Source organism: Bradyrhizobium sp. Arg237L, assembly GCF_029990105.1.
In the GTDB taxonomy this organism is placed as follows: Bacteria; Pseudomonadota; Alphaproteobacteria; order Rhizobiales; family Xanthobacteraceae; genus Bradyrhizobium.
In genome coordinates this window covers 57,672-110,346 of sequence record NZ_JAQMIL010000025.1, presented here as the reverse complement: position 1 = coordinate 110,346, position 52,675 = coordinate 57,672, and the positions used below count along the sequence as shown (strand labels likewise).

Here is a 52,675-nt window from a genome sequence, read left to right as displayed (position 1 = left end):
TGTTCGCGCGAAAAACTTAGCGCCAGCGTCGGGGCGCCAGGACCACACGACTTCGCCGTCCGTGATGCGCGTGCTCGTCAGTCACACGCTTCACGTCCACCGCATCTCACCGCAACGTTCGTGACGATCGCGATCCGCCCCTCTCTCGGGTGAGACGCGCGGAGTTAAATCACTGATTTGCCCGACGGGTTAAGCGGTTTATTTTTCGCGCGAGGGGTGGACACGTTTCTGCTGATTTGCCCGTCGGGTTGATTTGTCGCACCTGACGCACCCACATCGTCATTGCGAGCGCAGCGAAGCAATCCATAGCGCCGCAAGCGGAAGCATGGATTGCTTCGCTCCGCTCGCAATGACGGGCTGTCATTCCGGGGCGCGCGGAGCGCGAGCCCGGAATCCATTCCTCCGCCTGCGCCTGCGGCCCGATCGATTCCGGGTTCGTCCTTCGGACGTCCCGGAATGACGGCGGAGGTTTTGGCGCGAGTGTGGCTCACTCGGCCAGCGCTTTCATCTCCTTGTAGAGATCGCTCTTGCCTTCGAAGCCGATGCCCGGAAGATCGGGCATGGTGATGTGGCCATTCTCGACGCTGATACCGTCGGGGAAGCCGCCATAGGGCTGGAACAGATCGGGATAGCTCTCATTGCCACCGAGGCCGAGGCCGGCGGCGATGTTCAGCGACATCTGGTGGCCGCCATGCGGGATGCAGCGGCTTGGCGACCAGCCGTGGGTCTTCAGCACTTGCAGCGTGCGCTGATATTCGCAGAGGCCGTAGGACAGCGCGCAATCGAACTGCAGCCAGTCGCGGTCCGGCCGCATGCCGCCATAACGAACGAGATTGCGCGCATCCTGATGGCTGAACAGGTTCTCGCCGGTCGCCATCGGCGCCGGATAGTATTCTGCGAGCGCGGCCTGCAGCGCGAAGTCGAGGGGATCGCCGGCTTCCTCGTACCAGAACAGCGGATAGTCCCGCAGCATTTTTGCATAGGCGATCGCGGTCTCCAGATCGAAGCGGCCGTTGGCGTCGACCGCGAGCTGCGCGTCCTTGCCGATCTCCTTCAGCACCGCCTCGATCCGCTCGCTGTCTTCGGTTACAGACGCGCCGCCGATCTTCATTTTCACGACATTGTAGCCGCGATCGAGATAGCCGCGCATCTCCGCGCGCAGCGCGGAGAGATCCTTGCCGGGATAGTAATAGCCGCCGGCGGCATAGACGAACACGCGCGGATTGGCCTTGACGCCATGCCGCTCGGCGAGCAGGCGGAACAGCGGCTTGTTCGCGATCTTCGCAACCGCATCCCACACCGCCATGTCGATAGTGCCGACCGCGACAGAGCGCTCGCCGTGGCCGCCCGGCTTCTCGTTCGACATCATGGTCGACCAGACCTTGTCCGGGTCGAGATTGTCGCCGCTCGCATCAAGCAGCGCTTTCGGATCGGCCTCGAGCAGCCGCGGCGCAAAGCGCTCGCGGATCAGACCGCCCTGCCCGTAGCGACCGTTGGAATTGAAGCCGTAGCCGACCACGCGCTTGCCGTCGCGCACGACGTCGGTAACGACGGCAACCAGGCTCGTCGTCATCTTGCTGAAATCGATATAGGCGTTGCGGATCGGCGAGGCGATCGGTTTTGTCACCTCGCGGACGTCGATGATACGGACGGACATGTGTGTTTGGCTTTCTAAATTGCGGTGGTCGCCACGACGTCATTGCGAGCGAAGCGAAGCAATCCATTTCACCGCTTGTGGAGGCATGGATTGCTTCGTCGCTTCGCTCCTCGCAATGACGGCTGAGAGCTATTAGCGCTACTTCTTGTCGCGGAAATACGGCTCGACCGGGCCGTGGACCTTGATGGTCAGCGGATTGCCGTAGCGATCCTTCGCATTGCCGGCGGTGATGCGCACCCAGCCTTCGCTGACGCAATACTCCTCGACATTGGTCTTTTCGGCGCCCTTGAAGCGGATGCCGACATCGCGGGCCAGGACATCCGCATTGTAGTACGGGCTGTTCGGATCGACCGACAGGCGGTCCGGCAGTTCGTCATGGGTGGGTTCGTTGTTCTCGCTCATAGCAGGGCCTCGATTGCTGTCTTCAGTCCTTCGGGCCGCGCGGTGGGCGCATGGCGCGCCACCACCCTGCCCGACCGGTCGACCAGAAATTTGGTGAAATTCCATTTGATCGACGGGCCGAGCAGGCCCGATTTCTCGCTCTTCAGGTGTTCGTACAACGGGTGCGCGTTCGCGCCATTCACCTCGATCTTGGCGAACATCGGGAACGTCACCGCGTAATTGGTTTCGCAGAACTCGCCGATCTGCTTTTCATCACCCGGTTCCTGCCCGCCGAACTGGTTGCAGGGAAAGCCGAGCACGGAAAAGCCGCGCGGCGAGAGCCCCTGATAGAGTTCCTGCAGGCCCTTGTATTGCGGCGTGAAGCCGCACGCGCTGGCGGTGTTGACGATGAGCAGCACCTGCCCCTCGAACCGCTTCAAGGGCACTTCATCTCCGGCCAGCGAACGGGCCGCAAAATCATAGACAGTGGGCATGGTTTTCCCTCAAAGCACGAAGCGGTCTCCGCTTCACCTCGCCCCGCTTGCGGGGAGAGGTCGGATCGCATCGCAGATGCGATCCGGGTGAGGGGGAGCCTCTACGAGTCCGTCTGTCACCGTATCCGCGGAGAGAGCCCCTCACCCCAACCCTCTCCCCGTAAGAACGGGGAGAGGGAGCTTTGCGCGCTGCAATCATCATGGTTCGATCAGCCTGCGGGATCGACGACCGCGGACGGCGTGCCGCCGGCTTCGACCGCCTCGCCCGCGGCAAGGCAGAGATCTTCGCGGTAGCGGCCCGAGACCAGTTGCACGCCGACGGGAATCCGGCCGACCAGGCCTGTGCTCACAACCAGCCCAGGCAGGCCCATGAAAGGAATGGCGATCTGCGGCAACTGCGCGTGCCAGACCCGCGCAAAGGAGGCATCGTCCTTGCAATCGAGTTGATCCGGGAACGGCAATTCGCCGGAGACCGGCATCAGCAACACCGCGTATTGTTCGAAGAACGCCAGCCATTCGCGCGTCAACGTCGCCCGGCGCGTCAGCGCTTTCGAAAGATCGAAAGGATGCACTTTGGCGTGGCTGCCGCGCAGGCAGGCGAGCGCGCCGGGATCGCCCTCGCGCTCGGCGGCTTCCAGTTGCGCCTCATAGCCGTCGCCGAGCCAGAGCTTGGTCTGGAAGTCGGCGGCTTCGCGCAGCGGCGGCGTTGTCGTGATCTCCTCGACGGTCCAGCCGGCGCGCTCCAGCCGCTTGCCGGCATCCGCCACCGCCGCCTTCACCTCGGCGACCGGATTGAGTCCATCGGGATCGAGGCACATCGCGACGCGCTTCGGCACCGAAGGTCCCTCCAGCGGCACCGGCATCCACCACGGATCGCGGACGTCGCGGGCCGACATCGCCGCGAGCGCGATGCGCAGGTCGTTGACGGTGCGGGCCAGCGGACCGGAGACGGCGCTGATCTGCGGGCCGATCGGCCGCTCCGGCAGGGCCGCGTTGAAGGCGGGGATGCGGCCCATGGTCGGCCGCAAGCCATGCACGCCGCAGGCATAGGCCGGATAGCGGATCGAGCCCGCGATATCAGTGCCATGCGCGATATGCCCGATGCCGGCCGCAACCGCGGACCCCGCGCCGCCGGAGGAGCCGCCCGGCGTGATGCCGCCATCACGCGGGTTCCTGGTGTCGCCATGGATCAGGTTGGTGGTGAACCAGCGATAGGAGAAGGCCGGGCAATTGGTGCGGCCAAGCAGGACCGCGCCCGCTTTCCGCAAATTCTCGACCACGGGATTGTTGGCCTTCGCGATCACGTCGCGCTGCAGCGTCAAGCCGTTGGTGGTGGCAAACCCTTCCTGGTCGACATTGACCTTGATCGTGACAGGAACGCCGCCGAGCGCGCCGATCTCCTCGCCGCGGGCAATCGCGGCATCGATGGCGTCCGCCTGCGCCAGCACTTCTGCCGGCCTGTGATCGACCACGGCATTGAGCTTGGGATTGACCGCGTCCAGCCGCGCCAGGGCGGCAGTCGCCGCCTCCCTCGCCGAAACCTTCTTCGATTTGATCAGGCCGGCCAGATCCGCGGCCGACAGACGCCAAAGTTCTTCCATTGCCAACTCCGTTGCGACGGGCGTGTTTTAGCGTCACAGGGCTGACGTGGCCAGCGCAAGGAATGGACAAAGATGGCATCTGCCCCTTCTCCTCGCGCATGGGGAGAAGGTCGGGATGACCTCCGCGAAAACGGTGACGCCGTCATTCCGGGGCGATGCGATAGCATCGAGCCCGGAATCCATTTGTCCACCCGCGCAAGTGGACGAATGGATTCCGGGCTCGCGCTCCGCGCGCCCCCGAATGACGATCGCCGCGCACTTTAGCGATAGCGGGCGATGTAATAGGCAAGGTCGGCGATCTGCTCTTTCGTCACCGGCTGCATCACGTCGGCCATGGTGCCGTCATAGCCGTGGCGGGTGTTGTCCTTGTACTCGCTGAGCGTCTTGTTCAGATAGTCCTCGCGCTGGTTGGCGATGCGCGGGACGTTGTCGTTGCCGGAGAAATCCGGCCTGTGGCAGTTGTTGCAGAGATATTGATGCGCCAATGCTTGGCCGCGCGCCATGCGGGCGGAATCGCCGACCTCGGCGGGCGGTGCCGGCTTGGGCAAGGTGGCGATAAAATCGGAAAAGGTGCGGAGGTCGTCGTCGGACAGATCCTTCGCCATCTCGTTCATGGTGTCGAACGCGCGCAGCTTCTCGCGGAACATGAAGAGCTGGATCAACACGTAAGCCGCTTGCTGGGCGCCGAGCGAAGGGGTGTTCTCGGTCTCGGACATGCCGCGCTCGCCATGGCAGGCAAGACAGGGCGCGGCGCGCTCCTGGATGGTCCCGGCGCTGGCGGCGAAGGTGATGGATGCACAGGCGAGCGCGGTGATTAGCTTCTTATACATCGATCTTTCCTGGCGCTCCGTCATTGCGAGGAGCGAAGCGGACGAAGCAATCCATTTCGCCACTTGCGGAGGCATGGATTGCGTCGCTTCGCTCGCAATGACGGAGAGAGAGTACGATCTACTGCCCCGCGACCTTCTGCTTGCCGTAGGTGATGCGGTAGACGGCGCCGTTCCAGTCGTCGGAGACGAGCAGCGAGCCGTCTTTCAGTTGCATCACATCGACGGGACGGCCGACATATTTGTTGTCCGCGAGGAAGCCGGTGAGGAACGGCTCGACCGACTTCACCTTGCCGTCCTTGTCGAGCTTGACCACGACGACATCGCCGCCCTCCTTCTTCGACTTGTTCCAGGAGCCATGGCGCGCGACGAAGATCGCGTTCTTGTAGGCCTTCGGGAACATGTTGCCGGTGTAGAAGCGCATGCCGAGCGCCGCGGTGTGCGGGCCCATCAGGCCGACCGGCGGGGTGTAGTCGCTGCAGGATTTGCCCCAGCCGAGCTCCTGGTCGATGATGTTGCCCTGGTAGCAGAACGGCGCGCCGAAATCCTCGCCGGCCTTGGTCACGCGGTTGAGCTCGTCCTCCGGCACCGTCTCGGACAGCCAGTCGCGGCCATTGTCGGTGAAGTAGAGGTGCTTGGTCTCGGGATTCCAGTCGAAGCCGACCGTGTTGCGCACGCCGACCGCAAACACTTCCGCGCCCGAGCCATCGAGATTGATACGCCGGATCTGGCCATGCGCATCGTCATGCAGCACGTTGTTGCCGGGCTGGCCGACCGGGACATAGAGCTTGTTGTCCGGGCCGATGGCGATGAACTTCCAGCCATGGGCCTCGTCCTTCGGCAGATTGTCGTAGATCACCGTCGGCTTCGGCGGACTGTCGATGACGTCGTCGATCTTCTCGATCTTGGAGACCTTCGAGAGCTCCGCGATGTAGAGCGTGCCGTCCTTGAAGGCGACGCCGTTCGGACGATAGAGCCCGGAGGCGATCACCTTCACCTGGCGTTTGCCGTCCTTGTTGACGATGGCATAGACCTTGTCGACCAGGCGGCTGCCGACGAACACCGTGCCCTTGTCGCTCTGCGCCAGCGAACGCGCATTCGCCATGCCGGCGGCGTAGACCTCGACGTTGAAGCCGGCCGGCACCTTGAGCTTGGCGAGTGGCAATTTGTCGGGCGCGGCCGCAAGCGGCGGCGGCGCGACCGGCGCCAGCTTCGCAGCCGCCTCGTTCTCCGGCCGTCCGATCAGGGGCGAGCCCGGCGGCAGCGGCTGCGCTGCGGCAGGTGCCGCGCTGGCGGCAGGTGGACTGGCGGGCTGCTGGGCATGGGCGGCAAGCGTGAATGCGCCGAAGAAAGCGCCGGCCAGGACAAGGCTGCGCGGCGTGGTCAGGTTGTTCATCGTTGTGGTTCTCCCCAGATGCGAAAGCCTGTTGGTCCTCGCATGTGCAGTATCCTGCGCGTGCCGGCGTGGCTTCCTGAATGGCAGTTTCCGACATTCGTCCACGGATGCAATCCGGAACATGGTCGGAATCGAGGCGGGGGAGCGATCTAGCGCAGAACGACCGCGCAGACCTTCAATGTTTCGTGACCGAGCCCGTATCCGGCGGACCGATGATCGCCTCGGAGAATGGAAATTCGAGCACGATATCGCCTTCGTCGTCGGTCACTTCGATGACGGCATTCAACAGCGTGGCGTCGGCACCTTCCGTCCGCAGCAGTTCCCGAATCATGGCGCGCGCCATCTCCCAAGCGCGATCGGGATCCCGCAGGATTTCGCCCTCGGGGTCGGAGATCAGCTCATCGCCGATACGGGTGTTGAAGAAATAGCGCGGCATCGGCGGCAGACACTCCGGTTGAGACCCTTGCGATGGAAGCCTCCGTCAAACCCAGAATTGCTATTGATTGCAATGCGAACAACAGCGAAACGTGTGATTTGACTTGCGGCTCTCGCACAACTGCGTGAATTCCCTAAGTTGCGGCGCAGCATGACTTATGCAGCGCAACACGTCAAAATTTAACTGGCGAACTTTTTCGCCCGCATTACTTTATTGGCAGGGCGGAATACGTCCCGGTTTCAATTTAGGAGAGCTCAATGGCCTGGAAAGCACCGAAGATCGCCGAAGTTTCCGTCGGCATGGAAATCAACATGTATATGTGCGCGACCCGCAAGTAAGCGGACGCGACAGCCAAATCTCTCACGTAAGCTGGACTTGCGGGCGTCCGACCTTCCCTAAGGGGATGCGCGTTGACGCCCGGGTCCATGCTGCTATGTCCCTGCCTATCAGGTTTCGCCAGGAGACGGATCATGCTTCGCGTCGTCGTCCTGGGCGCGGCGGCCGGTGGCGGTGTTCCGCAGTGGAACTGCGGCTGCCCGGTTTGCACCAAGGCAAGAGGCGAAGCGCCGGACCTGCAGAGCACCCAGGCTTCGATCGCGGTCAGCGCTGACGGCGCGCACTGGTTCCTGGTCAACGCCTCGCCCGACCTGCGTCAGCAGGTGACCGCGACGCCGCAATTGCACCCAAAGCGCGGCGAGCTTCGCCATAGTCCGATCGCGGGCGTCATCCTCACCAATGGCGAGATCGACGCGATCGCGGGACTATTGTCGATGCGCGAGGGCTCGCCGTTTACGATCTACGCGCACCAGCGGGTGCTGGCGATCCTGAAGTCCAACAGCGTCTTCGACGTGCTGAGCGAGAAGAATGTCAAGCGCCGGCCGATCGCCGTGGACCACGCGTTCGAGCCGACCTTGCCCGACGGCTCACCCTCCGGCATCGAAGTGCTGCCGTTCGAGGTTCCCGGCAAGGGCGCGTGGTATCTCGAGGGCAAGGCGCATCCGGCCGGCAAGGACGGCGCGGGCGATACTCTGGGCTTGCGCATTGCGGAAAAGGCCAGCGGCAAATATCTCTACTTCCTCGCCGCCTGCGCGCGCGTGACCGATGATCTGAAATCCCGGCTTGCAGGAGCGCCGCTGGTGTTCTTCGATGGCACGGTGTGGCGCGACGACGAGTTGATCGCGGCGGGACTCGGCAACAAGACCGGTCAGGGGATGGGACATATTTCGATGTCAGGCGGCCACGGCGCGATCGAGAGCCTCGCGGAGCTTGATATCGGCCGAAAACTGTTCCTGCATATCAACAACTCCAACCCGGCGCTGTTGAAGGACTCTCCCGAGCGGAAGGCCGCCGAGCGGGCCGGCTGGCAAATCCCTGCCGATGGAACGGAGATCGAGCTTTGAACGCACCTTCACCCCAAGAACCTTCGCCCAAAGGGATGACCGCCTACTCGATCGGCAAAGGCGTGTCGCTTGATAGCGCCGAGGAGCTGGAAGCCGTGCTGCGCCATATCGGCGCGACGCGCTATCACAACCTGCATCCGTTCCATAAGCTCTTGCATGGCGGCAAATTGAACAAGGGCCAGGTGCAGGCCTGGGCGCTGAACCGCTACTATTACCAGAGCACGATCCCGATCAAGGACGCGGTCGTGATCTCGCGCTTCCGCGACCGCCTGACCCGCATCGAGTGGCGCCACCGCATCGAGGACCATGACGGCGATGTCGGCAGCGAAGGCGGGATCGAGCGCTGGCTGAAGCTGACCGAAGGCCTTGGCCTCGACAGCGCCTATGTCGAATCGACCGAAGGCATCCTGCCGGCGACGCGCTTTGCGGTGGAAGCCTATGTGCATTTCTGCCGCGACCGGACGCCGCTGGAGGCGATCGCCTCCTCGCTGACGGAATTGTTCGCGCCGAACCTGCACGAGGAGCGCATCTCCGGCATGCTGCAGCATTATGACTTCGTCAATCCTGATATCATGAGCTATTTCAAGCGCCGCCTGCAGCAGGCGCCGCGCGATGCCGGATTTGCGCTCGACTACGTCAAGAAGCACGCCACGACGCAGGCGGAGCGCGAGGCGGTCTGCAATGCGCTGATCTTCAAGACCAACGTGCTGTGGGTGCAGCTCGACGCGCTCTATCATGCCTATGTCGACGGCCACATCCCGCCCGGCGCCTTCGTGCCGACGGCGAGCTAGAGGATTTTTCGATGGCGGGCCGCAACATCAGCGTCAGCGAGGCAAGCCGGCCGAAATTGCCGCGGCATGCCAAGCTGAAGTTCGACGAGACACGGCAGGTCTGGGTGATCCTGGCGCCGGAACGCGTGCTGGCGCCGGATGAGATCGCGGTCGAAGTGCTGCAGCTCTGCGACGGCGAGCGCAGCGTCGCCGAGATGGTCGATCAGCTCGCCGCGAAATACGCCGCACCGCGCGAGGCGATCTCGACCGACGTGATAGCGATGCTGCAGGACCTGGCGGATAAGGGTTTTCTCAACGAGGCACGGGAGAAGACGCCATGAGCGACATTCTCGCCGAGGGCAAGACGACGGCCGCGCCGGATGACGGGCTGGCGGTGCTGGAGCAGCGCCGCTCGACTGCGACGAGCTACGGCATTCCGCTGGCGGTGCTCGCGGAGCTAACGCACCGCTGCCCACTGCAATGCCCCTATTGCTCCAACCCGGTCGAGCTCGACCGTTCCGGCAGCGAGCTCACCACCGAGGAATGGAAGAAGGTGATGACCGAGCTCGTCGAGCTCGGCGTGCTGCAGATCCATTTCTCCGGCGGCGAGCCGACCGCGCGGAAAGATCTCGTCGAGCTGGTGCAGCACGCTGATGACGTCGGGCTCTATACCAACCTGATCACGTCGGCCGTGCTGCTGACGAAGCAAAAACTGGCGGCGCTCGCCGATGCCGGCCTCTGCCACGTGCAGATCAGCTTCCAGGGCAACGAGCCTGTCGTGGCCGACCGCGTCGCGGGCCTGAAGAATTCGCACGAGAAGAAGATCCAGGCCGCCAGATGGACGCGCGAGCTCGACCTGCCGCTCACCGTCAATGCGGTGATGCACCGGCAGAACCTGCACCAGCTTTCCGACATCATCCAGATGGCGGTCGATCTCGACGCCGACCGGCTCGAAGTCGCCAACGTGCAGTACTACGGCTGGGCGCTGAAGAACCGCGCGGCCTTGATGCCGACGATCGCGCAGATCGAGGAGACCAGCCGCATCGTCGAGGAGGCGCAGGCGCGCTTGAAGGGCGTGCTCGCGATCGACTACGTGGTGCCGGACTATTACGCGCTGCGGCCGAAGAAGTGCATGGGCGGCTGGGGCCGGCAGTTCTTCAACATCTCGCCGGCCGGCAAGGTGCTGCCGTGCCATGCCGCCGAAAGCATCACTGGGCTTCAGTTCGAATCCGTGCGCTCGAACCATTCGATCGCCTGGATCTGGCAGAACTCGGAAGCCTTCAACCGCTATCGCGGCACGGGGTGGATGCCCGAGCCGTGCAAATCCTGCGAATTCCGCGAGGTCGATTACGGCGGCTGCCGCTGTCAGGCCTTTGCGCTGACCGGCGATGCCGGCAATACCGACCCCGCCTGCACGCTGTCGCCGATGCACGAGAAGATCTTTAAGCTCGCGGAGACCGAGGCGGCCGCCAACAACAACCGCTTCCTCTATCGCAATTTCGCCGGCGGCACGCTGGAGACGGAAGGCGACCATGGCGCCTGACGCCGAGGCGGGCAAATCATCGCGCCGCACGGATCCTTTCGCGCCACTGACGTCCGAATTCCTTGATGTCGGCGACGATCACGAGATCTATGTCGAGAGTGTCGGCCGCGAGGGCGGCGTGCCCGCCGTCTATCTGCATGGCGGCCCCGGCAGCGGCTGCCAGCCGGATCACCGCCGCCTGTTCGATCCCGAGCGTTTTCACGCGGTGCTGTTCGACCAGCGCGGCGCCGGACGCAGCCGGCCGAAGGGAAAGCGCGAGGCCAACACGCTGCCGCTCCTGATCGCGGACATGGAAGCGATCCGGCAGAAATTCGGTTTCGAGCGCTGGCTGGTGGTCGGCGGCTCCTGGGGCGCGACGCTCGCGCTGGCCTATGCGCAGGCGCATCCCGATCGCGTCACCGGGCTTGTCCTGCGCGCGACCTTCCTCGGCACGCGCAGGGAATTGGAGGGCGCCTTCCTCGACACGCTGCCGCGTTTCTATCCCGCGCTGTCAGCGGACTTCCTGAGCGTTCTGCCGATGGAGGAGCGCGAGCAGCCGCTCGAGGCCTATTGGCGGCGCATCCTCGACACCGACGCTGCGGTGCACGGCCCGGCCGCGCGCGCCTGGCATGACACCGAGCACATCCTCTCCGTCCACGCGCCCAGCCGGACACGGCTCGATCTCGCCTCGCTGAACTCTTCGCGCGCCCCTCCCGCGACGCCGTTCATGGAGGCGCATTACTTCGCCAATGACTGCTTCATGGCGCCCGACCAGTTGATGAACGACGCCGGCAAGCTTGCAGACATTCCCGGAATCCTGGTGCAGGGCCGCTACGATTTGCTGTGTCCGCCGACCACCTCGTTTGCGCTGGCCGCACGCTGGCCCAAGGGCGAAGTCCGGATCGTCGAAGGCGCCGGGCACATCCTGTACGACCCCGGTGTCCGCGACGCCGTGATGAGGGCAATCGCGGATCTCGCCTCGCGCAAGCGGGATTGAGGCCCGCGCTTCACACCGTTCAATGCTGAGGGCACCCGCCGGGCGGGCAGGCAGCTCCGCCGCGACCCGCTGGCGGAGCCGGCCGCGCCGGTGGTGCCGCGCGCTGCATCTGCGGCGGCGGTGATGCGACCCGGGGCGGCGGCGCGGCTGCGCGTGGCGGTGGCGCCGCAACGCGCGGAGCGGGAGCTGGCGGCGGTGCGACCGCGGCACGCGCGGGCGCCCGCGCTGCGACAGCGGGCGGCGGCGTCCGCGCCGCTGCCGGCGGCGGTGACGGGCGATGCGCGGCAGCCGGCGGAGCGACGGAAGGTGTCGGCCTTGCCAAGGCGTTCGCCGCGGGCGCGTTGCGCGATGGCGGCGCGGCAGCGGCCCTCGGAACATCCGCCGGCCGTGCGGCCGACGGCCGCTGCCCGGGCGCTGCCCGATTGAGTTTCGTGTCGGCCGGCGCAGCGGCAGCGCTCGGCGAAGCTGCCGGCTTGGTCGCGTTCGGTTGCGCGGCCGTGGCAGGTGCCGTCGCGGTCTGCGGCGAAGGCCGTCCCTTGGTCCCAGCCGGCGCATTGGCACCAGCCGCGTTGGGCGCCACAGTGGTGGGGGGAGACGTCAGTCTCGTCGCCTTGGAGCCGGGATCGGGCTGCGCGGCGGTCGCGGGCGCCGTCGTCGTCTGCGGCAATGGCTGCCTCCCGGCGCCCGGCAGCGCATGCGCGCCCGCGGCGTTGGGTGCCGCGCCCGGCGCTGGTGATGCTGATGGCGCAAACTTGGTGCCCAGCGCCGGCTGAGCAGCGCCCTGCGGCGATGGCTGGACCAGATTAGCCCGCTGCGCCGCGGCAGGCGGCAGCGATGGCGCTATCGCCGGTCGAGCCGCGCCGCCACTGAACTTCGTTCCGAGCGCGCCGAGCTGCGCCGGAGTTGGGTTCGGATTGTTGATGACGTTGTTGATGATCGTCTGGTTGTGGATGTTGGCGAACACGATGTTGTTCGGCGGCGGCGCAACATAGATCGGCGGCCGGACAAAGACCGGGATCGGCACGAACAGCGGAACGGGTAGCACGAAGACATCCACTGGAGGCGGCGGTGGCGCCAGCACCACGAAATCCGGCGGCGGTGGCGGCAGGAAGAACACCGGCGGCGGTGGCGGCGGCGCAAAGGCGAACACGGGATCATCGAAGTAGAGGACCGGGCGATCCTCGACATACATGAACTCATCGGGCGGCGGCGGCCCAACGTCGTAGTCGATCGGCGCAAAGGACGGCGGCGGCTCCAGCGCCGCCGACAGGATTGTAAGCCGCCGCCGCGCATCGGCCGCATGAGGGCCGCGCGGATAGCGATGGAGATAGGACCAATAGGCATTCGGCGAATCGGTGCGATAGCTCCGCCCCCAGGTGATCGCCTCGCGCCGCGCGGCGACGATCGCCCTCACCCGCTTCGCAAGCGGATCATTCGGAAACGCCTGCAGGAAGTCTTCATAGCCCTGCAGCGTGTCGCGCTCCAGCGCGGCGGCATAGGCGTCCTTGGCGTCGAAGTCGCGGATCGGCTTGTCGCGGGCGCTGGCGTCGACCTGGGTCGGCGGCGCGTCCTGCTGCCGTTCAAAGAACATGAAGGGCGTGTCGATCTTCTGCGCATTCCACGGGATCTGCGCGCCCTTGGTCATCTCGCTGACGCGCAGGCGGACGCGGTCGAACAGTTCAGGCAGCGGCAGGCCGCCGGCGCGGATCATCTCGGCAAGCGCCTGCGCGTAGGGGCCGTAAGGCGGCTGACCTTCAGGCGCGATCGTGCCGGGTGCGGCATTGAACGCCAGGAGCATCTTCGCATCGGGCTCGACCAGCGCCAGGCCGCCGGCGAGCGGCTGCCCCTCCTTGGCGAAGGAATTCGCGCGCGCGCCATCGAGGACGATGATGTTGGCCTTCACCGGTAGCGCGGAGAGCTGGCGCATGTAGTCCGACAGCCGCAGGCCTTCGACCGGCACGTCGATGTCGCGGGCGATCTTCGCATCGACCGGAATGAAATAGTTCTCACCCGTAAGCTGCACGCCATAGCCGGCGAGATAGACAAAAGCGACCGTGTTCGGTCCCGCCTCCTGCACCTTCTGCACGAACTCACGGAACGACTTCCGCAGCGTCTCGCCGTCGAGGTCGCGCGCACCGACGACGTCAAAGCCCGCGGCCTGCAGCGTCTGCGCCACGAGGCCTGCATCGTTGGCCGCCGTCGGCAGCGCGCCGGTCGCGTAGGCGCCGTTGCCGATCACCAGCGCGAGCCGCTTCTCCTGCTCCTGCGCCTGTGCAGGCAGCGCGATCGATGACACCAGGCCAATGAACAATGCCAACAGAATGCGTGTCATGATCATTCCCCTATCGGATGCCACTCGATTGGATTCCTCGACGGGTGAACCAGCGCTGAACAGGAATTACGCCAATTATGGCAATCCTTGGCCTCCCCTGTACGTTCCACGGGCTTTTCGTCGCGGCCCATTCGACGCGGTCAGTGAATGGAACCGTGGCTACGGTCGCCCGCACTTGAAGCCGTCAGCGCTCAGCATGATTCCAGCTCTCGGGTTCGGATTTCGGAGCCAGCGCATTTTCATGCGGACAAAGACCGCCTTGATCTAACTCAAGCGTTCTTGCGCCTGATCAGGATTGTCTCTCGTCTCAAGCTCGGATTCCGACCTCTGCTCGTTCAAACGCGGGATCAGGTCCCATGCGCGACTTTCGCAGTGCAATTGCATCCAGCCTGATAGCGTTCGCCGCCTGGACGGCAACGACCAGTCCGTCGCCGGCAGACACCGGCAGCGTGCATGTCCTCTTCTCCAAGGCCGGAATCATCGCCGCCGTCGGCAATGGTACAGGCGTGCTGACATTCCACGGCAAAAAATATCCCTTCGACATTTCAGGCGCGAGTTTTGGCGCCACGCTTGCGCTGTCAATTGATGAGTTCGTCGGGCAGGCCCAGAACCTGCGCAATCCCGGCGATCTGGCAGGGACCTACACCGCGGTCGGAGCCGCAGGCGCTCTCGTCGCCGGAGCCGGCGCTGTGCGTTTGCAGAATGCGAATGGCGTCGTCCTGGTGCTCAGCGGACCCAGGTTGGGCGTGGAGCTCTCGGCCAGCCTGGCCCGCATCACCATTACGATGAAGTGACTAGCGTATCCATAAACCGGATTCTGTGGACGCCGCCAGTTGATGTCCGCCTCGCTCTAAAAGCGACCGAATTGCTGCGCCGCCACGAAATGACGCGATGGTCCAATAGCGAACTTGGAGGCCAAGCTTAATCTGCGCCGGCAGCAATGGCGGAGGACAGATGTTGCTCGATCAACGATTGTTTAACCGCAATCAGCATTACGGTTGCATTGTTCGATAAGAACCATTGTCGATTGCATCAACTTCGGGCATGAGCGCTTTCTCGGCCCGGAGAAGCAAATGAAAATTGGCTTGGCACAGCGGAGAGTCCTGCGCGGAATTGCTTTCCTGTCCGTGCTGTGGCCAATCTGTTCTGCGGTGATTGCGTCCGACGCCCAGACTTACCAGACGGCTGCTGCCGTTGCCGTAAGCAAACTGGACTTTGAGCGCGCCATCCAAATTTACTCCAAAGGGCTCGAGCAGCAATTCAGTCCTAAAGACCGGGCAGAGCTGCTGCTGATGAGGGGTGTTACCGCTCAGCTGGCAAAAAGCTGGGATCAAGCCGAAGCCGATTTCAATGCGGTCGTTGAAATGGTCGGCTCTACCGATCGACGCGCTTATAGCGAGCGCGGCTTTTTCTATCACCACCAAAGTCGCTTTGAGCTTGCATTGGCCGACTACACCGCCGGGGCAAAGTTGTTTTCTGATGACGGGACTTTCCCCAATGGCCAGGGACTGGCGCTTATGGAACTGGGCCAATCCGAGGAAGCAATCCATCGGTTTGACGAAGCAATAAAGCTTGATCCGACATCGGGCGTGTTCATGCTTGGACGTGCCGAGGCCTATAATCGTTCGCACCGACCGCAAACCGCGCTGGAGGATTACGATAAGGCGCTGGCACTCGGGCATCTCACGCAAAACGATACGTATCGACTTCGGGTGGGCGTCGGAGCCGCACATCTCACACTGAAGAATGAGAAGGCCGCGATCGAAAGCTTGGATAAAGCTGTCGAACTCCGCCCCAACTCCGGCCCTGAGATATCGAGGGCTAGCCTACGAACGGGCAGGCGAGCTTGATCGTGCGTATCGCGACTACGAGGCCGTCTTAAGACTGAAGCCTGGCGACGAATTCGCCGTGAAGCGGCTGCAGAGGCTCCGCTTGAAGTAGGGATCAACGGTCGCCGCGTATACAGCTGTTACTATCGAATACGGCTGCTCGAGGGACCTCAGAAAAGGCATCAGGTCTGCTGCGGGCCAAAAGCACATGTTGAGGCTCTGACATCTCGCGTTGCTATTGATCTCCTGCATCCGCGCGCCATGCACGAGCCTTAGCTGTTGTCTCCTCGACGAAAACATTTTTGCCGGTTCTATAGGCCTCTATGTTGTCTTTTGACGAAGCAGCGAGGGCCCGCTTAATGTCGGCATAGGCGCGGGCTGCGTCAGGGTGTGTGCGAAGATAGTGGCGAAACACCAGTAATGCCTCCCAACGAGGATGGGACGGCTCCATCAAATGCACATGGTGGGTCCACGGCCCCGGAGGCCCCTTACGGAAGAACAGCTCGCCGGGGATCCATGACGCGTACTCCGGTACGCAAATGTAGCCAAGCACCTCAATCGGCTCGATGCATCGTTCCTTTGCCTCTTCAAGGCTAGGTACACCAACTAACAGGTCAATGATGGGCTTCGAAGGGAGACCTGGAACTGCCGTGCTGCCCATATGCTCAATAGCCAAAGCGAACGAGCCGAGAGCATTCTTAATCCTAGTGCGCTCCTGCGCGAACAACGTCGGCCATTTCGGGTCATAGTCGGAAACAACAATCGACCCGGCTCCGTATTTCTCCACGTTCACCCCCTGACTGCCTTTCATTGAACTGTATCACGCGGTAGCGACCGACACATACTACTGAGCAATCGTGCCGCTATTGTGAGTCCGCTTCGGGGCAATCCAGACCTTTGCTCTCGGGCGTACGAATCGCCGCCGATATCGAGGCGTTGAAGGTCGGAATCGCCCAGCGAAAGCGAGAGCGAGAGGCCGGGCGCGCTGAAAACAAGGCCGAGAGACTTGAGTGGGAGGCGGGGTTCGCGATTGATTATGCCGTCGCGTCGATCGAGCAGGCGGAGCTGGCGGTACTCGATGCCATCGCCGGCTGCATTGACGCCGAGGAGACCAAGAGAGCCGTGTAACAAGAGAGCCATGTAAGCTGACGCTCGGCCGCGACACGGCACTGAGCTGCTCCGAACTTCTGCAGGACGAAAGCTCTACTTTCGTCGCGGACTTCCGCGAAGAAGCCGTGCTTGGATTGAGTCTTGTCGAGTAGGACCCAAAGCCGCAGCGGCTCAGCGACGGTATCGGACTGGATCAACGCCATCAGAACATTCGGGCGGATGATGAAGATGACAGGCTTTGTACCGACTCCGACAGATATTCGCCCAGGTAAGTTGCCGCCTCGTTGCGCGACGATCCTTTGAAGAGCGCTATTTCAGTCTCAGGGAGATCCGGCAAACCTTCTGCCGCGCCGAGGGCTACAAAATCGAGAAGAACGGTGCTTTGGGCCAACGCCGCGATGCCGATGCCTGCCGATACAGCGGCTTGCACGCCGGCAAGGCTGGTGCTCGTGTACACGATCTCCCAAGGTCGCGGACAGGAGCGCATGCGCCGTAATACTTCCGGGCGATAGACGCAGCCGTGGGGAAACATCACGAGGGGAAGAGGGTCGACGACAAAACTCTGACCGCGGGCGCCGACCCAGACAAGCGGCTCCCGCCAAAGAACATATCCCTCCGTCGCCTCAGATTCGCGGCGGGCCAGCACGATGTCGAGATCGCCGTTCCCCAGGTCGCGCATCAGTTCGGCTGTCAACGCACTCCTGACTTCCAGACGGATCGCTGGATGACTTGCTGTAAAGCGTCGCAGCGCCATCGGCAGATGGCGGGTGGCGAAATCCTCCGGCAGTCCAAGCCGAACCGTGCCCGTCAGCGGTGGGCGGCGCAGCTTCAGCAACGCCTCGTCATTTAGATCAACCAGCGCCTCGGCATAGGTTCGAAGGACCTCGCCTTGTTCTGTCAGCGCGACACCGCGGCCCTGACGTTCGAAAAGCGGTCGGCCGACGATCTCCTCAAGCCGACGAATATGGAGGCTGATGGTTGATTGCGTCTTATGCAGCCGACCCGCCGCACGGGTGAAGCCGCCTTGCTCGATGATCGCAAGGAAGGTGCGCACGAGTTCCAGTTCGAGGTTCATAGCACAACCCATCGAGTTATTCGATCGATTTCCATCGAAACAACTCGTTTTACTAATGATTTTGCAAAAAATAGCGTTTGGTCAGCCTTTAACAAGGTGGGCGATCTTTTATTCGCGATCCATGAGAATTTTCGATGGCGTACCGTTTTGCAGTGTCACCCGAGCGCGCGCAGCAGGAAGCACAGCGGCTTTCTGCATTTCCTCGCGTAGAGCTTGTCCACGCGCCAACTCGGCTTGAGCGGCTCGACCGGCTTTCGGCCAAGCTGAACGGACCAACCATCTGGGTCAAACGGGACGACTGCACAGGCCTGGCCGGTGGCGGCAACAAGATCCGAAAGCTCGAGTTTCTGATCGGCGCTGCCCGAGAGGAGCGCGCGGATACAGTCATTACGGCGGGCGCCGTCCAGTCCAATCATGCGCGTCAGGTCGCAGCGGCGGCGGTTCGTTGCGATCTGCGGCCGATTCTGGTTCTGACCGACTCCGTTGGAGGGCGCGGCGACCTTTATCGCACCAGCGGCAATGTCCTCATCGATCGTCTGCTCGGCGCCGACATTCGTCTTGTCGGGGACGTCGAGAGCGGCCCGATGATGGAAGAGATTGCCGGACAGGAGCGCGAGCGCGGCCGGCGGCCTTACATCATTCCGGTGGGCGGTTCGAACGCGGTCGGCGTCCTCGGTTATGTCGCCGGCTATTTCGAACTGCTCACGCAACTGCATGAACGCGCAATCGCCATCGACAGTATCATCCTGCCGACCGGCAGCGGTGGCACTCAGGCGGGCTATATCCTCGGCGCCCATCTCACCGGGCTGGAGGCCTCTATTCTTGGCATCTCCGTCGGGGCGCCGCTCGAGAGCCAGCGCGCGAAGGTGGCGCAGCACCTGCGATCCGCTGCGCTTCTGCTCAGCATCGAAGATGTCGCCGCTTTCAAGGCTCCTCTGATCGACGATGGCTTCGTCGGCCCCGGGTACGGCCAGCCGGCATCGCAAACCATCGACGCCATCCAACTCGCGGCCGAGACCGAAGGATTGCTGCTCGATCCTGTTTACACCGGCAAGGCAATGGCGGGGCTGATCGCGCTGATCCAGAGCGGAAAATTCCGGCGGGGCGAGAACATCCTGTTTCTGCACACCGGCGGAAGCCAGGCGCTTGGCGCCTACGCCGACGCTTTCACTTCATAAGACTTCACATCACGCAAAGGGGGAACACCACCATGGTCGCTGTGGCCGAAATCGATGCTGCGCAAGCAGACACCACAAAGTCGCGCCGACTGGTCATCACGGCCGCATCGCTCGGCACCATCTTCGAGTGGTACGACTTCTACATCTACGGAACGCTCGCTGCGTTCTTCGGCGCACTGTTCTTTCCTCCCGGCAACGAGACTGCAGCATTCCTGGCCAGCCTCGCCACATTCGGAGCGGGATTCGCCGTGCGTCCGCTGGGAGCGCTTGTATTCGGCCGTCTCGGCGACATGGTCGGACGCAAATACACGTTCCTCATAACGATCCTGATCATGGGGCTATCCACTGCGGCTGTTGGCCTGTTGCCGACCTATGCCCAGATCGGGATGCTGGCGCCGGTGCTGCTGGTTGGACTTCGCCTGCTGCAAGGACTGGCCATCGGCGGCGAGTATGGTGGCGCCGCGATCTATGTCGCCGAGCACGCACCGGACCGGCAGCGCGGACTTCACACCAGTTGGATTCAAACCACGTCGACGGTGGGCCTGTTGCTGTCACTTGGTGTCATTCTGGCCTGCCGGCAGTCAATGGACGCGGCTGCGTTCGCGAGCTGGGGCTGGCGAATTCCATTCCTCGTCTCGATCGCACTGCTCGGGATGTCCGTCTACATCCGCCTGCGACTGGAGGAATCTCCCGTCTTCGCCGAGATGAAGCGGGCTGGTGCCACGTCCCGCGCGCCATTTCGCGACAGTTTCGGCAATTGGGCCAATCTGCGCCTCGTGCTGATCGCGCTGTTCGGCGCCACCGCCGGACAGGCCGTCGTCTGGTACACCGGACAGTTCTATGCACTCTACTTCCTCACGGCCACTCTCAAGCTTGACTACGTGAGTGCCTATGTCCTGATCGCGATTGCGCTGCTGGCAGGCACGCCGCTGTACATCGCGTTCGGCGCGCTGTCGGATCGGATTGGCCGCAAGCCGCTGATCGTCGGAGGCTTTCTGCTGGCCGCCGTGACCTATTTCCCGACCTTTCACGCCCTCACCTGGGCGGTGAATCCCGCACTCGCGGCCGCGCAGAGCAACAGCCCGGTCCAGGTCGCGGCCAAGGACTGCAATTTCAACATGTTCGCCAAGCCTGCAACGCCCTGCGACATGGCCAGGGACTATTTGTCAAAGGCCGGCGTCACTTACGCGTCCGCCGAAACGGCTGATACAGCGGGCTTCGTCGTCCATATCGGATCGACTGTTATCAAGGGTTTTGACAGCGCCACCTACGCTGCAGCACTCGCTGCCGCCGGCTATCCGAAGACGGCCGATCCCGCGCAGGTCAAATGGCTTCCCGCCGCGCTGCTGTTGATCCTGATGATGGTGTGGGCAACGATGGTCTATGGCCCGATGGCCGCGTTCCTGGTCGAATTGTTCCCAGCGCGCATCCGCTACACGTCCCTCTCGCTGCCGTTCCATGTCGGGAATGGCCTGTTCGGAGGCTTCCTTCCATTCGTCGCGTTCGCCGTGGTGACGGTGACCGGGAATCCCTATGCCGGCCTTTGGTATCCGGTCGGCGTGGCGTCGCTGAGCTTTGTGATCGGCCTATTGTTCATGCGCAACCGAACTGGAAGCCGCATCGCGGACTGACACCGCGGCGCGGATGAAGGCAATCGCTCGCCCTGCCGCGCCGAGCCATCATGCTTTGGAGAGAAAAGATATGCGCAAAGATCCGAAAAATGTGCTGCCAGGCCAGCCGCACACCGACCGCACCGGCACGATCAATCACTTGCGGCTCACCGTCACGGACGTCACGCGAGCCAGGGATTTTTACCAACCCGTTATGGAGCGGCTTGGCTATTTGCTGGTGGAGGAAAGCGTCACGCGCCTCGCCTGGGCGAGCTGGGCGCCACATGGTACGCTGCATTGGTTTATCATGAGCGTCGCGAATCCGGACAGCCCGAACAGGACTCACGACCGCCATTCGCCGGGCTTCCATCACCTCGCCTGGAATGTCGGTTCTCGAGACGAAGTCGACGCCTTCTATCGGTTTCTAAAGGATAGGAACGTGCCGATCCTCGATCCCCCGGCCGAGTACGACTATGAGCCCGGCTACTACGCGTTCTTCTTCTCCGATCCGGACGATCTCAAACTCGAGATCATGCATGTCGATGTTGCCGGGAGTCTTTCCTACTGGAAGCGTTTCTCGGAAGCAGGCGCCCCGCTGAAGCCACTCGAGATCGCAGAACCCCTCTTCGTGCGAGCAGCGTTGAAGAGCGATGGTTAAGGGAGGCGCGCAGAACAATTCTGCCGAGGGCCGCGTTCAGTGAGCGGTAAACCCGCCATCCACGACGAGCGCATGCCCAATGACGAAACTAGCGCCGGGGCTGCACAGCCAGAGGACGGCGGACGCGATCTCATCCGGGCGACCAAGGCGACCGATCGGTTGGTTGCGCAGGATTTCCTTCATCGCTTCCGGCTCTTTGGAGAGCATCTCGGAAACCATGGGAGTATCGATGGTGCCCGGGCACACCGCGTTGATGCGGATACCGCGCGCTGCATATTCGAGCGCAGCACTCCTGGTCAGCCCAATCACTCCATGTTTGGCGGCGTGGTAAGCCGCACGCCCTGGCAGACCTATCAAGCCGCCAATGGACGAGCAATTGACGATAGCGCCGCTGCCCTGCTCTCGCATGTGGTTGAGCTCATGCTTCATACAGGTCCAGACGCCGCGCAGATTGATGGCATTGACCCGATCGAATTCTTCGCCCGTAACGTCGGCAGTCTCGATCGCAGGCGACTGCACGCCGGCATTGTTGAACGCGGCATCCACCCGCCCGAATTCGGATACGGTCCGTTCGACCGCTGCGGCGACGTCGCCTTCATCGGCGACGTTGCACTGAATCCCGATCGCCTTATGGCCGGCCGCCGCCAGCTCTTCGGCGGCTCGGCGTACGGCGTCCTCCCGGACATCGACGAGCGCGACGGCCGCGCCGGCGTCCGCGAAAGCTCTGGCGGTGGCCAAACCCATGCCGGATGCAGCGCCCGTGACCAGCGCGACCTGGTTCTTGAAAGGCAAATACACTGAACTCGCTCCTTTAGTGCTGTGGAGGACGGACGGCCCGTTCAAGGCCGATTGAGATGCAGGTCCTTGGATCATTCATTCTGCAATTTGTAACGCAGCCACATGACTCCGCCCTCGAGCACCTGATGGCTCTCGAGGGTCATCGATCGGACGGGCGCCGACCGTCCCTGCTCGTTCTCCAGCGAGTCGAACACGGCCGGCGCTCCCTTCGCTCCGTCCACTGTCGGAAACAGGATCAGGCTCACTTCGTCGACCAGCCCTGCCCGCAGGAAGGCACCATTGGTGACGCCGCCGCCTTCCAGCAACAGGCGTTTCACACCGAGTTCGCGGTTCAGGGCGTCCAATGTCAGCGGCAGGTCGAGCTGTTTCTTCCCGCCGAACACATAGGAAATTCCTTCGCTGCGAAGTCCCGCCAGGTGCGCATCCGCGACTTCCTCCGTCAGTACGACGACGATGGGATCGTTGCCGATGTCCGAGCGGCCCCACACGATCTTCCCATGCGCGTCCAGCACGATGCCGTAGGCCTTCGCATCACGACGCGCGAACCAGGGCTGGCGCGGGAAGACGTCCTTCGTGGACGAGGGATACTCGCTGCCTTTGGCATATTCCTGACCGGTGACGCGTCCGACCAGCCAGGCGTCGCCTCCGATCTCTTCGTGCAATCGGTCGAACAGCCCTGGCGACACGCTCGCCTGCGGACTCCAGCGGCTGAACAGCGTGCGACCATCGATGCTCGCCGCCATGTGGCAGATGACGTAGGGCTTCATTCGATCTCTCCATTCAATCGCGGCTCCGTCACTTGCGGTATTGCTCGTCGCTGACCTTCTCCATCCAGTCGACATTCTTGCCGTCGAGCGATTCCTGGATGGCGATGTGGGTCATTGCGGTGGTCGGCGTCGCTCCGTGCCAGTGCCTGAGGCCTGGCGGGAACCACACCACGTCGCCCGGCCGCACCTCTTCGATCGCTCCGCCGTCGCGCCGCACCCACCCCAATCCCGAGGTGATGATCAACGTCTGGCCGAGCGGATGGGTGTGCCAGGCGGTCCGGGCGCCGGGCTCAAAGGTGACCTGTCCGGCGCCGACCCGCGCCGGATCAGGCGCCTGAAACAACGGGTCGACGCGGACCGAACCGGTGAACCAGTCCGGCGAGCCCTTGGCAGAGGGCCGCGAACCATTTCGCTTGATCTCGATATCCATGTCTCCACTCCTTCGCTCGGTGACCGACTTTTGCGCCGCGGCCCTGCCGATCACGGTCGAAACGAATCCGGCCGCGCTGCCGGCGATCAATCCTCGACGCGAGTACATCCCGATCATCTGCTACGGGGGCCGCTTCTCGATCACGTCCTTGACCACCGGCGCCGCTGAGAACGCATTGGGCCAGCCGGCATAGAAGGCCAGATGGCCGAGCACCTCTCCGGCCTCTTCCCGCGTCAATCCGTTATCCATCGCCCGGTTCAGGTGATAGGTGATTTGAGCGACCTGTCCGGTCGCGACAAGGGCGCTCACGGTGACGAGGCTGCGGTCCCGAGGGGCGAGGCCCGGTCGCAGCCAGAGGTCGCGGAACAGCACGTCGGTCGTGTACTGCACGAGGCTCGGCGTGATCTGACCGAACTGCTGTCCAACACGCGTCGCCCGCTGCGTCTCCGCAGCCTCATCGAGGGGGAGCCGCGGTCCGGACGCCGGCGGAAGCTCATCGGCTCCGATGTTGCGGCTCCTGAAGACTTCCTGCGCCGCCGGGAGCGCGTCCATTGCATTCGCCCAGCCGGTGTAGAACGCCAGATGCGTGATGATCTCCGAAAGTTCCGACGGCTTCACGCCACTGTCGATCGCGAGATTGAGATAGTATGGCAGCTCGACCGTCTGAGCCCGGGCGATGAGGGCGGCGACGGTCACGATGCTGCGATCACGCGCCGAGAGGCCGGGTCGCTTCCAGAGATCGCCAAGCACAACGCCTTGCGCGTAATTTTCGAGGGCGGGCGCGACCGCCCGAATGTCTTGGGGCGTGGGCATCGTATTTGCTCCCTTGGTTGCGGGCGTCTGGGCCGAAGCCTGAGCCATCAGACAGAGTGAGACGGCGGCGGCTGCGAGCACTCTCATGGAGAACTCTCCTCGGTAGCGGATGGCTGGGCCAGCGATCGCATGCGAACGTAGCGCTTTGGGCATCCAGGTATTAGATGATAAAATCCGATCAGATTTATCGGAGCTACCTATAAATGGACCGCGAGAACGCGAGCGATCTACTTGCCTTTCTGGCGGTGGCGCGGGAGCGGAGCTTCACCAGGGCGGCGGCAAAGCTCGGGATCTCCCAACCGACGCTCAGTGAGATCGTCCGCGGCCTGGAAGAGCGTTTGGGTGTCAGGTTGCTGAACCGCACGACCCGGAGCGTCACACCAACTCAGGCCGGCGAACGGCTGTTCCTGAAGATCGGGCCCAAGTTCGACGAGATGGACGTCGAGCTGGCGGCCTTGGGCGAACTGCGCGAGAAGCCGGCAGGCACGATCCGGATCACCGCCACGGAACATGCCGCGGATGCGATCCTGATGCCTGCCTTGGCTAACATCTTGCCGCACTATCCGGATATAAAGGTCGAAGTCCTGATCGACTACGGTCTCACCAACATCGTCGCGGCCCAGTACGACGCCGGGATTCGGCCGGGCGAATTGGTGGCAAAGGACATGATCGCCGTGCGTGTGGGTCCGGACCTGCGCATGGCGGTCGTGGGCGCGCCCTCCTACTTCTCCAACCGGAAGCGGCCGCGGACGCCGCAGGATCTGACCCATCACAACTGCATCAACCTGCGCCTGCCTACGCATGGCGGCAGCCTCTATGCCTGGGAATTCGAGAAGAACGGGCGTGAAGTGAATGTGCGCGTCGAGGGCCAGCTTGTCTTCAACGGCGCCGGCGCACTGCTCAGCGCCGCCTTGAAAGGCTTCGGGCTCGCCTATCTGACCGAGGGGCATGTGCAGCCGTACCTGTCGAGCGGCCAGCTTGTGCGCGTCCTGTCGGACTGGTGCCCGCCGTTCTCCGGCTATCACCTCTATTATCCGAGCCGCCGGCAGCCATCGCCGGCGTTCTCGCTGCTGGTCGATGCGCTTCGCTACCGCCGCAAATGATCGCTGCTTGAGTTTTGTCGAGAACAACCCAAAGCCGCAGCGTTCAGCCGCGGTCTCGGACTGGATCAAGTGTACTCTCAGAAGCCCTCTGGCATGTCCGTTTCACGCCTTCGGCGTTCAAGAGACGAGAGGATGTCGTTCAAGGAAGTCCTTGATGGCTGCGTTCACGGGGCCTGGGTTGGTCATGTTGACGGAGTGACCGCCCGCAATCACGATCAGTTCCGCATTGGGGATTGCTGCCTTCATGGCTTGCGCCCTGGCGAGTGGAATGGCGGCATCGGTATCGCCATGGATGACAAGTGTGGGGACGCGGATCGAGGAGATCTTGTCGCTGATATCGTCTCGGCGAGCGAGCGTGTCGAGACAGCTCAAGAGATTTGGCGCCGTCATGGCGCGCCATTTTTCCTTCCATGCGGAGGCGCCAGGCCAGTTGGGACCGAAAATGATATGCTCGACCGTGGTGGCGATTTCGTCCGGTAGCTTGCCTGCGATCCATGCGCCAAGCAGCGCACGATAGCTCGCAAGTGTTTTCGGGTCGTCTACGCCTGCCTGCGTTGCGATCAAGACCAGGGCACGGACGCGCTCAGGATGCATCAGGGCGCATCTCATACTCAGGAAGGAGCCCTGAGAGACGCCGACGAGAATGGCGCTCTCGATACCGAGAAACGCAAGGAGTGCGTCGAGATCGTTTGCGGAATCGTAGTAAGAAAAGGTCGGCAATGTTTCCGTGGCAGTCTTCCCGTGCCCGCGCTCGTCCCACACGATGCAGCGGTACCTTTCCCGGAACGCCATCATCTGCGGCGAGAACATGGTGCCGTCAAGCAACAGTCCGTGCGAGAAGACAATCGCCGGGCCGGATCCGCTGGTGTCCTCGTAATAGAGCCGCTGACCGTTAACGTCCGCGTAGGGCACTTGCTTCTCCTGCTTGTTATCCTGCGTCGTCCAAGCATGCGCCATCGGTCCGACGAAGGCGATGGAATTTGGACTACAGCGGTAACAGAGCGGCTCATCATTGGCGCGCCGGACGAATCCTCACAGTGAGTTCAGCCGAGCGCGCAACTGAATGTCGGTCCCCGAAGCAAGTTCGAGCACGCCGCGATAGGGATCGCCGTCTATCCCAAGGACGGCTGCGAAGGCGGGCTCGGTCTTGATCCCCAGCGACCTTTGCTGAAGGACAGCCTTCCGGAGGCGTCCGTCATCGAGAGCCAGCAATCTTCTTTCGATCTCGAAATGCAACCAGCCGTGCTGCTGCCCCACCGGCCGAGAGTCCCCGAACACCTCGAAGGGCCATCCGCTCCATTCGAAGCGAGCGACCACCGGCCGTCCCGAGGAGGTCCACTGATAGAGACGAAAGCCGTCGCAGGCTTGGAATTGTCTCCAGATCGCCTCGGCAAAGGCCATCGGGTCGAATGCGTGGCAGATGATGTCGATATCGCTTCCCGGCACGGAGAGCGCCAGGGGAAGAGTCCCGACCACGCGCGGATCGAAGGCGCGGAGCGCTTCCAACACACCTGAGCTACCTATCGCGGCTTCGTATTCCATTGTTGCTTGCCAAGATACTAGCCGCCACTTTCGGCTCTCAGCCCTTCTGAGATCAGGGTTCGCAGTACCACATTTGACTCGATCTTCCATCATCGCTCCCGAGAGTTGCTGGATGCAACGGCTCGTGAGATATTTGCGCACCCTGTTGGCGAGCCGTCCCAGTCGTCAATCCGGAACTGCTCGCCTTCGTCAAACGCTGAGGGAGAGTGTCATGAAGATCATCGTCATCGGCGGCACCGGACTGATCGGATCGAAGCTGGTTGCAAAGCTCAGCCAACAGGGACACGAGGCCGTGCCGGCCTCTCCGCGGTCGGGCGTGAACGCGGTGACGGGAGAAGGGCTCGCGGCAGCACTCACCGGCGCGCAGGTCGTGGTGGACGTTTCCAATTCGCCATCCTGGGAACCCGCCGCAGTGCTCGATTTCTTCGAGCGTTCTACCCGCAATCTCGTTGCTGCGGAAACCGCAGCCGGCGTGACGCATCACGTCGCGCTATCGATTGTCGGGACCGACCGCTCGCCGGATATTGCCTATTTTCGTGCCAAGGTCGCGCAGGAGACATTGGTCAAATCGTCCGGCGTTCCCTACTCCATCGTCCGCGCGACCCAGTTCTTCGAATTCCTGAGCGCCATCGCCGAAACCGGAGCGATCGGGAACAGGATTGTCGTTCCGTCGGCCCTGTTCCAGCCGATCGCGGCCGACGATGTCGTTGATTGCCTGGCGGAGGTTGCGATCGGGCAGCCGCTGAACGCCACGATCGACATTGCTGGCCCAGAGAAGGCGCCCTTCAATGAATTCGTTGCGCGCCGCCTGAAGGCATCAGGCGACAGCCGGCTCGTTTTCGGCGATCCAACCGCAGAGTATTATGGCGCGCCGATCGACGATGCCTCGCTGACGCCCAGCGGCACAGCCCGGCTTGGACCAACCCGCCTGGAGGCTTGGCTCGCGAGACTTTAACGTCGGTCGATGCAGTGACGGCGATCCATGATGCATCAATTGCCGATCATGGATCAACGGCCTGACCTTCTTGATTTGCCAGCGGCGTTCGTCAGTTCGTGCTCGCCCTGCATCAGCAGTCGAACAAGTTCGGCCTGCCTGTGCACGCCGGTCTTCTCGAAGATATGGCTTAGATGTGCCCTGACCGTTGTGGCCGCGATGCCGAGCCTAGCAGCGGATGCGGCGCGCCCGTCGCCCTCGAGAATCTCAAGGGCGACGTCCGCCTCCGCCGAGGTGAGCCCGAACCGACGACGTAAGTGCTCCTTTCGCATACGCCGCTCTCGTTCGGGATCGGTGACGATGAGGATCGCCACAGGCAGCGCGGTGCCGAACCAGGCCGTATCGATCTGCTCCGCGTTCGCTCGAAACGGCGCGACGACAACGTGCTGGGGCCTGCACCCCTCACCACGCGGGAGCTCAATGCTTCCGCCGGGTTCGCCATTGATCGTCGTGGCGTCCGCGCAACTTGCGATCAGACGATGCAAGACGCGGGTTATGTTGCGGCTGCACGCGCGGACGCCGTCTCGATCGACGCCGAGGCCGTCATTGCCGGAGAGAATCGCTTCCGCGCTCCGGTTCGCGAACAAAATTCTCGCCGCAGCATCGACCAGGATGACACTGACCTCCAATCGATCGAGCGCAGCCCGCGCTCCAGCCGCACGCAGTTCGGCCGCGGCCAACTTGTGGGCCACGTTTAGCGCGGTCACGAGATGCGGCACCAGCGTGCGCAGTGCTGCGATATCGTCGGCGTCAAAATCCTGACGGCCCAGCCGGCGGCCGGTGGAGAGATGGACAAACCGTTGTGGCGTGCGCAGCGGCGAGACCAGCAGGCCGTGAAATGCGCCCAACGGCCGGACGCCTTCGTTATAGAAAGTTGTCCGGGCGTACTCGCGGTCGGGTAGAAGTGCGGAAGTTGGCGCCACGGACCCGACCGGCAGCGCACGGATGATCTCCCAGAACGCGGAGCCGGGGCCGGCCGCTGCGGTAAAGCCTGCGGTCTGCTCGGAGCTCATCCCGAAGCCGACAACGAACTCGGCCGCCCGGCTCGCGTCCTGGGCCAGGAAAATGCTGTGCTCGCTGCGCAAGGCGCTCGCTATTGACGGCAACGCACACGTCCAGCCGTCGGGGGTGAGCGGCGCTTCGTGGATTCGCTGGACCGCTGCAAGAATCGCATCCGCTCGCGCCATCACCGATCACCCGTAAAAGTTGTATAAAAAAGAAACTCAACGCATACAACCGAAAGGTGAATAGCATAAGACGAACGTTCGATGCGCCAATACTTAACCTGTGAGATCAATTCCCTTGTTGCTGGGTGCGACAATTCCACCCCTTGCGCGATGGCACCTGGAAAACACCTGGAAATCTGAGGAGGATCAAATGGGTGGGAAGAAACACTTGCTCGGTTTCATCATGACCAGTCTGCTGTTTGCGTCAGCGGCCTATGCTTTCGCGGTGTACGGCGCGATTGGAGACAAGTGGCGGGCACTGGGGAGCGAAGGGGGCCCGGTTGGAGGCGCGCTTTCGGATGAAGCGGATGCTCGGTATGGCGGTCGCTTCAATCGCTTCGTGCATGGCTTTATCTACTGGCATCCCGAAACCGGCGCCAACGCGGTTTGGGGAAACATCGGTCAAAAGTGGGCCCAGGCAGGATTTGAGAATTACGGCTATCCAATCGTCGACGAGTCGAAGACACCAGATGGCGTCGGCCGGTTCAACCATTTCCGCGCCGTTCACGTGTCCGGCAAACCGGAAGCCTCAATCTACTGGACGCCCGAGACCGCTGCGCACACGATCTATGGCGCGATCAGGGGAAAATGGGCGCAGCTCGGATGGGAGCGCTTCCTGGGTTATCCAATCACAGACGAAACGGGCACGCCCGATGGCGTCGGTCGCTATAACCATTTTCGCGCTCTTCACGTGCCGGGGAAACCGGAAGCCTCAATCTATTGGACGCCCGAAACCGGGAGCCATGCGATCTACGGCGCGATCAGGGGAAAATGGGCTCAGCTCGGATGGGAGCGCAACCTGGGCTATCCGATAACAGACGAAATGGGAACGCCCGATGGCGCCGGTCGGTATAACCATTTTCGCGCGCTTCATTTGCGAGGAAAACCGGAGGCCTCGATATATTGGACGGCTCAGACCGGTGCGGTCGAGATTTACGGCGCAATACGACAGAAATGGGCGGAGATGGGTTATGAGCGCAGCTCGCTCGGCTATCCGACCGGTAACGAATATGAAGAATATCAGGGATCAGGGATCAGGCGGCAGGACTTCCAAAGGGGCGCTCTGTGGTGGAGCGCGAGTACCGGCGTTCGTCTGCAGCCCATTGCTACGCCGTCGAACCCGGGGCAACCATCAAACCCCAAGCAGCCGTCGAACCCGAAGCAACCGTCCAATTCGGGGCAGCCGTCTAATCCGGCGCAGCCGTCGGAAGTCCGATACTGCACCGATGGTTGCGACCCCTGTACCAGGGATGGTCTTCGCTGCACTTTGAACAATAACTGCAGCATGCAAAACTATCGGACTCCGTGGGCGTGCTATTAAAAGCCGGAGTGTGGTTGCCACTCGGGAATCGAGCGTAAGGACGACTGCGCCCCCTGGTTGACCAGGGAGCGCAGTTGCCGAACAGAGATCAATTCGTGATCTTGTCGAACTGAATCAGGCTGAACGAGCCAGCGCTGGAGAGTCCCGCAAAGATGAAGCCGGCCGACTCGGCAAGGGTCCGGTACTGCGCTTCGGTGCGCTCCAAGCCGCCCGGTTCCCGCAGCATGTTGAGGTCGCTCATGGCGCGCTCGCGATCTTGAGCGGCCGTTGTGGGAAGCTCCGGCATGATCCGCTCGATGATGATCAGCTTGCCCCCCGCTGCAAGCGCATCCCGGCACTTGCTCAGGATGATCTTGCTCCGATCGTCCCTCCAATTATGGAGGATGCTCTTCATCAGGATTGTGTCGGCGCCGCGCGGGACCGCCTCGAAGAAATCGCCGGCGACGAACCGGCAGCGGTCGGCGATGCCAACCCGATTAAAATGCTCTTGAGCCTCTTTCTCGCAGCGTGCGAGATCGAACGCTATTCCCTTAAGATTCGGGTTGTGCAGCAGCACGCCGGCGATCAGCTCGCCGGAGCCGCCGCCGATATCCATGACGACACGCGCGGTCGAGAAATCGTATGCCTGCACGATTTTTGGAACCAGGCTTCGCGTCAGACTGACCATCGCAGCATTGAAACGGGCCACAAGTTCCGGCGAGCTGCCCATCACGGCATAGCGATTATGTCCCTCTCCCCGCATCTCGGTCGCGGTCTTCCCGGAGCGAACGGAATCGACAAGGCCGGCCCAGGATCGCGCGAGAACTTCGCCTTCGAAGAGAACCCAGTCCTTGAAAGATGGATTGGCATTCCGATCAAGCTGTCGGCCGAGGTCGGTGATCGTAAACCTGTCTCCGCCGGCTCGGTTGCAGACTCCAATCGTTGTCAGGCCAACGAGCAGCCTGCGCAGCGCGCTTTCGTCGGCGGACACCAACCGGGCGAGCTCGGCCGCCGATCTTGCATCATGTCCGATCGCCTCCGCGAGATCGAGCTTGGCGGCGGCATAGATCACCGCCGTGATACGGTGGGACTGCACGAGATCGAATATCGATTCTGATCCGCTCATGTGTTCCTCCAACAAGATGAGAGGCCTGGGGACTGCAGCCGGTCCGCCATCGGAATCTTCAATTGGTCGGAGTGAATCCCGTTGCTTGCACGATCGCTTTCCAACGTTCGGATTCGGATGTGATCAGCCGGGCGAAGTCGCCCATCGCGATCGCGTCGGGCTCGACTGCCAATTTTGCCATGCCGGACCTTACCTCGTCGATGCGAAGGGCGGCCTGGATGGAACTATTGAGGCGCTCGACGATATTCGCCGGCGTCTTCGCGGGAACGAAAAACCCGTACCAGGTGAGGTCCTCAAGCGAGGGATAACCGGCTTCCGCCACCGTCGGCACATCGGGAAGAAATGGGCTGCGGCGCGGCCCGGTGGTCACCAGCGCCCGAAGCTCTCCGGATCGGACAAGGCCCAACGAGCTGCCGACCGGCATGATGGCCGATGCGATCTCTCCTTTGACCAAATCCTGGATCGCGCCATTGCCTTGATAGGGCACGTGAAGAAAATCAAAGCCCGCGGTGCGGCCCAGCATCGCACCAAGGAAATGCAGCGCGGTGCCGGCACCCGCCGTGCCGTAGGTGGCCTGCTTTGGGTTGGCGCGGCACCAGGCGACGAAATCTGCAAGGGTCCTCACGTCACCCGGCACCTTCGGACCTACCGTCAGCAAGGTCGGGGTCGAGGCGACGGTCGACACCGGGGTGAAATCCCGCGGCTCGTATGCGAGCGTCTTGTAGACGTGCGGAAAGAGCATCATGAATCCAAGCGGCGCGAACAGCATAACCGTTCCGTCGGCGTCAGCAGTCTTCACCGCCTCGACGGCGACACGACCGGCCGCGCCAGGCCGGGTCTCGACCACGATCGTTTCCGCATAATCCTTCATCTGGCCGGCAACGAGCCTTGCCAGGGCGTCCTGCAACCCCGGCGTGAAGCCCGTCAGTATATGGACGGTTCTTGCGAGTGGTTGTGCGATGGCCCGCTGCACGGGATCCGCGGCGGAGAACGCGACACCGGCCGCCGACACTGTCAACAAGTCACGACGTGTGATCATCAACTGTCTCCCCCGACCTAGTCCCACTGGGACGAATTCTACCTTTGGATGTACCACGGCCAGGATAGATAGACTTGGCCACCGGCTTACTTTTTCCTTATCGTCGGCTTACTCTTGCGAGCAGGCTTGGACACTTCCACCATTGGCCGTGCGGACAAGTCGCTTGCGCTATTTTTTTGAAGATTTTTCATTTGACACCGCCCGGCGCGAGCTGCGTCGCGGCACGGATGTCATCGCTGTTGCGCCGAAGGTATTCGACTTGCTCGGCTATCTGATCGGCAACCGGGACCGCGTTGTCAGCAAGGACGATCTCATAAGTGCCATTTGGCAAGGCCGCGTCGTTTCGGATGTGGCCCTAACCACACGCCTGAATGCTGCGCGCAAGGCGATTGGCGATTCCGGAGACGAACAGCGCCTCATCAGGACCTTTCCGCGCAAGGGTGTCCGTTTCATCGGCACGGTGCACGAAACGGCTGGACCGGCGGGCGCAATGGTGCCGGGCGGCTCGCCGAAACCAGGCTTTGCCACTCCTGATAAACCCTCGCTGGTCGTTTTGCCGTTCACTAATCTGAGTCCTGATCCCGAGCAGGAATATTTCGCCGACGGCGTGACCGAGAGCCTGACCACGGATTTGTCGCGCATGGTCGGGATCTTCGTGATCGGCCGCAACAGCGCTTTCTCCTACAAGGGCAAGCACGTCGATCTGAAGCAGATCGGTCGAGAACTCGGCGTTCGCTATGTCCTCGAGGGTTCCGTACAGCGTAGCGGAAGCCGCATGCGTATCAACGTCCAGCTCATTGATGCCGAAAGCGGCAATCATCTATGGGCGGAACGCTTCGACAAGCCGATCGCCGATCTCTTCGACATGCAGGATGAGATTGGCGCGCGTCTTGCCAATCAGTTGGGAACAGAGCTGGTCACGGCCGAGGCGCGGCGAGCGGCGCGGGCGCCGCATCCGGATTCGATGGACCTGTATTTCCAGGGCATGGCGAGTGTGCACCGAGGCTCGGACCCCGCAAACCTGTCGCAAGCGCGCCAATTTTTCGAACAGGCCCTCGGCCTGGACGCCGGCAACGTTGAAGCGATGGTTGGCATGGCGTTTGTCGATGCCATGCGGGGAACGTCCATGCAGACTGGCGACCGGGCCGCACGGCTCCTGGCCGCCGAAAAGTCTTTGACCAAGGTCCTTGCGCACGTGCCCAACCACGCGATGGCGCATTGCCTCCTTGGCGTCGTCCAGATTTTTACCAAACGTGCCGCTCAGGGCATCGCCCAATGTGAGCGCGCGTTGGCGCTGGATCGAAATCTGGCCACCGCTTACGGCTGGATCGGGCTTGGCAAATGTTATCTCGGTCGGGCCGAGGAAACTGAAGCCTACATCATGCAGGCATTTCGGCTTTCTCCCCGTGACAATAGAGCGTTCACCTGGACGACTAATGCGGGTGTCGCTCAGTCATATCTTGCGGCCGATGAAGCTGCCGCCTACTGGTTCAAGCGGTCCATCGAGACCAATCGGAATGTCGCCGCATTCGTTCACGTCTATCTCGCCGCGGCGTTGGCTCATCTCGGGCGGATCGAGGAAGCGCGGGCTTCAGTCCAGGCGGGACTGGCCATCGATCCCAATTTCACTATCTCCCACTTCCACGCCTGTGCGCCGACAGACAACTCGACCTGCCTCGCGCAGCGCGCACGGATCGCCGAAGGTATGCGCAAAGCAGGGCTACCGAACGGCTGAATTGGCGGACAGTAATTCCGTCCGCTGAACCTGAAACTGGAGAACAACAATGCCCTTGGCCGGAAAAGGCATGCTGCTGACGTCGATGGATATCGATCCCGCCGACGAGGCCGATTTCAATCGCTGGTATGACCGCGAGCATCTGGAGGAGCGCGTGGCCATCGACGGCTTCCTGGAGGCGCGTCGCTACGTCGCACATGAGGGCAAGCCGAAATATCTGAGCCTCTACTCGACCGAGACCTTCGAGGTGTTGGACAGCCCGGCCTACCGCATCGCACTCGCCAACCAGACCGAATGGTCCAGGGCCAAGATCGCGCGCTTCAAGAACATGATCCGCGGCGTCGCGCGCATCACCATCAGCCGTGGCACCGGCCGCGGCGCAGCACTCGGCATCATCCGGCTTCGTCCGCCGGGCGATGGCAAAGAGAGGCTGCGCGAAGCGCTACGGGACCGGCTCGACCCCGCCAAGCTCGATGGGATCATCTCCATCCACTTGATCGAAAACGACCCTGCCCTGTCGAAACCGCTGACATCAGATGCGTCGAATGCCGCCGCGGGCGCCGGCGACTGGTTCGTGCTGATCGACGCCACCGATGTGAAGGCCGTCCCGGCGGCTGCGGCGCTGGTGGCTGACAACGCCGCCTACAAGCCGCTGGTGATCTCCAGCGGCATTTACCGGCTGATGTGGGACCTCGCCAAAAGCGACCTGCCTCGCGCGTGATCTGCGCCGGCGGTGTCACGAATTGTTGCACCGCCGCATAATCTTCATTGAGCCCAACGCCATACGCGTAGCTGCAGCGCGCGAATGCCTGATGTCGCGCAGAATTGGCTTGTGTGCCCGATCTGGAATGGCTCTAATAAGAGACGTCTATGATGCAATTGGAAAACCAGAAGAACGCCCGTCCGTTGAGCGTTCGCAGGCAAAGATAAGGCCGCGCATCTGACTTTGGGTTCCGCGCGGATAAGGTAGGAATGAAACCGACTGATATCTCGGCGCCGGACTACTTTCACAAAGTAGTCGACTGCCAATGGGCTTGCCCCGCACATACACCGGTTCCCGAATATATCCGTTTGATTGCAGAGGGGCGTTACAGCGACGCCTACATGATCAACTGGAAGTCCAACGTGTTCCCCGGCATTCTGGGGCGTACGTGCGACCGTCCATGCGAGCCGGCGTGCCGCCGCGGCCGCGTCGAGGAGAATCCGGTCGCGATCTGCCGCCTGAAGCGCGTCGCGGCCGATTTCAAGGACGACATCAAGCACCGTTTGCCACGGCCCGGGCCGAAGAACGGCAGGCGCATCGCGCTGATCGGTGGCGGCCCCGCTTCGCTCACGGTGGCGCGCGACCTTGCCCCGCTCGGCTATCACTGCACCGTGTTCGACCAGGATCCCAAGGCCGGCGGCATGATGCGAAGCCAGATCCCGAAATTCCGGCTCCCGGATTCGGTGATCGACGAGGAAACCGACTACATCCTGGGCCTCGGCATCGAGTTCAAGGGTGGCCATCGCATCGACAGCCTGAAGCAACTGCTGTCCGAAAACTACGACGCGATCTTCGTCGGCTCCGGTGCGCCGCGCGGCCGCGAGCTCGACATCCCCGGCCGCAAGGAAGCAGCCGCCAACATCCATATCGGCATTGACTGGCTGTCCTCAGTGTCGTTCGGCCATGTCGAGAAAATCGGCCGCCGCGTGATCGTGCTCGGCGGCGGCAACACCGCGATGGATTGCTGCCGCACCGCGCGCCGGCTCGGCGGGGCGGACGTGAAAGTGATCGTCCGCTCCGGCTTCGACGAGATGAAGGCCTCCCCCTGGGAGAAGGAAGACGCGCTCCACGAGGACATCCCGATCCTCAATTACATGGTCCCGATTGCTTTCACCCACGACAACGGCAAGCTCACCGGCGTCACCTTCCAGAAGGTGAAGGCCGAATACGATGCCAAGGGCCGGCGCAATTTGGTGCCGTCGGGCGCGCCGGACGAGACCGTGGCCTGCGACGACGTGCTGGTCGCGGTCGGCCAGGAAAACGCCTTCCCCTGGATCGAGGCCGATTGCGGCATCGAATTCGACAAATGGCACATGCCGAAGGTCGATCCGAAGACCTTCGCGTCGACCAATCCGAAAGTGTTCTTCGGCGGCGACGCTGCATTCGGCCCGAAGAACATCATCTGGGCGGTGGCGCATGGCCATGACGCCGCGCTGTCGATCCATAAGATGCTGTCCGGCGAGGACATCAACGAGCGCCCGCTGCCGGAGGTGCACATCTCTTCGCAGAAGATGGGCATTCACGAGTGGAGCTATGACAACGACATCTCCACCGACAAGCGCTTCAAGGTGCCGCATCGCGACAAGGTGATCGCGCTGAAGGACATCCGCGCCGAAGTCGAGCTCGGCTACGACCTCAAGCTCGCACTCGGCGAGGCCGAGCGCTGCCTGAACTGCGACGTGCAGACAGTGTTCACCGCGCCGCTCTGCATCGAATGCGACGCCTGCGTCGACATCTGCCCGATGGATTGCATCACCTTCACCGAGAACGGCGAGGAGGATGATCTGCGGCAGCGGCTGAAAGCGCCCTCACCGCATCACGACCAGGCGCTCTATGTCGCCGACGGCTTGAAGACCGGCCGCATCATGGCGAAGGACGAAGACGTCTGCCTGCATTGCGGGCTGTGCGCCGAGCGCTGCCCGACCGGCGCCTGGGACATGCAGAAATACCTCATCGATATGGTTCACGCGGGATCAACATGTCAGTCCAAAGCCCGATCAGCAGCGTAAACGACTTCGTCGTCCGCTTCGCCAACGTTAACGGCTCGGGTTCGGCGAGCGCCAACGAACTGTTCGCGCGCGCGATCCTGCGCCACGGCGTGCCGGTCTCACCACGCAACATCTTCCCTTCCAACATCCAGGGCCTGCCGACCTGGTATGAGGTGCGGGTGACTGAAGCCGGCCATCTCGGCGCCCGCGGCGGCGTCGACATGATGGTGGCGATGAACCCGCAGACCTGGGACAAGGATGTCGCCTCGATCGAGCCCGGCGGCTATCTGTTCTACGATTCCACCAAGCCGATGCCGTCGTCGAAATTCCGCGCCGACATCACCGTGATCGGCGTCCCGCTGACCGCGATCACCAACTCGACCTACACCGATCCGCGCCAGCGCCAACTGTTCAAGAACATCATCTATCTCGGCGCGCTGTCCGCGCTGCTCGACATGGATCCGAAGCTGATCGAGCAACTGATCGGCGAGCAGTACAAAGGCAAGGAGAAGCTGCTCTCCTCCAACGTCCATGCGCTGCATCTCGGCCGCGACTGGGCGCTGCAGAACCTGAAATGCCCGATCGGGCTCAGGGTCAAGAAGGCCGACAAGGTCGGTGACCGAATCTTCCTGGAAGGCAACAGTGCCGCCGCGCTCGGCGCGGTCTATGGCGGCGCCACGGTCTGCGCGTGGTACCCGATCACGCCGTCATCCTCACTCGCCGAAGCCTTCACCAACCACTGCAAGAAGCTGCGGCACGATCCGGAAACCGGCGAGGCGAAATACGCGATCGTGCAGGCCGAGGACGAGCTCGCTTCGATCGGCATCGTGATCGGCGCCTCCTGGAACGGCGCGCGCGCCTTCACCACGACCTCCGGCCCCGGCATCTCCTTGATGACGGAATTCATCGGCCTGTCCTACTTCGCCGAGATTCCAGCCGTGATCATGAACGTGCAGCGCGCCGGTCCTTCGACCGGCATGCCGACGCGCACCCAGCAATGCGACATCATCGCCTGCGCCTATGCTTCGCATGGCGACACCAAGCATGTGCTGCTGTTTCCGGAAGATCCGGCCGAGGCCTTCGAGTTTGCCGCGACCTCCTTCGATCTCGCCGAGCGGCTGCAGACCGTGATCTTCGTGATGCTCGATCTCGATATTGGCATGAACCATCGGCTGTGCCGGCCGCTCCGCTGGGACGATGCGCGGCAGTATGACCGCGGCAAGGTGATGACCAGGGAGATGCTGGAAGAAGGCCGCGATTTCGGGCGCTATCTCGACGTCGACGGCGACGGCATCCCGTACCGCACCTATCCCGGCGCGCATCCGACCAAGGGTTCGTACTTCACCCGCGGCACCTCGCGCGACCGCTATGCGCGCTATTCGGAGGAAGGCCCGGTCTACGCCGACAACATGCAGCGCCTGGTGCGCAAGTTCGAGACCGCGCAGGACCTGGTGCCGCGGCCGTTGCAGGCCAACGCGGCCAAGCCGACCAAATATGGCGTGATCTATTTCGGCTCGACCGCGCCGGCGATGGACGAGGCGATCGAGATTCTGGACGCGCGCGGCCACCATCTGGACCGGCTGCGCATCCGGGCCTTCCCGTTCCACTCCAGCGTCGCGAGCTTCATCGCCGACCACGATTTCGTTTACGTCGTCGAGCAGAACCGCGACGCGCAGCTCCGGCAATTGATCGTCAACGAGAACGGCATCGACCCGGTGCGGCTGGTGCCGATCCTGCATTATGACGGCACGCCGATCACCGCACGCTTCATCGCGAATGCGATCGGCGACCACCAGGACCATCTCAAGGTGACCCCTCTGCGCAAGGCCGTGTCATGACCTATGTTTTGATTTCTCCGGCGTCATGCCCGGGCTTGTCCCGGGCATCCACGACTTCCTTTTTCCCGGTCACGACGTGGATGGCCGGGTCAAGCCCGGCCATGACGAGGCAGGGACCGCAGGTGCTGTCATGACCTACATTGCAAAGCCGAAATTCCATCATCCCGGCCTCAAGAAGAACGAGCTCGGCTATACCCACCGCGATTACGAGGGCAAGATCTCGACGCTGTGCGCCGGCTGCGGCCATGACTCAATCACCGCCTCCATCATCGAAGCCTGCTACGAGCTCTCGATCGAGCCGCACCGCGTGGCGAAGATCTCCGGCATCGGCTGCTCATCGAAGACGCCGGACTATTTCCTCGGCAATTCGCACGGCTTCAATTCGGTGCATGGCCGCATGCCGTCGGTCTTGACCGGCGCCAACCTCGCCAACCGCGACCTGATCTATCTCGGCGTTTCCGGCGACGGCGATAGCGCCTCGATCGGCTTCGGCCAGTTCGCGCATTCGATCCGCCGCGGCGTCAACATGACCTATATCGTCGAGAACAACGGCGTCTACGGCCTGACCAAGGGCCAGTTCTCGGCGACCGCCGACCGCGGCTCAAAATCGAAGAAGGGCGTGGTCAATACCGACAACGCGATCGACCTGGTCGCGATCGCGCTGCAATTGGGCGCGACCTTCGTGGCGCGCAGCTTCTCCGGCGACAAGAGCCAGCTCGTGCCGCTGATCGCGGCCGCGATCCAGCACAAGGGCGCGTCCTTCATCGACGTCATCAGCCCTTGCATCGCCTTCAACAATCACGCCGGCTCGACCAAGAGTTTCGACTATGTCCGCGAGCACAACGACGCCGTGAACCGGCTCGACGTGCTGGTCGGCCGCGAGCCGATCCATGTCGACTATGCGCCCGGCACCGTGCAGGTGGTCGAGCAGCACGACGGCTCGAGGATCGCGCTGCGCAAGCTCGATGCCGATTACGATCCGCATGACCGGCTGGGGGCGATGACCTTCCTGCAGAAACACGCCGCCAAAGGCCAGATCGTCACCGGGCTGTTGTACGTCGATCCGGAAGCCGAGGATCTGCACGCCCATCTCAACACGGTGGACACGCCGCTGAATACGCTCGACGCCAAGGCGCTCTGCCCGGGCTCCGCCGCGCTGGACAAGATCAACGCCAGCCTGCGCTGAGCGCCGTACCCGGGTGGAGCGGAACGCGCAACCCGGGGCATCTGCATCCGCGTTTACCGGCGGTCCCCGGGTTACGCTTGCTCTTCACCCGGGCTACGGATCCGTAGGGTGGGCAAAGCGCAGCGTGCCCACCTTTTCTTGCACCGAATGTGGATGGTGGGCACGCTGCGCTTTGCCCACCCTACAAGTTGCGGCGCGCCCCTTACTTGTCGCTCAGCACGTCGCCGAACAGGACCCATGACTTGCCGTCGAACCGTGCCATCTGAATCTGCCGGATCGGCGTGAGGTTGGTCGGCTCGGTGGTCACCTTGATGCCCGGCAGCAGCATCGGCAGTTCGAGCCCGTTGAGGTTGGTGGCCTGCTTGATGATGTTGTCGCGGCTGAAATCGTCCTTGCAGTTCTTCAGCACCGCCGCCATCACACCGGCGACCGTATAGCCCTGCACATTGAAGAGGTCGCCGGGACTGGCATTCGGCTGATACTTCTTCATCCAGGCCGAGAATTCCTTCTGCGCGGGATCGTCGGCCCAGCGCGGATCGGTCGGATCCTTCAGGTACAGGCCGGTGACGACACCGACCGCATTCTCCAGGCCGGCCGGCTCGAGCACGGCGGACACGGAATTGGAGACGGTCGGCAGGATGACCAGCGGCTTCCAGCCCATGCCGGCGGCCTTGCGCAGCGCTTGCGCTGCGAATTTCGGCGTGGCCTCGGCGAAGAACACATCCGCGCCGGACTCGCGCATCGACACCATCTGCGAGTCGATGGTGGGATCGCTGGTCAGATAGGTCGTCTCCGACACGATCTGGCCGGCATGCTCGCCGAGCCCTTCCTTGAAGCCCTTCAGATAATCCTTGCCGGCGTCCTCGTTCGGCGTGATCACGGCGATCTTGGCGTCCGGCTTGGTCTGCAGAATGTATTTGGCGTAGAGCCTGCCTTCGAGCTCATAGGTCGGGTTGAAGCCGACGGTCCAGGGGAACTGCTTCGGCTCGTTCCACCGCGTCGCGCCCGACGAGACGAAGAGCTGCGGCACGCGCTTGATGTTCAGGTATTTCTGAACGGCGATGTTGGGCGCGGTGCCGACGGAACTGAACAGCGCCAGCACCTCATCCTGCTCGACGAGCTTGCGTGTCTGCTCCACCGTCTTCGACGGCGAATAGGCATCGTCGAGGCTGTCGAATTCGACCTTGCGGCCGTTGATGCCGCCCTGGTCGTTCAGCATCAGGAAATACGCGGCTTCCGCGCGCGCAATCGTGCTGTAGGCCGATGCGGGCCCGCTGTAGGGCGCGGTGTTTCCAAGCTTGATGGTGGTTTCGGCGCCGAGCGAAGCTGACATCATCAGCATCGAGAGCGCGGCGGAGGCGAAAGCGCCCGCCAGACATTTGCGAGTTGTCACGGTCCTAATCCTTTTTGGTTTTCTTGACCGCGCGCACCATACCAATCGCGCCAGATGAGGCAATCGCGCAAGAATTCCGCGTGCCGGCAATTGGGCGCGCGCAATCGTGATCTCAGGCAAGTGGAGGATTGTAAATTCGTAGCCCGGGTGGAGCGGAACGCGTAACCCGGGACATCAGCATCCGCCTTTGAGAGCGATCCCGGGTTACGCTCGCGCTTCACCCGGGCTACGGCAATAACTACGCCACCGCGGGCAGGATGCGCGGGCTCACGACATATTCCTTCAACACCTTGTCGTGAGTGTCGACCTCGGTGAGAACCACGTCGTAGCTCCAGAGATCGGCGAGGTGCTGCAGCACGCGCCGCGCATCGGTTTCTACCAGTTGCGATCCCTTGACCACGGTGTGGCGCAGCATCAGCCGGCGGTCGCCTTCCAGGTCGACATCGACGACCTCGATGTTGGGATCGATGAAGCCGACATCGTATTGCCGCGCCAGTTCGCGGCGCACGCGGCGATAGCCGCGCTCGTCATGGATGGCATCGACGCGGATGCCGGCGGTCTCCGCGGGATCGTCATGCAGATGGAACAGGCGCAGACGCCGCACCAGCCGCGGGCTCAGGAACTGGCCGATGAAGCTCTCATCGCGGTAGTTGGCCCAGACCTCGCGCAGCACGCCAATGACATCGCCCCTGCCCGCGATGTCAGGAAACCATTCGCGATCCTCGTCCTCCGGCTCGGTCACGATCCGCTCGATGTCCTGCATCATCGCAAAGCCGAGCGCATAGGGATTGAAGCCGGAGAAGCGGGGATCGTCGAAATCCGGCTGGAACACGACGTTGGTGTGCGACTGCAGGAATTCAAGGAAATTGCCGTCGGAAATGCGGCCCTGCTCGTGCAGCCGGTTCATGATGCTGTAATGGACGTAGGTCGCGGTGCCCTCGTTCATCACCTTGGTCTGGCTCTGCGGATAGAAATACTGCGCGATGTGGCGGACGATGCGCAGCACTTCGCGCTGCCAGGGCTGCAGCCGCGGCGCGGTCTTCTCCAGGAAGTACAGGATGTTTTCCTGCGGCAGCCCGAGCAGGATGCGGCGGCGCTCCGCGGTCAGCGCGGCCCTGGTCTTCGCGGGTCCGGTCGGCACCGTACGCCAGAGATCGTTGAAGGCGCTCTCTTCGTGCGCGCGACGCTCGCCGGCGCGTTTCTCCTCTGTGCGCAGGTCGAGCTTCTTCTTGCCGGGATAGCGATCGATGCCGTGCGACATCAAGGCATGGGCGGCGTCGAGCGTATGCTCGACCGCCCGCCGGCCGTGGCGATCCTCGCAGTGCGAGATATAGCCCTTGGCGAATTCGAGATAGTCCAGGATGCCGTCGGCATCGGTCCACTGCTTGAACAGGTAGTTGTTCTTGAAGAAATGGTTGTGGCCGAAGGCTGCGTGCGCGATCACCAACGTCTGCATGGTCGCGGTGTTTTCCTCCATCAGGTAGGAAATGCACGGCGAGGAGTTGATCACGATCTCGTACGCCAGTCCCATGTATCCTTTGCGGTAGGACGCTTCCTGAAAAGCGAAATGCTTGCCGAACGACCAGTGCTTGTAGAACAAGGGCATGCCGACCGACGAATAGGCGTCCAGCATCTGCTCGGCGGTGATGACCTCGATCTGGTTGGGATAGACGTCGAGGCCGAGCTCCGATTTCGCGATCTCCTCGCAGGCATCGTGGACGCGCTGCAGCGTGCGGAAATCCCAGTCGGCGCCGTCGAACAGCCGCTCACCTGTCTTCGTCATGGCGTGGCCTTCTCCTGCTTGCCGCGACGCTTGAACAGGTCCTGGAACACCGGGAAGATCTCGCTGCGCTCGCTCACCTTGCGCATCGCGAGCGGCGCGCCCTCGTTGCGCAAGCGCTCGTAAAGGGTCCAGAGCGAGGAGTCCGGCATGTCGAAGGTGTAGTTGGCGGCCTCGCCAACCTCGAGATAGGCAAAGAACTGGGTGACCGGGAGGATATGCTCCGTGAGCAGCCGTCCGGTCAGGAGGCTGTCGGAGGTCATGTTGTCGCCGTCGGAGGCTTGCGCGGCGTAGATGTTCCATTCAGCCGGTCTAAACCGGGTGCGGACGATATCGTGCATCGCCTGCAGCGCGCTCGACACCAGCGTGCCGCCGGAAGCCGGTCCATGGAAGAATGTATCCTCGTCCACCTCTTCGGCGCGATCGGTATGGCGGATGAACACGATCTCGACGTGGCGATAACGCCGCTTCAGGAACACGTAGAGCAGCATGTAGAACCGCTTCGCCAGGTCCTTCATGTGCTCCGACATCGAGCCCGACACGTCCATCAGGCAGAACATCACGGCTTGCGCCACCGGCTTCGGCACGGTCTCGAAACGGCGGTAGCGGATATCGATGGGATCGATGAAGGGGATCCGTTTCGCCTTGGCCTTCAGCGCCGCGATCTGCGCCAAGAGTTCGGAGCGTCGCGGCTCCGCTGCCTCGGCCGCCTCCGCCTCGAGCTCGGCGATCTGCTCCGGCCGCGGCCGGCGCAGCGCGACGCGACGCGCCAGCGCGAGCTTGACGGTGCGGCTCACCGAGATGTTCGCAGGCGAACCTGAGGTGGTGTAGCCGGCGCGATGCAGGCCTTCGCTCTCTGCCTCCGCGAGCTTGCGCTTGGCGAGGTCGGGCAATTCCAGATCGTCGAGGAAGAGGTTGACGAACTCGTCGCGGCTCAGGACGAAACGGAACGCATCTTCGCTGTCGCCCTCGCCCGGCCCCGTTCCGCGGCCACCGCCCTGGTTCGGACGCGGCAGGATATCGCCTTCGATGAACTTCTTGTTGCCGGGCAGCACCATGTCGCGGGTGCCACCCTCGCGGCGGAAGCGCGGCTCGTCCATGCCGTCGAGCGGTATCGATATCTCGCCGCCTTCCAGCACATCCTTGATGTCCCGGTCCTGCGACGTCTTCTTGACGGCTCCCTGAACCAGGGCCTTGGCCCGCCTCAAGAACCGCTGTCGGTTCTCAAGGCTCTTGCCGCCCGGATTCAGGCGCCGATCGACAATATGCATCGTCACTTTGCATCCGCCTTAGCCAGCCTGCTTCACGCGCATATACCATTCGACGAGACGGCGGACCTGGCGCTCGGTGTAGCCGCGTTCCACCATCCGCGCGACGAAGTCGTCGTGCTTCTTCTCGGTCTCGCCGTCCTTCTTCGAACCGAACGAGATGACCGGAAGCAGATCCTCGACCTGCGAGAATATCCGCTTCTCGATGACGTCGCGAACCTTTTCATAGGAGGTCCAGTTCGGGTTCTTACCACCATTATGCGCCCGCGACCGCAGCGAGAATTTGACGACTTCGTTGCGGAAATCCTTCGGGTTGGCGATGCCGGCCGGCTTCTCGATCTTGGTCAGCTCCTGGTTCAGAAGCTCGCGGTTGAGCAACTGGCCGGTGTCGGGATCCTTGAAGTCCTGATCCTCGATCCAGGCGTCGGCGTAATCGACGTAGCGATCGAACAGGTTCTGGCCGTAATCCGAGTAGGATTCGAGATAGGCCTTCTGGATCTCGTTGCCGATGAACTCCGCGTAACGCGGGGCGAGATCGGCCTTGATGAATTCGAGATAGCGCTTCTCGACTTCCTCGGGCAGTTGCTCGCGGCGGATCGAATGCTCGAGCACGTACATCAGGTGCACGGCATCGGCCCCGACCTCTATCGTGTCGTGGTTGAAGGTGGCGGCGAGCACCTTGAACGCGAAGCGCGTCGAGACACCGTCCATGCCTTCGTCAACACCTGCGGCATCACGATATTCCAGGACGCTGCGCGCCTTTGGATCGGATTCCTTCAGGCTCTCGCCGTCATAGACCCGCATCTTCGCGAACAGCGTCGAGTTCTCGTGCTTGCGCAGGCGCGACATCACCGAGAAGCGTGCCAGGGTCTCCAGCGTCGCCGGCGCGCAAGGTGCGCTGGCAAGCTCGGAACCCTGGATCAGCTTCTCGTAGATCTTCTGCTCCTCGGTGACCCGCAGGCAGTAAGGCACCTTGATGACGCAGATGCGGTCGATGAAGGCCTCATTGTTCTTGTTGGCCTTGAAGCTCTGCCATTCCGCCTCGTTCGAGTGCGCGAGGATGATGCCGCCGAACGGGATCGCTCCGATATTCTCGGTGCCGATATAGTTGCCTTCCTGCGTCGCCGTGAGCAGCGGATGCAGCATCTTGATCGGCGCCTTGAACATCTCGACGAATTCGAGGATGCCCTGATTGGCGCGATTGAGTCCGCCCGAATAGCTGTAGGCGTCGGGATCGTTCTGCGCGTAGGTCTCGAGCTTGCGGATATCGACCTTGCCGACCAGTGAGGAGATGTCCTGGTTGTTCTCGTCGCCCGGCTCGGTCTTGGAGACCGCGATCTGCCGCAGCCGAGACGGCTGGATCTTGGCGACGCGGAATTGCGAGATGTCACCGCCGAAAGCTTCGAGCCGCTTATAGCACCACGGGCTCATCAGCCCGGTGAGGCGCCGCTGCGGAATGCCGTACTTCTCCTCCAGCATTGGCCCGAGCTGATCCGGATCGAACAGGCTGAGCGGGCTTTCGAACACCGGGCTCAGCTCGTCGCCGGCCTTCAGCACGTAGATCGGATGCACTTCCATCAATGCCTTGAGCCGCTCGGCGAGCGATGACTTGCCGCCGCCGACTGGTCCGAGCAGATAGAGTATCTGCTTGCGCTCTTCCAAGCCTTGCGCGGCGTGGCGGAAGAAGCCGACGAGCCGCTCGATCGTATCTTCCATGCCGTAGAAGCCCGCGAATGCCGGATAGGTGCGCATCGTGCGGTTCATAAAGATACGGCCAAGGCGAGGGTCCTTGGCCGTGTCGATCATCTGAGGCTCGCCGATCGCAGCCAGTAGTCGTTCTGCCGCATTCGCATATCGCATCGGATCACTTCGACACGACTCGAGATATTCAGCCATCGACATATCGCTCTGGCTTCGAGCCTCGAACGACCTAGCGAAAGCGTTGAACAGAGAATCGTTGTACATGATCCCTCTCCACGGTATGTTGCGCCGCCTTACGAGAACGAGCCGGTTTGCCGAAACGTTCCTCGAATCACGGTCGGCATGCTGGAGCTATTGGACACTCGCCAGCCTCCCTTCCGCAATGCGCGGCGCAAGCAGCCGCTGCCTTATCAACAAGCAGCCAGCCTAATAGTTCATCAAAAACGCGATTTGTCATTTACTTTCTTGACCATGTAGCTGGTCCGCCACATCCGTGATTCTACCGGAGGACCGACAAAGACCAGGCTTCCCTGCCATCAGCAAATGCCTTTCTGACCGCCTTTCGGCTGCCATCGCGCAGCTCCTTCACGCCCACGAACTGCCACAGGTTTGAACGCATCCGGCTTCTGCCGCGACTAAGTCAAACCCGTCAGCACATCGTGACGCGGCATCGTCGGCGCGTCGATCGAGGTGGCGTGTATCATTTCATATAGATCGCTTGCGTTCGCTGAACAGATCATGAAGCGTATTTTATTCTCCGTTCATCTAGTTGTCGCAGCCGCAATGCTCGCGGGAATTAGCCACAGTCACGCCGAAGATGGCGTCGACAGCGCCAAGACCGCAGCTTTCGACAACAGGATATTCGCGGGCCCGCTCGCCGAAAAGACCTACGCCTGCTTCGTGCGCCGTTATGACGCCAGTCATCTGGCGCAACATCTGAAGCAGAAAGTCAGCGCGATGAAACTGTTGGTGACGGCGGAGAACGCGCGGGAGGAAAAAACCACCAGCTACTCATTCCGCCTTGGAATTAAGTACCATCACCGCACCGGCAATTTCGACTCCAGCAGCTTTTGCGGCCATGTTGTCACAGAGGACGCGCGCAACGAAATCCGTTTCGGCTGCGGCGTCGATTGTGAAGGCGGCGGCATTAATGTGGCACTGTCGAAAGACGACAAGCCCACCATCATCCGCCTTGAGCGGATCAGGATTTGGAATCGCGACAAGCCGGACCAAGAGGCCGAAGACGCGCTCATCGCCGGCGCGGACGACAAGATCTTTCGCGTCGATCGCGCAGACGCGGAAGAATGTGCCGAGCTTGTGACCGACCGCCGGGAACTCGCCGCCATCAGACACAAATGATACGCTCGCGAAGTGGATCATACGCTCGTCGGCCAGCCAACTCAATCGAGGGAGGGTGCCATGCATCGACGCAGCATCTTGTGGGGCGCGGTGTCAGGCTTAGGCGCCCTTGCCGGCTCACGCGCCCGCGCCGCCACCGAGGCGCCATCGCCTCTCGCCAAGCTCAAGGTGGTCTATCACCCGAGCGACCTCGATAAGGTCAACTTTGTGCTCGGCAACATCCAGAACCATTTCGACGGCGTCGGCGGGCCCGAGAATGTTACCATTGCGCTGGTGGTCCACGGACCGGCGCTGCGCGCCTTCCATTCGGCCGCCGCCAATCCCGACCTGTCGCGGCGCGTCCAGCAGTTTTCCGGGGATGGCGTCGAGCTTGCCGCCTGCGGCAATACCATGAAATCGCAGAATGTCAGCCTGAAGGAGCTCCTCCCCGGCTTCGTGGTCGCCGACAAAGGCGGCGTCGTCCGCCTCGCCGAGCTGCAGTCGCAGGGCTACCTGTATCTCAGGCCGTGAACAGTGCACCGCACCGTCATAAAATTGTTCAGAGTTCGCGGTTGCATCGGATCAAATCCAAGGGATCAAACCGGTCCGGGTGGAGTTGTCTCCTTTTGATGCGCATATTCGCCTTAGGCAGCCCTTTCCGCCCCGTGTTGACAATCCGGTCCCGCCCCAGAAAGCTGCTGGGGAACCCGTCCACCGACCCGATCAAGCAGAAACAGGCATCATGAACCCCGTCAAAACACTCGAAAGCCACGGCCAGTCGGTATGGCTGGATTTCCTCGCCCGCGGCTTCGTCGCCAAAGGCGACCTCAAGAAGCTGATCGACGAGGACGGCGTCAAAGGCGTCACCTCCAACCCGTCGATCTTCGAGAAGGCGATTGGCAGCTCGGACGAATATGACGGGGCGATCGGCCATGCGCTGAAGAAGGGCGATCGCCCGGTCGCCGAACTGTTCGAGCATCTGGCAATCGAGGATATCCAGCACGCCGCCGACGTGCTGCGACCGGTCTATGACCAGCTCAACGGCAAGGACGGCTTCGTCAGCCTCGAAGTGTCGCCCTATCTGGCGATGGACACCAAGGGCACCATCGCCGAAGCGCAGCGGCTCTGGAAGGAGGTGCGGCGCAAGAACCTGATGGTGAAGGTGCCGGCGACGCCGGAAGGCCTGCCCGCGATCGAGCACCTGATCGGCGAAGGCATCAGCATCAACATCACGCTCCTGTTCTCGCAAAAGGTCTATCGCGAGGTGGCGGAGGCCTATCTGAAGGGCCTGGAGAAATACGTGAGCGCCGGCGGCGACCCATCGCACATTGCGAGCGTGGCGAGCTTCTTCGTCAGCCGCATCGATTCCGCCGTCGACAAGCAGCTCGACGACAAGATCGCGAAGGCCAACGATCCCACCGAGAAGGAGCGGCTAGCGTCGCTGAAGGGCAAGGTCGCGATCGCCAACGCCAAAATGGCCTACCGGGATTACAAGCAGATCTTCGCCGGTCCGCGCTGGGAAAAACTCCTGGCAAAGGGTGCCAAGCCGCAGCGGCTCTTGTGGGCCTCGACCGGCACCAAGAACAAGGAATATAGCGACGTCCTCTATATCGAGGAGCTGATCGGCCCCGACACGGTCAACACCGTGCCGCCGGCGACGCTCGACGCCTTCCGCGACCATGGCAAGGTGCGCGACAGCCTCGAGGAGAACGTCGAGGACGCGCAGCGTGTGCTCGACGAACTGGAGAAGTCCGGCATCTCGCTGGACGCGATTACCGCCGAGCTGGTCAAGGACGGCGTCAGGCTGTTCGCCGATGCCGCCGACAAGCTCTATGGCGCCGTCGCGTTCAAGCGCGCGACCTCGCTCGGCACCGGCATCGACGGCCAGAAGCTCAAGGTCGGCGGCGAGCTTGCCAAGGCAATCGAAGAGAATACCGAGGAATGGCGCGCCTCGGCCAAGGTCCGCCGGCTCTGGCACAAGGACAAATCGGTCTGGACCGGCGAGGATGAGGACAAATGGCTGGGCTGGCTGACCAGCCCGGCGAAGGCCGACATCGCCGACTATGAGGATTTCGCCGAGCGCGTGAAGGGCCAGAAATTCACCGACGCGGTCGTGCTCGGCATGGGCGGCTCCAGCCTGGGGCCGGAGGTGCTGGCGGAGACCTTCGCCAAGAAGACCGGCTTCCCCAAGCTGCACGTGCTCGATTCCACCGACCCGGCGCAGGTGCGGGCGATGGAAGCGGCGGTCGACATCTCCAAGACGCTGTTCATCGTCTCCAGCAAGTCCGGCGGCACCACCGAGCCGAACGTGATGAAGGACTATTTCTTCGACCGTGTCTCCAAGGTGATCGGCGCCGCCAAGGCCGGCCACCGCTTCATCGCGGTGACCGATCCCGGCTCGTCGCTGGAGAAGACCGCGAAGCGGCAGGGCTTTGCCCGCATCTTCTACGGCGAGCCCACGATCGGCGGCCGCTACTCGGTGCTCTCGCCGTTCGGTCTGGTGCCGGCCGCTGCCGCCGGCTTCAATGTCCGCAGCCTGATCAAGCATACGCTGTCGATGGTGCGCTCCTGCGGCGCCGACGTGCCGCCGCACGAGAACCCGGGTGTGCAGCTCGGGCTCGCGATGGGGCTCGCCGGCCTCGAAGGCCGCGACAAGGTGACGATCACCTCGTCCAGGAAGATCGCCGATTTCGGCGCCTGGGCCGAGCAGTTGATCGCCGAATCCACCGGCAAGGACGGCAAGGGCCTGATCCCGGTCGACGGCGAGACGCTGGGCGAGCCTAGTGCCTATGGCGACGACCGCTTCTTCATCGACCTCCGCACCGAGGGCGAGGACGACGCCGAGCATGACGCCCTGCTGGACGCGCTGGAGCAGGCAGGCCATCCCGTGGCCCGCATCGTCCTGCCGTCGATCGACCATATCGGCCAGGAGTTCTTCCGCTTCGAAATCGCGACCGCGGTGGCGGGTTCGGTGCTCGGCATCAACCCGTTCAACCAGCCGGATGTCGAGGCGGCCAAGATCAAGACCCGTGAACTGACCGCAGCCTTCGAGAAGACCGGATCGCTGCCGGCCGAACAGCCGGTGGTCTCCACCGCCGAGGCCGACCTCTACACCGACGGGCACAACGCCGCCGAGCTGCGCAAGGCCGGCGCCGACGGCACGCTCGGCTCCTGGCTGAAGGCGCACCTGTCGCGCTCGCATCGCGGCGACTACGTCGCCCTGCTCGCCTATATCGAGCGCGACGCGGCGTTCATCGACGCGCTGCAAAAGATGCGGCTCGCCGTGCGCGACAGCAAGCATCTCGCCACCTGCGCCGAGTTCGGACCGCGCTTCCTGCACTCGACCGGCCAGGCCTACAAAGGCGGCCCCGACAGCGGCGTGTTCCTGCAGATCACCGCCGACGATGCCGCGGACCTGCCGGTGCTGGGCCAGAAGGCAAGCTTCGGCGTCATCAAGGCGGCGCAGGCGCGCGGCGATTTCGACGTATTGACCGAACGCGGCCGGCGCGCGCTCCGCGTCCATCTCAAGGGCGGACTGGGCCCGGCGCTGGCCACGCTGGACGCTGCGCTTAACGAAGCCCTCAACTAGAGCAGGATGAGATTGGATCGAGTACCGACCAAGATCGAGCTGCGCCCCTCTCCCGCTTGCGGGGGAGGTGAAGCGAGCTCCAGTTTTCGGAATCGTGCTCAACAGTAAGGACATGAGAACATGCAGCTCGGCATGATCGGCTTGGGGCGGATGGGTGGCAACATCGTCCGCCGGCTGATGGCCCACGGCCACAGCGCCGTGGTCTACGACAAGGATCCGAAGGCGGTCGCCACGCTCGCCGCCGACAAGGCCGCCGGCTCCGCCTCGCTGGAGGAATTCGTGCTCAAGCTGGAGCAGCCGCGCACCGCCTGGGTGATGCTGCCGGCCGGCAAGATCACCGAGGCGACGATCGACGCGCTGTCGAAGCTGATGCAGCCGGGCGACACCATCATCGACGGCGGCAACACGTTCTGGCAGGACGACGTCCGCCGCGGCAAGGCGCTGAAGGAGCGCGGCCTGAACTATGTCGACGTCGGCACCTCTGGCGGCATCTGGGGCATCGAGCGCGGCTACTGCATGATGATCGGCGGCGAGAAATCCGTCGTCGATAGGCTCGACCCGATCTTCAGCACGCTCGCGCCCGGGATCGGCGACATTCCGCGCACCCCGTCCCGCGACGGCCGCGACCCCCGCATTGAACAGGGCTATATCCATGCCGGCCCCGTCGGCGCCGGGCATTTCGTCAAGATGATCCATAACGGCATCGAATACGGCCTGATGCAGGCCTATGCCGAGGGCTTCGACATCCTGAAGAACGCCAAGAGCGAGGCGCTTCCGCCAGATCACCGCTTCGATCTCGACATCGCCGATATCGCGGAGGTCTGGCGCCGCGGCAGCGTGATCCCGTCCTGGCTGCTCGACCTCACCGCGATCGCGCTCGCCGAGAACGCCACCCTCGATAATTATTCCGGCTTCGTCGAGGATTCCGGCGAAGGCCGCTGGACGGTCAATGCCGCGATCGACGAGGCGGTGCCTGCGGAAGTGCTGACGGCGGCGCTGTTTGCCCGCTTCCGCTCGCGCAAGGACCACACCTTCGCCGAGAAGATTCTCTCCGCCATGCGCGCCGGTTTCGGCGGCCACCGGGAGCCGCCGCAAGGCGCCAAGAAGAGCTAGGGAAGGCTTAACGATGACGAACGGTCACGCGCAAAAGAAACCCGACCCCTGCTCTTTCATCATTTTCGGCGTCACGGGCGACCTCGCGCACCGGCTGGTGATCCCTGCCCTCTATAATCTCGCCGCGACCAACCTGTTGCCCGACAAATTCTGCGTCGTCGGCGTTGCCCGCGGCGGCATGTCGAACGCGGATTTGAGCGCAAGCCTGATGAAGGGATTGCGGCAGTTCGCAACCCGCCCGGTCGACGAGGCCATCGCCAAGCGCCTGTTCGACTGCGTCACCGCGGTTGAAGCCGACCCGAAGGACCCTGCGTCCTTCGACGAGATGCGGGTCCAGCTCGACAAGGCGGAAGCCGCGCGTGACACCGGCGGCAACCGCCTGTTCTACCTCGCGACGCCGCCGGGCGCCTTCCTGCCGATCACCAGGGAGCTCGCCCGCACCGGCATGCTGAAGGAGAACGGCTATTGGCGGCGGATCGTGATCGAGAAGCCGTTCGGCACGAACCTGGACTCGGCGAAGCACCTGAACGCCGAGTTGCTGAAGCTCGTCGACGAGCATCAAATCTACCGGA

The 52,675-nt window shown here is 62.8% G+C and carries 48 protein-coding genes (1 of these 48 running past the window's edge); 25 read left to right on the top strand and 23 right to left on the bottom strand.

The genetic code is table 11. The features are described from left to right. Positions 1-487: 487 nt before the first annotated feature. The 7 genes from OZ411_RS17585 to OZ411_RS17555 all read right to left on the bottom strand — a co-directional run bounded on the left by OZ411_RS17585 (position 488) and on the right by OZ411_RS17555 (position 6,792). Positions 488-1,657 (bottom strand): mandelate racemase/muconate lactonizing enzyme family protein, encoded by a 1,170-nt coding sequence (locus OZ411_RS17585; protein ID WP_282528955.1) that lies wholly within the window; start codon positions 1,655-1,657, stop codon positions 488-490. A 138-nt stretch (positions 1,658-1,795) separates the two neighbouring features. Next, positions 1,796-2,059: a DUF3297 family protein gene (locus tag OZ411_RS17580; protein WP_130584099.1), complete on the bottom strand. Its 264-nt coding sequence runs from the start codon at positions 2,057-2,059 to the stop codon at positions 1,796-1,798. Further along, positions 2,056-2,532: a glutathione peroxidase gene (locus OZ411_RS17575; protein WP_130584100.1), complete on the bottom strand. Its 477-nt coding sequence runs from the start codon at positions 2,530-2,532 to the stop codon at positions 2,056-2,058. The genes OZ411_RS17580 and OZ411_RS17575 overlap by 4 nt, the downstream gene beginning before the upstream one ends. Before the next feature lie 209 nt (positions 2,533-2,741). Beyond that, positions 2,742-4,133: an amidase family protein gene (locus OZ411_RS17570; RefSeq protein WP_282528954.1), complete on the bottom strand. Its 1,392-nt coding sequence runs from the start codon at positions 4,131-4,133 to the stop codon at positions 2,742-2,744. A 260-nt stretch (positions 4,134-4,393) separates the two neighbouring features. Further along, a complete protein-coding gene (locus OZ411_RS17565) occupies positions 4,394-4,963 on the bottom strand; it encodes a c-type cytochrome (protein WP_282528953.1) in 570 nt (189 codons plus the stop codon). 118 nt (positions 4,964-5,081) lie between these two features. Next, complete coding sequence (locus OZ411_RS17560) at positions 5,082-6,356, bottom strand: PQQ-dependent sugar dehydrogenase (RefSeq protein WP_282528952.1); 1,275 nt, start codon at positions 6,354-6,356, stop codon at positions 5,082-5,084. 175 nt (positions 6,357-6,531) lie between these two features. Further along, positions 6,532-6,792 (bottom strand): hypothetical protein, encoded by a 261-nt coding sequence (locus OZ411_RS17555; RefSeq protein WP_028166081.1) that lies wholly within the window; start codon positions 6,790-6,792, stop codon positions 6,532-6,534. Between the two features lie 257 nt (positions 6,793-7,049). Here OZ411_RS17555 and pqqA point away from each other — a divergent pair, with 257 nt between their 5' ends. The 6 genes from pqqA to pip all read left to right on the top strand — a co-directional run bounded on the left by pqqA (position 7,050) and on the right by pip (position 11,481). Further along, entirely contained in the window at positions 7,050-7,130 is an 81-nt protein-coding gene (pqqA, locus tag OZ411_RS17550; protein WP_082637312.1) for a pyrroloquinoline quinone precursor peptide PqqA, read from the top strand. A 132-nt stretch (positions 7,131-7,262) separates the two neighbouring features. Beyond that, entirely contained in the window at positions 7,263-8,192 is a 930-nt protein-coding gene (pqqB, locus tag OZ411_RS17545) for a pyrroloquinoline quinone biosynthesis protein PqqB (RefSeq protein WP_282528951.1), read from the top strand. Positions 8,193-8,227: 35 nt separating this feature from the next. Then, entirely contained in the window at positions 8,228-8,983 is a 756-nt protein-coding gene (gene pqqC / locus OZ411_RS17540; protein WP_130583836.1) for a pyrroloquinoline-quinone synthase PqqC, read from the top strand. Positions 8,984-8,994: 11 nt separating this feature from the next. After that, complete coding sequence (pqqD, locus tag OZ411_RS17535) at positions 8,995-9,303, top strand: pyrroloquinoline quinone biosynthesis peptide chaperone PqqD (RefSeq protein WP_130583837.1); 309 nt, start codon at positions 8,995-8,997, stop codon at positions 9,301-9,303. Further along, the gene (gene pqqE / locus OZ411_RS17530) at positions 9,300-10,505 is read left to right on the top strand and encodes a pyrroloquinoline quinone biosynthesis protein PqqE (RefSeq protein ID WP_282528950.1); all 1,206 of its coding nucleotides are present in this window, start codon (positions 9,300-9,302) and stop codon (positions 10,503-10,505) included. The genes pqqD and pqqE overlap by 4 nt, the downstream gene beginning before the upstream one ends. After that, positions 10,495-11,481 carry a prolyl aminopeptidase gene (pip, locus tag OZ411_RS17525; RefSeq protein WP_282528949.1) on the top strand — a complete coding sequence of 329 codons (987 nt, stop codon included), beginning with the start codon at positions 10,495-10,497 and terminating at the stop codon, positions 11,479-11,481. The genes pqqE and pip overlap by 11 nt, the downstream gene beginning before the upstream one ends. 19 nt (positions 11,482-11,500) lie before the next feature. Here pip and OZ411_RS17520 read toward each other — a convergent pair whose 3' ends face one another. After that, positions 11,501-13,813: a caspase domain-containing protein gene (locus OZ411_RS17520; RefSeq protein ID WP_282528948.1), complete on the bottom strand. Its 2,313-nt coding sequence runs from the start codon at positions 13,811-13,813 to the stop codon at positions 11,501-11,503. 356 nt (positions 13,814-14,169) lie between these two features. Here OZ411_RS17520 and OZ411_RS17515 point away from each other — a divergent pair, with 356 nt between their 5' ends. Then, positions 14,170-14,607 carry a hypothetical protein gene (locus OZ411_RS17515; RefSeq protein ID WP_130581547.1) on the top strand — a complete coding sequence of 146 codons (438 nt, stop codon included), beginning with the start codon at positions 14,170-14,172 and terminating at the stop codon, positions 14,605-14,607. 279 nt (positions 14,608-14,886) lie between these two features. After that, positions 14,887-15,663, top strand: coding sequence for a tetratricopeptide repeat protein (locus OZ411_RS17510; protein ID WP_282528947.1), 777 nt, complete (start codon positions 14,887-14,889; stop codon positions 15,661-15,663). Positions 15,664-15,877: 214 nt separating this feature from the next. Here the strand turns inward: OZ411_RS17510 and OZ411_RS17505 are convergent, their stop codons facing one another. Continuing rightward, entirely contained in the window at positions 15,878-16,453 is a 576-nt protein-coding gene (locus OZ411_RS17505) for a GrpB family protein (RefSeq protein WP_282528946.1), read from the bottom strand. A gap of 86 nt (positions 16,454-16,539) precedes the next feature. Between OZ411_RS17505 and OZ411_RS17500 the strand changes: the two genes are divergently transcribed. Then, positions 16,540-16,770 (top strand): hypothetical protein, encoded by a 231-nt coding sequence (locus OZ411_RS17500; RefSeq protein ID WP_130581549.1) that lies wholly within the window; start codon positions 16,540-16,542, stop codon positions 16,768-16,770. A 184-nt stretch (positions 16,771-16,954) separates the two neighbouring features. On the opposite strand, the gene OZ411_RS17495 is transcribed toward OZ411_RS17500, so the two are convergent. After that, positions 16,955-17,827, bottom strand: coding sequence for a LysR substrate-binding domain-containing protein (locus tag OZ411_RS17495; protein ID WP_130581550.1), 873 nt, complete (start codon positions 17,825-17,827; stop codon positions 16,955-16,957). 134 nt (positions 17,828-17,961) lie between these two features. Here OZ411_RS17495 and OZ411_RS17490 point away from each other — a divergent pair, with 134 nt between their 5' ends. The 3 genes from OZ411_RS17490 to OZ411_RS17480 are packed head-to-tail and all read left to right on the top strand — an operon-like array spanning position 17,962 to position 21,273. Continuing rightward, on the top strand, positions 17,962-19,005 hold the full coding sequence (locus OZ411_RS17490) for a D-cysteine desulfhydrase family protein (protein WP_282528945.1): 1,044 nt from the start codon (positions 17,962-17,964) through the stop codon (positions 19,003-19,005). Between the two features lie 32 nt (positions 19,006-19,037). Beyond that, entirely contained in the window at positions 19,038-20,636 is a 1,599-nt protein-coding gene (locus OZ411_RS17485; protein WP_282528944.1) for an MFS transporter, read from the top strand. Positions 20,637-20,649: 13 nt separating this feature from the next. Continuing rightward, positions 20,650-21,273: a VOC family protein gene (locus OZ411_RS17480; protein ID WP_282528943.1), complete on the top strand. Its 624-nt coding sequence runs from the start codon at positions 20,650-20,652 to the stop codon at positions 21,271-21,273. Between the two features lie 36 nt (positions 21,274-21,309). On the opposite strand, the gene OZ411_RS17475 is transcribed toward OZ411_RS17480, so the two are convergent. From OZ411_RS17475 to OZ411_RS17460, 4 genes are all read right to left on the bottom strand, one after another. After that, complete coding sequence (locus tag OZ411_RS17475; protein WP_245476594.1) at positions 21,310-22,071, bottom strand: glucose 1-dehydrogenase; 762 nt, start codon at positions 22,069-22,071, stop codon at positions 21,310-21,312. 71 nt (positions 22,072-22,142) lie between these two features. After that, on the bottom strand, positions 22,143-22,838 hold the full coding sequence (locus OZ411_RS17470) for a RibD family protein (RefSeq protein WP_282528942.1): 696 nt from the start codon (positions 22,836-22,838) through the stop codon (positions 22,143-22,145). Between the two features lie 28 nt (positions 22,839-22,866). Further along, positions 22,867-23,262, bottom strand: a complete 396-nt coding sequence (locus tag OZ411_RS17465; protein WP_207234577.1) for a cupin domain-containing protein — start codon at positions 23,260-23,262, stop codon at positions 22,867-22,869. Between the two features lie 126 nt (positions 23,263-23,388). After that, the gene (locus OZ411_RS17460; RefSeq protein ID WP_130581557.1) at positions 23,389-24,168 is read right to left on the bottom strand and encodes a carboxymuconolactone decarboxylase family protein; all 780 of its coding nucleotides are present in this window, start codon (positions 24,166-24,168) and stop codon (positions 23,389-23,391) included. A 116-nt stretch (positions 24,169-24,284) separates the two neighbouring features. Between OZ411_RS17460 and OZ411_RS17455 the strand changes: the two genes are divergently transcribed. Then, positions 24,285-25,184 (top strand): LysR family transcriptional regulator, encoded by a 900-nt coding sequence (locus OZ411_RS17455; protein ID WP_282528941.1) that lies wholly within the window; start codon positions 24,285-24,287, stop codon positions 25,182-25,184. A 117-nt stretch (positions 25,185-25,301) separates the two neighbouring features. Here OZ411_RS17455 and OZ411_RS17450 read toward each other — a convergent pair whose 3' ends face one another. Both OZ411_RS17450 and OZ411_RS17445 read right to left on the bottom strand, forming a co-directional pair. Continuing rightward, the gene (locus tag OZ411_RS17450; RefSeq protein WP_282528940.1) at positions 25,302-26,096 is read right to left on the bottom strand and encodes an alpha/beta hydrolase; all 795 of its coding nucleotides are present in this window, start codon (positions 26,094-26,096) and stop codon (positions 25,302-25,304) included. A 120-nt stretch (positions 26,097-26,216) separates the two neighbouring features. Then, on the bottom strand, positions 26,217-26,726 hold the full coding sequence (locus OZ411_RS17445; RefSeq protein ID WP_282528939.1) for a DUF4269 domain-containing protein: 510 nt from the start codon (positions 26,724-26,726) through the stop codon (positions 26,217-26,219). A 211-nt stretch (positions 26,727-26,937) separates the two neighbouring features. On the opposite strand from OZ411_RS17445, the gene OZ411_RS17440 reads away from it, so the two are divergent. Next, the gene (locus tag OZ411_RS17440) at positions 26,938-27,681 is read left to right on the top strand and encodes an SDR family oxidoreductase (protein ID WP_130581561.1); all 744 of its coding nucleotides are present in this window, start codon (positions 26,938-26,940) and stop codon (positions 27,679-27,681) included. Positions 27,682-27,734: 53 nt separating this feature from the next. Here the strand turns inward: OZ411_RS17440 and OZ411_RS17435 are convergent, their stop codons facing one another. Further along, complete coding sequence (locus OZ411_RS17435) at positions 27,735-28,907, bottom strand: helix-turn-helix transcriptional regulator (protein WP_282528938.1); 1,173 nt, start codon at positions 28,905-28,907, stop codon at positions 27,735-27,737. Between the two features lie 190 nt (positions 28,908-29,097). On the opposite strand from OZ411_RS17435, the gene OZ411_RS17430 reads away from it, so the two are divergent. Continuing rightward, the gene (locus OZ411_RS17430; protein WP_282528937.1) at positions 29,098-30,267 is read left to right on the top strand and encodes a hypothetical protein; all 1,170 of its coding nucleotides are present in this window, start codon (positions 29,098-29,100) and stop codon (positions 30,265-30,267) included. An 88-nt stretch (positions 30,268-30,355) separates the two neighbouring features. On the opposite strand, the gene OZ411_RS17425 is transcribed toward OZ411_RS17430, so the two are convergent. Beyond that, positions 30,356-31,372 (bottom strand): methyltransferase, encoded by a 1,017-nt coding sequence (locus OZ411_RS17425; RefSeq protein WP_282528936.1) that lies wholly within the window; start codon positions 31,370-31,372, stop codon positions 30,356-30,358. Between the two features lie 58 nt (positions 31,373-31,430). Next, positions 31,431-32,411, bottom strand: coding sequence for a tripartite tricarboxylate transporter substrate-binding protein (locus OZ411_RS17420; protein WP_282528935.1), 981 nt, complete (start codon positions 32,409-32,411; stop codon positions 31,431-31,433). A gap of 163 nt (positions 32,412-32,574) precedes the next feature. On the opposite strand from OZ411_RS17420, the gene OZ411_RS17415 reads away from it, so the two are divergent. The 5 genes from OZ411_RS17415 (at position 32,575) to OZ411_RS17395 (ending at position 39,921) form a co-directional block, all read left to right on the top strand. Next, entirely contained in the window at positions 32,575-34,146 is a 1,572-nt protein-coding gene (locus tag OZ411_RS17415; RefSeq protein ID WP_282528934.1) for a winged helix-turn-helix domain-containing tetratricopeptide repeat protein, read from the top strand. A 49-nt stretch (positions 34,147-34,195) separates the two neighbouring features. Further along, the gene (locus OZ411_RS17410) at positions 34,196-34,867 is read left to right on the top strand and encodes a DUF4286 family protein (protein WP_282528933.1); all 672 of its coding nucleotides are present in this window, start codon (positions 34,196-34,198) and stop codon (positions 34,865-34,867) included. Positions 34,868-35,118: 251 nt separating this feature from the next. Then, on the top strand, positions 35,119-36,918 hold the full coding sequence (locus tag OZ411_RS17405; RefSeq protein ID WP_282528932.1) for an FAD-dependent oxidoreductase: 1,800 nt from the start codon (positions 35,119-35,121) through the stop codon (positions 36,916-36,918). Next, positions 36,888-38,735, top strand: a complete 1,848-nt coding sequence (locus OZ411_RS17400; RefSeq protein WP_165421543.1) for a 2-oxoacid:acceptor oxidoreductase subunit alpha — start codon at positions 36,888-36,890, stop codon at positions 38,733-38,735. Before OZ411_RS17405 ends, OZ411_RS17400 begins: the two co-directional genes overlap by 31 nt. 130 nt (positions 38,736-38,865) lie before the next feature. Then, on the top strand, positions 38,866-39,921 hold the full coding sequence (locus tag OZ411_RS17395; RefSeq protein WP_130583922.1) for a 2-oxoacid:ferredoxin oxidoreductase subunit beta: 1,056 nt from the start codon (positions 38,866-38,868) through the stop codon (positions 39,919-39,921). Positions 39,922-40,123: 202 nt separating this feature from the next. On the opposite strand, the gene OZ411_RS17390 is transcribed toward OZ411_RS17395, so the two are convergent. The 4 genes from OZ411_RS17390 to OZ411_RS17375 all read right to left on the bottom strand — a co-directional run bounded on the left by OZ411_RS17390 (position 40,124) and on the right by OZ411_RS17375 (position 46,327). Next, positions 40,124-41,314, bottom strand: a complete 1,191-nt coding sequence (locus OZ411_RS17390; protein WP_282528931.1) for an ABC transporter substrate-binding protein — start codon at positions 41,312-41,314, stop codon at positions 40,124-40,126. A gap of 238 nt (positions 41,315-41,552) precedes the next feature. Continuing rightward, the gene (locus tag OZ411_RS17385) at positions 41,553-43,097 is read right to left on the bottom strand and encodes a SpoVR family protein (RefSeq protein ID WP_282528930.1); all 1,545 of its coding nucleotides are present in this window, start codon (positions 43,095-43,097) and stop codon (positions 41,553-41,555) included. Continuing rightward, positions 43,094-44,365 (bottom strand): YeaH/YhbH family protein, encoded by a 1,272-nt coding sequence (locus OZ411_RS17380; protein WP_282528961.1) that lies wholly within the window; start codon positions 44,363-44,365, stop codon positions 43,094-43,096. Before OZ411_RS17380 ends, OZ411_RS17385 begins: the two co-directional genes overlap by 4 nt. 18 nt (positions 44,366-44,383) lie before the next feature. After that, positions 44,384-46,327: a PrkA family serine protein kinase gene (locus OZ411_RS17375; RefSeq protein WP_130582117.1), complete on the bottom strand. Its 1,944-nt coding sequence runs from the start codon at positions 46,325-46,327 to the stop codon at positions 44,384-44,386. A gap of 426 nt (positions 46,328-46,753) precedes the next feature. Here OZ411_RS17375 and OZ411_RS17370 point away from each other — a divergent pair, with 426 nt between their 5' ends. The 5 genes from OZ411_RS17370 to zwf form a co-directional block, all read left to right on the top strand. Beyond that, the gene (locus OZ411_RS17370) at positions 46,754-47,422 is read left to right on the top strand and encodes a hypothetical protein (protein ID WP_282528929.1); all 669 of its coding nucleotides are present in this window, start codon (positions 46,754-46,756) and stop codon (positions 47,420-47,422) included. Positions 47,423-47,482: 60 nt separating this feature from the next. Further along, the gene (locus OZ411_RS17365) at positions 47,483-47,932 is read left to right on the top strand and encodes a DsrE family protein (protein WP_282528928.1); all 450 of its coding nucleotides are present in this window, start codon (positions 47,483-47,485) and stop codon (positions 47,930-47,932) included. Positions 47,933-48,143: 211 nt separating this feature from the next. After that, positions 48,144-50,990, top strand: coding sequence for a bifunctional transaldolase/phosoglucose isomerase (locus OZ411_RS17360; RefSeq protein WP_282528927.1), 2,847 nt, complete (start codon positions 48,144-48,146; stop codon positions 50,988-50,990). Positions 50,991-51,110: 120 nt separating this feature from the next. Next, positions 51,111-52,103 carry a phosphogluconate dehydrogenase (NAD(+)-dependent, decarboxylating) gene (gene gnd / locus OZ411_RS17355; protein ID WP_282528926.1) on the top strand — a complete coding sequence of 331 codons (993 nt, stop codon included), beginning with the start codon at positions 51,111-51,113 and terminating at the stop codon, positions 52,101-52,103. A 13-nt stretch (positions 52,104-52,116) separates the two neighbouring features. Next, a protein-coding gene (gene zwf / locus OZ411_RS17350; RefSeq protein ID WP_130582121.1) for a glucose-6-phosphate dehydrogenase crosses the window boundary here: on the top strand, positions 52,117-52,675 show its 5' portion. Its footprint extends 950 nt past the window's final position; 559 of the gene's 1,509 nt are visible here — the first part of the coding sequence; its start codon is at positions 52,117-52,119; its stop codon lies off the right edge, out of view.

Bases quoted from the DNA above. Each gene is read 5' to 3' on its own strand.
- OZ411_RS17585 (WP_282528955.1), bottom strand. From the start codon at position 1,657: ATGTCCGTCCGTATCATCGACGTCCGCGAGGTGACAAAACCGATCGCC.
- OZ411_RS17580 (WP_130584099.1), bottom strand. From the start codon at position 2,059: ATGAGCGAGAACAACGAACCCACCCATGACGAACTGCCGGACCGCCTG.
- OZ411_RS17575 (WP_130584100.1), bottom strand. From the start codon at position 2,532: ATGCCCACTGTCTATGATTTTGCGGCCCGTTCGCTGGCCGGAGATGAA.
- OZ411_RS17570 (WP_282528954.1), bottom strand. From the start codon at position 4,133: ATGGAAGAACTTTGGCGTCTGTCGGCCGCGGATCTGGCCGGCCTGATC.
- OZ411_RS17565 (WP_282528953.1), bottom strand. From the start codon at position 4,963: ATGTATAAGAAGCTAATCACCGCGCTCGCCTGTGCATCCATCACCTTC.
- OZ411_RS17560 (WP_282528952.1), bottom strand. From the start codon at position 6,356: ATGAACAACCTGACCACGCCGCGCAGCCTTGTCCTGGCCGGCGCTTTC.
- OZ411_RS17555 (WP_028166081.1), bottom strand. From the start codon at position 6,792: ATGCCGCGCTATTTCTTCAACACCCGTATCGGCGATGAGCTGATCTCC.
- pqqA (WP_082637312.1), top strand. From the start codon at position 7,050: ATGGCCTGGAAAGCACCGAAGATCGCCGAAGTTTCCGTCGGCATGGAA.
- pqqB (WP_282528951.1), top strand. From the start codon at position 7,263: ATGCTTCGCGTCGTCGTCCTGGGCGCGGCGGCCGGTGGCGGTGTTCCG.
- pqqC (WP_130583836.1), top strand. From the start codon at position 8,228: ATGACCGCCTACTCGATCGGCAAAGGCGTGTCGCTTGATAGCGCCGAG.
- pqqD (WP_130583837.1), top strand. From the start codon at position 8,995: ATGGCGGGCCGCAACATCAGCGTCAGCGAGGCAAGCCGGCCGAAATTG.
- pqqE (WP_282528950.1), top strand. From the start codon at position 9,300: ATGAGCGACATTCTCGCCGAGGGCAAGACGACGGCCGCGCCGGATGAC.
- pip (WP_282528949.1), top strand. From the start codon at position 10,495: ATGGCGCCTGACGCCGAGGCGGGCAAATCATCGCGCCGCACGGATCCT.
- OZ411_RS17520 (WP_282528948.1), bottom strand. From the start codon at position 13,813: ATGACACGCATTCTGTTGGCATTGTTCATTGGCCTGGTGTCATCGATC.
- OZ411_RS17515 (WP_130581547.1), top strand. From the start codon at position 14,170: ATGCGCGACTTTCGCAGTGCAATTGCATCCAGCCTGATAGCGTTCGCC.
- OZ411_RS17510 (WP_282528947.1), top strand. From the start codon at position 14,887: ATGAAAATTGGCTTGGCACAGCGGAGAGTCCTGCGCGGAATTGCTTTC.
- OZ411_RS17505 (WP_282528946.1), bottom strand. From the start codon at position 16,453: ATGAAAGGCAGTCAGGGGGTGAACGTGGAGAAATACGGAGCCGGGTCG.
- OZ411_RS17495 (WP_130581550.1), bottom strand. From the start codon at position 17,827: ATGAACCTCGAACTGGAACTCGTGCGCACCTTCCTTGCGATCATCGAG.
- OZ411_RS17490 (WP_282528945.1), top strand. From the start codon at position 17,962: ATGGCGTACCGTTTTGCAGTGTCACCCGAGCGCGCGCAGCAGGAAGCA.
- OZ411_RS17485 (WP_282528944.1), top strand. From the start codon at position 19,038: ATGGTCGCTGTGGCCGAAATCGATGCTGCGCAAGCAGACACCACAAAG.
- OZ411_RS17480 (WP_282528943.1), top strand. From the start codon at position 20,650: ATGAAGGCAATCGCTCGCCCTGCCGCGCCGAGCCATCATGCTTTGGAG.
- OZ411_RS17470 (WP_282528942.1), bottom strand. From the start codon at position 22,838: ATGAAGCCCTACGTCATCTGCCACATGGCGGCGAGCATCGATGGTCGC.
- OZ411_RS17460 (WP_130581557.1), bottom strand. From the start codon at position 24,168: ATGAGAGTGCTCGCAGCCGCCGCCGTCTCACTCTGTCTGATGGCTCAG.
- OZ411_RS17455 (WP_282528941.1), top strand. From the start codon at position 24,285: ATGGACCGCGAGAACGCGAGCGATCTACTTGCCTTTCTGGCGGTGGCG.
- OZ411_RS17445 (WP_282528939.1), bottom strand. From the start codon at position 26,726: ATGGAATACGAAGCCGCGATAGGTAGCTCAGGTGTGTTGGAAGCGCTC.
- OZ411_RS17440 (WP_130581561.1), top strand. From the start codon at position 26,938: ATGAAGATCATCGTCATCGGCGGCACCGGACTGATCGGATCGAAGCTG.
- OZ411_RS17435 (WP_282528938.1), bottom strand. From the start codon at position 28,907: ATGGCGCGAGCGGATGCGATTCTTGCAGCGGTCCAGCGAATCCACGAA.
- OZ411_RS17430 (WP_282528937.1), top strand. From the start codon at position 29,098: ATGGGTGGGAAGAAACACTTGCTCGGTTTCATCATGACCAGTCTGCTG.
- OZ411_RS17425 (WP_282528936.1), bottom strand. From the start codon at position 31,372: ATGAGCGGATCAGAATCGATATTCGATCTCGTGCAGTCCCACCGTATC.
- OZ411_RS17420 (WP_282528935.1), bottom strand. From the start codon at position 32,411: ATGATCACACGTCGTGACTTGTTGACAGTGTCGGCGGCCGGTGTCGCG.
- OZ411_RS17410 (WP_282528933.1), top strand. From the start codon at position 34,196: ATGCCCTTGGCCGGAAAAGGCATGCTGCTGACGTCGATGGATATCGAT.
- OZ411_RS17405 (WP_282528932.1), top strand. From the start codon at position 35,119: ATGAAACCGACTGATATCTCGGCGCCGGACTACTTTCACAAAGTAGTC.
- OZ411_RS17400 (WP_165421543.1), top strand. From the start codon at position 36,888: ATGTCAGTCCAAAGCCCGATCAGCAGCGTAAACGACTTCGTCGTCCGC.
- OZ411_RS17395 (WP_130583922.1), top strand. From the start codon at position 38,866: ATGACCTACATTGCAAAGCCGAAATTCCATCATCCCGGCCTCAAGAAG.
- OZ411_RS17385 (WP_282528930.1), bottom strand. From the start codon at position 43,097: ATGACGAAGACAGGTGAGCGGCTGTTCGACGGCGCCGACTGGGATTTC.
- OZ411_RS17380 (WP_282528961.1), bottom strand. From the start codon at position 44,365: ATGCATATTGTCGATCGGCGCCTGAATCCGGGCGGCAAGAGCCTTGAG.
- OZ411_RS17375 (WP_130582117.1), bottom strand. From the start codon at position 46,327: ATGTACAACGATTCTCTGTTCAACGCTTTCGCTAGGTCGTTCGAGGCT.
- OZ411_RS17365 (WP_282528928.1), top strand. From the start codon at position 47,483: ATGCATCGACGCAGCATCTTGTGGGGCGCGGTGTCAGGCTTAGGCGCC.
- OZ411_RS17360 (WP_282528927.1), top strand. From the start codon at position 48,144: ATGAACCCCGTCAAAACACTCGAAAGCCACGGCCAGTCGGTATGGCTG.
- gnd (WP_282528926.1), top strand. From the start codon at position 51,111: ATGCAGCTCGGCATGATCGGCTTGGGGCGGATGGGTGGCAACATCGTC.